This is a genomic window from Citrobacter sp. Cf088 (assembly GCF_030334295.1).
In the GTDB taxonomy this organism is placed as follows: Bacteria; Pseudomonadota; Gammaproteobacteria; order Enterobacterales; family Enterobacteriaceae; genus Citrobacter; species Citrobacter freundii.
Map to the genome: position 1 here is coordinate 173015 of NZ_JAOWEE010000057.1, position 50360 is coordinate 223374.

49 protein-coding genes, 1 tRNA gene and 1 pseudogene (1 of these 51 cut by a window edge) are annotated in these 50360 nt (G+C 51.9%); 34 read left to right on the forward strand and 17 right to left on the reverse strand.

The window, feature by feature from the left end:
• Both kdpA and kdpF read right to left on the reverse strand, forming a co-directional pair.
• A protein-coding gene (gene kdpA / locus OGV71_RS21840; RefSeq protein WP_003022865.1) for a potassium-transporting ATPase subunit KdpA crosses the window boundary here: on the reverse strand, positions 1-415 show its beginning. It extends 1265 nt beyond the left edge of the window; only the first 415 of its 1680 coding nucleotides appear in the window; its start codon is at positions 413-415; its stop codon lies beyond the left edge, outside the window.
• Positions 415-504 (reverse strand): K(+)-transporting ATPase subunit F, encoded by a 90-nt coding sequence (gene kdpF / locus OGV71_RS21845; RefSeq protein WP_001670793.1) that lies wholly within the window; start codon positions 502-504, stop codon positions 415-417. Before kdpF ends, kdpA begins: the two co-directional genes overlap by 1 nt.
• 308 nt (positions 505-812) lie before the next feature.
• On the opposite strand from kdpF, the gene OGV71_RS21850 reads away from it, so the two are divergent.
• The 4 genes from OGV71_RS21850 to OGV71_RS21865 all read left to right on the forward strand — a co-directional run bounded on the left by OGV71_RS21850 (position 813) and on the right by OGV71_RS21865 (position 4564).
• Positions 813-1019 carry a YbfA family protein gene (locus OGV71_RS21850; RefSeq protein ID WP_003022870.1) on the forward strand — a complete coding sequence of 69 codons (207 nt, stop codon included), beginning with the start codon at positions 813-815 and terminating at the stop codon, positions 1017-1019.
• An 89-nt stretch (positions 1020-1108) separates the two neighbouring features.
• The gene (locus OGV71_RS21855) at positions 1109-2062 is read left to right on the forward strand and encodes a YbgA family protein (RefSeq protein ID WP_003835465.1); all 954 of its coding nucleotides are present in this window, start codon (positions 1109-1111) and stop codon (positions 2060-2062) included.
• A 20-nt stretch (positions 2063-2082) separates the two neighbouring features.
• Complete coding sequence (gene phrB / locus OGV71_RS21860; protein WP_086503838.1) at positions 2083-3501, forward strand: deoxyribodipyrimidine photo-lyase; 1419 nt, start codon at positions 2083-2085, stop codon at positions 3499-3501.
• Positions 3502-3661: 160 nt separating this feature from the next.
• A complete protein-coding gene (locus OGV71_RS21865; protein ID WP_286534012.1) occupies positions 3662-4564 on the forward strand; it encodes an Rpn family recombination-promoting nuclease/putative transposase in 903 nt (300 codons plus the stop codon).
• A 50-nt stretch (positions 4565-4614) separates the two neighbouring features.
• Here OGV71_RS21865 and dtpD read toward each other — a convergent pair whose 3' ends face one another.
• A complete protein-coding gene (gene dtpD / locus OGV71_RS21870) occupies positions 4615-6096 on the reverse strand; it encodes a dipeptide permease DtpD (protein ID WP_071696194.1) in 1482 nt (493 codons plus the stop codon).
• Positions 6097-6385: 289 nt separating this feature from the next.
• Here dtpD and ybgI point away from each other — a divergent pair, with 289 nt between their 5' ends.
• The 8 genes from ybgI to nei are packed head-to-tail and all read left to right on the forward strand — an operon-like array spanning position 6386 to position 12679.
• Complete coding sequence (gene ybgI, locus OGV71_RS21875; protein WP_003022887.1) at positions 6386-7129, forward strand: radiation resistance protein YbgI; 744 nt, start codon at positions 6386-6388, stop codon at positions 7127-7129.
• Between the two features lie 15 nt (positions 7130-7144).
• Positions 7145-7801, forward strand: a complete 657-nt coding sequence (gene pxpB / locus OGV71_RS21880; RefSeq protein WP_086503841.1) for a 5-oxoprolinase subunit PxpB — start codon at positions 7145-7147, stop codon at positions 7799-7801.
• The gene (pxpC, locus tag OGV71_RS21885) at positions 7795-8727 is read left to right on the forward strand and encodes a 5-oxoprolinase subunit PxpC (protein WP_204583874.1); all 933 of its coding nucleotides are present in this window, start codon (positions 7795-7797) and stop codon (positions 8725-8727) included. Before pxpB ends, pxpC begins: the two co-directional genes overlap by 7 nt.
• The gene (gene pxpA / locus OGV71_RS21890) at positions 8717-9451 is read left to right on the forward strand and encodes a 5-oxoprolinase subunit PxpA (protein ID WP_204583872.1); all 735 of its coding nucleotides are present in this window, start codon (positions 8717-8719) and stop codon (positions 9449-9451) included. Before pxpC ends, pxpA begins: the two co-directional genes overlap by 11 nt.
• 53 nt (positions 9452-9504) lie before the next feature.
• Complete coding sequence (locus tag OGV71_RS21895; protein ID WP_003022897.1) at positions 9505-10227, forward strand: DUF969 domain-containing protein; 723 nt, start codon at positions 9505-9507, stop codon at positions 10225-10227.
• Positions 10224-11219 (forward strand): DUF979 domain-containing protein, encoded by a 996-nt coding sequence (locus OGV71_RS21900; protein ID WP_003847337.1) that lies wholly within the window; start codon positions 10224-10226, stop codon positions 11217-11219. Before OGV71_RS21895 ends, OGV71_RS21900 begins: the two co-directional genes overlap by 4 nt.
• 9 nt (positions 11220-11228) lie before the next feature.
• The gene (gene pcp / locus OGV71_RS21905) at positions 11229-11873 is read left to right on the forward strand and encodes a pyroglutamyl-peptidase I (RefSeq protein WP_086503844.1); all 645 of its coding nucleotides are present in this window, start codon (positions 11229-11231) and stop codon (positions 11871-11873) included.
• Between the two features lie 14 nt (positions 11874-11887).
• A complete protein-coding gene (gene nei, locus OGV71_RS21910) occupies positions 11888-12679 on the forward strand; it encodes an endonuclease VIII (RefSeq protein WP_049003266.1) in 792 nt (263 codons plus the stop codon).
• Here the strand turns inward: nei and OGV71_RS21915 are convergent.
• From OGV71_RS21915 to OGV71_RS21925, 3 genes and pseudogenes are all read right to left on the reverse strand, one after another.
• On the reverse strand, positions 12676-13722 hold the full coding sequence (locus OGV71_RS21915) for an AbrB family transcriptional regulator (RefSeq protein WP_086503845.1): 1047 nt from the start codon (positions 13720-13722) through the stop codon (positions 12676-12678). The two genes, nei and OGV71_RS21915, sit on opposite strands and share 4 nt — an antisense overlap.
• A 175-nt stretch (positions 13723-13897) precedes the next feature.
• Positions 13898-15181, reverse strand: coding sequence for a citrate synthase (locus OGV71_RS21920; RefSeq protein WP_003831404.1), 1284 nt, complete (start codon positions 15179-15181; stop codon positions 13898-13900).
• A gap of 203 nt (positions 15182-15384) precedes the next feature.
• A pseudogene (locus OGV71_RS21925) lies at positions 15385-15495 on the reverse strand (hypothetical protein).
• Between the two features lie 383 nt (positions 15496-15878).
• Here OGV71_RS21925 and sdhC point away from each other — a divergent pair.
• The 9 genes from sdhC to OGV71_RS21970 all read left to right on the forward strand — a co-directional run bounded on the left by sdhC (position 15879) and on the right by OGV71_RS21970 (position 26667).
• Complete coding sequence (sdhC, locus tag OGV71_RS21930) at positions 15879-16283, forward strand: succinate dehydrogenase cytochrome b556 subunit (protein WP_003831406.1); 405 nt, start codon at positions 15879-15881, stop codon at positions 16281-16283.
• A complete protein-coding gene (gene sdhD / locus OGV71_RS21935) occupies positions 16277-16624 on the forward strand; it encodes a succinate dehydrogenase membrane anchor subunit (protein ID WP_003022916.1) in 348 nt (115 codons plus the stop codon). Before sdhC ends, sdhD begins: the two co-directional genes overlap by 7 nt.
• Entirely contained in the window at positions 16624-18390 is a 1767-nt protein-coding gene (gene sdhA / locus OGV71_RS21940; protein WP_003022919.1) for a succinate dehydrogenase flavoprotein subunit, read from the forward strand. Before sdhD ends, sdhA begins: the two co-directional genes overlap by 1 nt.
• 15 nt (positions 18391-18405) lie before the next feature.
• Positions 18406-19122: a succinate dehydrogenase iron-sulfur subunit SdhB gene (sdhB, locus tag OGV71_RS21945; protein WP_032948848.1), complete on the forward strand. Its 717-nt coding sequence runs from the start codon at positions 18406-18408 to the stop codon at positions 19120-19122.
• Between the two features lie 260 nt (positions 19123-19382).
• Positions 19383-22184 carry a 2-oxoglutarate dehydrogenase E1 component gene (gene sucA, locus OGV71_RS21950; RefSeq protein ID WP_003022923.1) on the forward strand — a complete coding sequence of 934 codons (2802 nt, stop codon included), beginning with the start codon at positions 19383-19385 and terminating at the stop codon, positions 22182-22184.
• Positions 22185-22198: 14 nt separating this feature from the next.
• Positions 22199-23422 (forward strand): 2-oxoglutarate dehydrogenase complex dihydrolipoyllysine-residue succinyltransferase, encoded by a 1224-nt coding sequence (gene odhB, locus OGV71_RS21955; RefSeq protein ID WP_003022925.1) that lies wholly within the window; start codon positions 22199-22201, stop codon positions 23420-23422.
• Between the two features lie 90 nt (positions 23423-23512).
• Positions 23513-24679: an ADP-forming succinate--CoA ligase subunit beta gene (gene sucC / locus OGV71_RS21960; RefSeq protein ID WP_003022927.1), complete on the forward strand. Its 1167-nt coding sequence runs from the start codon at positions 23513-23515 to the stop codon at positions 24677-24679.
• Positions 24679-25548 (forward strand): succinate--CoA ligase subunit alpha, encoded by an 870-nt coding sequence (gene sucD / locus OGV71_RS21965; protein ID WP_003022929.1) that lies wholly within the window; start codon positions 24679-24681, stop codon positions 25546-25548. The genes sucC and sucD overlap by 1 nt, the downstream gene beginning before the upstream one ends.
• A gap of 225 nt (positions 25549-25773) precedes the next feature.
• Positions 25774-26667 carry a PocR ligand-binding domain-containing protein gene (locus tag OGV71_RS21970; RefSeq protein WP_204583867.1) on the forward strand — a complete coding sequence of 298 codons (894 nt, stop codon included), beginning with the start codon at positions 25774-25776 and terminating at the stop codon, positions 26665-26667.
• On the opposite strand, the gene cobA is transcribed toward OGV71_RS21970, so the two are convergent.
• On the reverse strand, positions 26646-27434 hold the full coding sequence (gene cobA / locus OGV71_RS21975) for a uroporphyrinogen-III C-methyltransferase (RefSeq protein ID WP_003835432.1): 789 nt from the start codon (positions 27432-27434) through the stop codon (positions 26646-26648). The two genes, OGV71_RS21970 and cobA, sit on opposite strands and share 22 nt — an antisense overlap.
• 405 nt (positions 27435-27839) lie before the next feature.
• On the opposite strand from cobA, the gene OGV71_RS21980 reads away from it, so the two are divergent.
• Positions 27840-28742 (forward strand): LysR substrate-binding domain-containing protein, encoded by a 903-nt coding sequence (locus tag OGV71_RS21980; protein ID WP_003022936.1) that lies wholly within the window; start codon positions 27840-27842, stop codon positions 28740-28742.
• 82 nt (positions 28743-28824) lie between these two features.
• Here OGV71_RS21980 and cobO read toward each other — a convergent pair whose 3' ends face one another.
• The 10 genes from cobO to glmS form a co-directional block, all read right to left on the reverse strand.
• On the reverse strand, positions 28825-29427 hold the full coding sequence (cobO, locus tag OGV71_RS21985) for a cob(I)yrinic acid a,c-diamide adenosyltransferase (RefSeq protein ID WP_204583865.1): 603 nt from the start codon (positions 29425-29427) through the stop codon (positions 28825-28827).
• A 9-nt stretch (positions 29428-29436) separates the two neighbouring features.
• Positions 29437-31089 (reverse strand): class I fumarate hydratase, encoded by a 1653-nt coding sequence (locus OGV71_RS21990; RefSeq protein ID WP_003022941.1) that lies wholly within the window; start codon positions 31087-31089, stop codon positions 29437-29439.
• A gap of 60 nt (positions 31090-31149) precedes the next feature.
• On the reverse strand, positions 31150-32151 hold the full coding sequence (gene glsA / locus OGV71_RS21995) for a glutaminase A (protein WP_204583863.1): 1002 nt from the start codon (positions 32149-32151) through the stop codon (positions 31150-31152).
• A gap of 125 nt (positions 32152-32276) precedes the next feature.
• Complete coding sequence (locus OGV71_RS22000; protein ID WP_057064757.1) at positions 32277-33581, reverse strand: dicarboxylate/amino acid:cation symporter; 1305 nt, start codon at positions 33579-33581, stop codon at positions 32277-32279.
• A 168-nt stretch (positions 33582-33749) separates the two neighbouring features.
• Positions 33750-34067, reverse strand: a complete 318-nt coding sequence (locus tag OGV71_RS22005) for a DUF4387 domain-containing protein (protein ID WP_008320068.1) — start codon at positions 34065-34067, stop codon at positions 33750-33752.
• Complete coding sequence (locus tag OGV71_RS22010) at positions 34064-35434, reverse strand: acyclic terpene utilization AtuA family protein (RefSeq protein ID WP_003022951.1); 1371 nt, start codon at positions 35432-35434, stop codon at positions 34064-34066. The genes OGV71_RS22005 and OGV71_RS22010 overlap by 4 nt, the downstream gene beginning before the upstream one ends.
• Before the next feature lie 3 nt (positions 35435-35437).
• A complete protein-coding gene (locus tag OGV71_RS22015) occupies positions 35438-36679 on the reverse strand; it encodes a methylaspartate ammonia-lyase (RefSeq protein ID WP_003022953.1) in 1242 nt (413 codons plus the stop codon).
• Complete coding sequence (locus OGV71_RS22020; protein WP_003022957.1) at positions 36679-38124, reverse strand: methylaspartate mutase subunit E; 1446 nt, start codon at positions 38122-38124, stop codon at positions 36679-36681. The genes OGV71_RS22015 and OGV71_RS22020 overlap by 1 nt, the downstream gene beginning before the upstream one ends.
• An 18-nt stretch (positions 38125-38142) precedes the next feature.
• Entirely contained in the window at positions 38143-39531 is a 1389-nt protein-coding gene (gene glmL / locus OGV71_RS22025; RefSeq protein WP_003835417.1) for a methylaspartate mutase accessory protein GlmL, read from the reverse strand.
• On the reverse strand, positions 39531-39980 hold the full coding sequence (glmS, locus tag OGV71_RS22030; protein WP_003022963.1) for a methylaspartate mutase subunit S: 450 nt from the start codon (positions 39978-39980) through the stop codon (positions 39531-39533). The genes glmL and glmS overlap by 1 nt, the downstream gene beginning before the upstream one ends.
• Before the next feature lie 1218 nt (positions 39981-41198).
• Here glmS and cydA point away from each other — a divergent pair.
• The 12 genes from cydA (at position 41199) to OGV71_RS22090 (ending at position 50356) form a co-directional block, all read left to right on the forward strand.
• Positions 41199-42767 carry a cytochrome ubiquinol oxidase subunit I gene (gene cydA, locus OGV71_RS22035; protein WP_003022965.1) on the forward strand — a complete coding sequence of 523 codons (1569 nt, stop codon included), beginning with the start codon at positions 41199-41201 and terminating at the stop codon, positions 42765-42767.
• Between the two features lie 15 nt (positions 42768-42782).
• On the forward strand, positions 42783-43922 hold the full coding sequence (cydB, locus tag OGV71_RS22040; RefSeq protein WP_003022968.1) for a cytochrome d ubiquinol oxidase subunit II: 1140 nt from the start codon (positions 42783-42785) through the stop codon (positions 43920-43922).
• Positions 43923-43936: 14 nt separating this feature from the next.
• Positions 43937-44050 carry a cytochrome bd-I oxidase subunit CydX gene (gene cydX, locus OGV71_RS22045; protein ID WP_003022970.1) on the forward strand — a complete coding sequence of 38 codons (114 nt, stop codon included), beginning with the start codon at positions 43937-43939 and terminating at the stop codon, positions 44048-44050.
• Positions 44050-44343: a cyd operon protein YbgE gene (gene ybgE, locus OGV71_RS22050; RefSeq protein WP_003022971.1), complete on the forward strand. Its 294-nt coding sequence runs from the start codon at positions 44050-44052 to the stop codon at positions 44341-44343. Before cydX ends, ybgE begins: the two co-directional genes overlap by 1 nt.
• Before the next feature lie 150 nt (positions 44344-44493).
• Positions 44494-44898, forward strand: coding sequence for a tol-pal system-associated acyl-CoA thioesterase (ybgC, locus tag OGV71_RS22055; protein ID WP_003835413.1), 405 nt, complete (start codon positions 44494-44496; stop codon positions 44896-44898).
• Positions 44895-45587 carry a Tol-Pal system protein TolQ gene (gene tolQ, locus OGV71_RS22060; protein WP_003022976.1) on the forward strand — a complete coding sequence of 231 codons (693 nt, stop codon included), beginning with the start codon at positions 44895-44897 and terminating at the stop codon, positions 45585-45587. The genes ybgC and tolQ overlap by 4 nt, the downstream gene beginning before the upstream one ends.
• Before the next feature lie 3 nt (positions 45588-45590).
• On the forward strand, positions 45591-46019 hold the full coding sequence (tolR, locus tag OGV71_RS22065) for a colicin uptake protein TolR (RefSeq protein WP_003022978.1): 429 nt from the start codon (positions 45591-45593) through the stop codon (positions 46017-46019).
• 64 nt (positions 46020-46083) lie between these two features.
• The gene (gene tolA / locus OGV71_RS22070) at positions 46084-47340 is read left to right on the forward strand and encodes a cell envelope integrity protein TolA (RefSeq protein WP_204583861.1); all 1257 of its coding nucleotides are present in this window, start codon (positions 46084-46086) and stop codon (positions 47338-47340) included.
• 128 nt (positions 47341-47468) lie between these two features.
• Positions 47469-48761: a Tol-Pal system beta propeller repeat protein TolB gene (gene tolB / locus OGV71_RS22075; RefSeq protein WP_003022981.1), complete on the forward strand. Its 1293-nt coding sequence runs from the start codon at positions 47469-47471 to the stop codon at positions 48759-48761.
• A 34-nt stretch (positions 48762-48795) separates the two neighbouring features.
• Entirely contained in the window at positions 48796-49314 is a 519-nt protein-coding gene (gene pal, locus OGV71_RS22080; protein ID WP_003022983.1) for a peptidoglycan-associated lipoprotein Pal, read from the forward strand.
• Positions 49315-49323: 9 nt separating this feature from the next.
• Positions 49324-50115 (forward strand): cell division protein CpoB, encoded by a 792-nt coding sequence (gene cpoB / locus OGV71_RS22085; RefSeq protein WP_003847309.1) that lies wholly within the window; start codon positions 49324-49326, stop codon positions 50113-50115.
• Between the two features lie 165 nt (positions 50116-50280).
• Positions 50281-50356, forward strand: a tRNA-Lys gene (locus OGV71_RS22090).
• Positions 50357-50360 lie beyond the last annotated feature (4 nt).

Below are 50360 nucleotides of genomic sequence, written 5' to 3' on the forward strand. Positions count from 1 at the left end.
GGAAGTTTTGTACGGTCAGCCCGACCATCTGGCTGAAGTAGCTTAAGGTGGTTTCACCAGCATAGGATTGCCAGTTGGTATTAGTGACAAAACTCACCGCGGTGTTAAGCGCCAGATCCCATGAAAGCCCTGGCAGTTGCTGGGGATTTAACGGCAGCAGGTTTTGCGCCATCAGCATCGAAAACAGGACCAGCAGGCCCAGTACATTGAGCGCGAGGATCGCCAACAGATACTGCCGCCAGTTCATCTCCTGCTGTGAGATGCCCAGACCACGCCAGAGTAAATTCTCCACGCCAGTCAGGCCCGGCAGGGACGTATTATTGATCAGTCGAGCCAGCCCAAAGCCCAGCGGTCTGGCGACGACAAACAGCACCAGCAAGAAACTGGCAATGAGTAAAAATCCTTGGGCCGCCATCAGAACGCCTCCGCATTAATCAGGGCATACACCAAATAACCTAATAATAAAAAGACCAGCACAATGCCGGTTATCACGCCTGCACTCACAGTGCACCTCCAGTGGCATAAATGTGATAACCAGAGCGTAGATTTTTGCTTGCAAAGATTTCGCAAAAATCAGTGGGTGGGGTGTAAAAAAAGTATAAAAATGGCAAAGACCATTATTTAACTAATGATTAGTATTAATTTAACTTTTATGTAACTTAATTACAGTTTTTAGCTAAACGGAGCATCAATAGATAAAAATAAGTGGTCGGATGAGTAGCAAAATTACACACAAGGCGGTATTATTTTCATCAGTTAACCAAGTTTATTTTTCCGGTGCGATTCACCGAACAGATATATGGGAGAGGATTATGGACTTTTATAAAGAATATCCAGCACACATTGTTTTCTTGCGCCGTACCTTTGCCGTTGTGGCGGGCGTGCTGGCGCTGCCGGTCATGTTGTTCTGGAAAGACCGCGCCCGTTTTTACAGCTACCTGCACCGCGTCTGGTCTAAAACCAGTGATAAACCGGTGTGGATGGAGCAGGCTGAAAAAGCCACCTGCGATTTCTACTGATAGCTAATAAATCCCCAAAAGCCGCTGATATCAGCGGCTTTTTTGTTCATGATAGCTACACTTATCTCAGGAATGAGAAAGGAGCGATCATGAGCGAGAAAATCCCTGTTGGTATCAGTGCCTGTCTGTTGGGGGAGGCGGTTCGCTATGATGGTGGGCATAAGCGGCTGGCCTTTGCTGTAGAAGAACTGTCGCCGTGGGTCGCGTTCGAACCCGTATGCCCTGAAATGGGTATCGGGTTACCGGTCCCGAGACCTGCGCTGCATCTGGTCAAAGAGGGCGAGGCTGTCTCCCTGCGTTTTAGTGATAAGCGCGAGGGTGATTTGACAGACGTAATGACGGCTTTTAGTCAGCGACAAAGCAATCGTCTGGAGCATTTGTGTGGCTATATTGTCTGTGCAAAATCCCCCAGTTGCGGTATGGAACGGGTGCGGGTCTACGACGTGGAAGGCAAAAACAACCGTAAAGCGGGACGAGGGATCTTTACGTCCGTGCTGATGTCGACGTTACCCTGGCTTCCCGTGGAAGAGGACGGGCGTTTGCACGACCCGCAGATTCGGGAAAATTTTGTTGAGCGCATTTATGCCTTGCACGAGCTCAACGGTATCCGTCAGCAAGGGTTAACGCGCGGCGCACTAATCGATTATCACAGCCGTTACAAGCTATTACTGTTGGCCCATTCCCAGCCGGACTATCGCGAACTCGGGCGTTTTGTCGCGGCGATCGGCGAATGGCAAGATTTGCAGGCTTATTTTGTCGAGTATCGCTTAAGGCTGATGAGTTTGCTGGCGCATCTTCCCTCGCGGCGCAACCATACCAACGTGCTGATGCATGTCCAGGGCTATTTCCGTACGCAATTAAATTCTCGTCAGCGGCAGGAGCTGGCCTCTCTCATTGACGGGTATCGACGTTCGACTCAACCGCTGCTTGCGCCAATAACATTACTCAAACACTATATGGCGGAATATCCGGATGCTTATCTCTCCGGGCAGCGCTATTTCAATCCCTGGCCAGAGGCTCTGCGCTTGCGCTACGGGCGTTAAATTTTTTCTTCAGGAGTGTTATGACCACCCATTTGGTCTGGTTTCGGCGTGATTTACGCCTGCACGACAACCTCGCGCTGGCGGCGGCTTGTCGGGATCGTTCTGCGCAGGTGCTGGCGTTATATATCGCTACCCCCGAGCAGTGGAAGGCCCACGATATGGCTCCGCGCCAGGCGGCATTTACCTGCGCGCAGTTGAATGCGTTACAAACAGCGCTGGCAGAAAAAGGTATCCCTTTACTGTTTTACGAAGTGGCTGATTTTGCGGCCAGCGTGGACACCATCAAAAGTGTCTGCCTGCAGCATGACGTCAGTCGATTATTTTATAACTATCAATATGAAATAAACGAACGCCAGCGTGATGCTGCCGTCGAAAAATCTTTACCTCAGGTGGTGTGCGAAGGGTTTGACGACAGCGTGATCCTGCCTCCGGGGGCGGTGATGACCAGCAATCATGAGATGTATAAAGTGTTCACACCGTTTAAAAATGCCTGGTTGAAGCGGATTAAAGACGGTATTCCAGAATGCGTTAGCGCGCCGAAAATGAGGGACAGCGGCGCACTCAGCACGTCGTTAAGCGCAATAACGCTGAGCTATCCGCAGCAAGAATTTGATGCGCAAAGGTTTGTGGCAGAAGAAAAATTGGCCATCGCGCAATTACGCCAATTTTGCCAGCAGGCTGCAGGAGAATACGAGCAGCGGCGTGATTTTCCTGCGATTGACGGGACCAGTCGATTATCCGCGAGCCTGGCGACTGGAGGACTATCACCGCGCCAGTGCCTGAATCGACTGCTCGCGGAGCAGCCGCAGGCGCTTGAGGGCGGCAGGGGTAGCATGTGGCTGAACGAGCTTATCTGGCGCGAATTTTATCGTCATCTGATGACTTACCATCCGGCGCTGTGTCGGTATCAACCCTTTATCCGCTGGACCGATCGCGTGCAATGGCAGAATAATCCGACGCATTTGCAGGCCTGGAAAACGGGTAGTACGGGTTACCCTATTGTGGATGCGGCGATGCGTCAGCTCAACGCCACGGGCTGGATGCATAATCGTTTACGCATGATTGCGGCCAGTTTTTTGGTGAAGGACCTGCTGATTGACTGGCGTAAAGGCGAACAATATTTCATGTCGCAACTGATTGATGGTGACCTCGCGGCCAATAACGGCGGCTGGCAGTGGGCAGCCTCAACCGGAACCGACGCCGCACCGTATTTCCGTATCTTTAACCCCACGACGCAGGGCGAAAAATTCGACCGTGACGGTGAGTTTATCCGCCAGTGGGTGCCGGAATTGCGCGACGTGCCGGGTAAAGCCATTCATAACCCGTGGTCGTGGGCAGAAAAGGCGCAGGTAACACTAAGTTATCCTCGCCCGATTGTGGATCATAAACAGGCAAGGCTGGCGACGCTGGCGGCATATGAGGCGGCGCGTAAAGGGTAAAGGCATGGTGGATTTTGCGTAATACCTTCCAACAGAATGAACATGTTGCAGTTGGGTGATTTTAGCGCTGAAGCGTGCGCTCAGTACCGTGAATACCCTGCTGCACAAGTTTTCTCTCAGCAGTAAATTTCCGTCATCTGAATGAAAATGACGGAAATTAATGACAACGCCAACGACCTCCACCCCGCATGATGCGGTGTTTAAAACGTTTTTACATCATCCCGAAACTGCACGGGATTTTCTCGACATTCACCTACCAGCTGAACTGCGGATGCTTTGCGATTTGAATTCGCTGCAACTGGAGTCAGAAAGCTTTATTGAAGCGGATTTACGTTCGCGCTACTCCGACGTGCTCTGGTCTTTGCACACACGCAACGGTGACGGTTATGTCTATGTGGTGATAGAGCATCAAAGTTCAGCCGAGCCACATATGGCTTTTCGTCTGTTGCGTTATGCGCTGGCGGCGATGCAGCGCCATCTGGACGAACTGCCACTGGTGATACCGATGCTGTTTTATCATGGCTGCCGAAGCCCCTATCCGTACTCATTGTGCTGGCTGGATACCTTTGCCGACCCCGTGGCGGCAAGACAGCTTTATTCCAGCGCATTTCCGTTGGTAGACATAACGGTGGTACCCGATGATGAGATCATGGCTCACAGGCGAATGGCGCTGCTGGAATTAATGCAAAAACATATCCGTCAGCGGGATTTGATGGGGCTGATAGAACAACTGACCACGCTACTACTTACTGGATGCGCTAATGACACGCAACTGCAGGCGATGTTTAATTACATCCTACGATCCGGCGATGAATCTCGCTTTAATGAGTTTATGCAAGAGATGGCGCAACGGATCCCCCAACATAAGGAGAGGCTGATGACTATTGCGGAGCGGTTACGGTTAGATGGATTACAGGAAGGTTTACAACAAGGCAAAGAAGTAGGAAAGCGAGAAGCCGCATTACGTATAGCGCAAACTATGCTGGAGCAGGGAATAGATCGCGCAATGGTACTACTAGTGACGGGGCTTACTGAAGAGGAACTCGCTGCAAGTTATGCGTAATTACCCGAAAAAACAGGCCCGAATAGTATTACATCATCGGGCCCTTACACTCAGGATTCTACCGCCAGCGGACGGTTTCTGAACTTAAGCGACTTGTACAGCCAAATCAGCAGCACCAACACCACGCAGGCCAGCGCGCCCCAGGTAATTTCGCTAAAGACATCAATATACGCATTGATGGAGTAGTTGATAGCGCCAGCAGCATCAAACGAGCCTTGCGACGTCTGATCGGCGATAACGCCTGCCAGATAGTTGGCGATGGCGCCGGACAGCAGCATATAAATGCCTGTTAATACGCCAGTCACCCCAGGGATCTCAATACGCGTAATTTGCGACATCGCCACCGGGTCGATAAACAGTTCGGCAAAGCCCATGACCGCCAGCCCCAATACCATCAGCGGCATGGAAGAGTGGCCGTAAGCTGCGGACCAGCGGGCGCTTAAGGTCAGAATGCAGAACCCTGCGCTCATTAAACCGAGGCCAAGGGCGAATTTACCCCAAATACGTACGGTACGATTGCCGCCAACGCTTTCTTTGATTACCCAGGCCAGCACGATACCGCACAGCATAACGGCAAAGGCGTTAACCGACTGGAACATCGCGGTCGGGACGTAATACCCCAAAATATCGCGATTTACGAAGCGGTCAATATACAGGCTAATCGAGCTGCCGCCCTGTTGAGCAAAGGCCCAGAACAGCAAGCTGAAGAAGGTCAGCGTGACGATAAGCCCCAATTCTTTGCGCTGCTTTTGGGTTTGCGCCTGACGGTAAATCTTCGCCAGAACCGCCAGACCAATAACCGTGGCAACAATCAGTGCGTAAACGGACCACTCTTTCCAGAACAGGACGGTAATCAGTAACGGTGCTGCAACCAGCAGAACTAACAGCCAGGCCCAGTTTGGCAGCATATACTTTTTCGCACACAGCACGGCCTTGTTGACGCCAGTGGTATGAGCGAAATGGCGATTACCGCATAAGAAAATCACCAACCCTGCCAGCATGCCAATCGCAGCCAGCGCAAAGCCCATCGCCCAGCTGTACTCTTCCTGCACGTATCCGCAGGCAATCGGTGCGATGATCGAACCGATGTTACCGGCTGCGTAGAGCAGAGAGAATCCACCGTCGCGACGCGGATCTTCAGGTTGATATAACTCGCCCAGCAGGCAACTAATGTTGGATTTAAACAGACCGTAGCCGCAGACAATGATCGCCAGCGACAAATAAAGGAACGCCGGAGCCATTTCGCTGGCGCCCAATACCAGATGTCCCACCGCCATTAAAAATGCGCCGATCATCACCGCCATTCGATTACCGAGCACTTTATCTGCCAGGTATCCCCCGAGAATGGGGGTGACGTAGACCAGCGAACAGTAGGCGCTGAACAGTTCATATGCGTGATTATCGTCGTACTTGAGCTGGTTAGTGAGATACAGGATCAGCAGCGCACGCATGCCGTAAAAACTGAAATATTCCCAGATTTGTAGCGCGACGACGTAATAAATCGCCCGTGGTTGAGATGCTTGTTTATTCATTATTTTCTCGAAGTAAATGCCTCGCGACAGGCTGAGCGTACTGCGCGAGTGTGTTTCCTTAAAGTTGTAACTTAGATACAGATCTGATTATTTTTGCAATATGCTGTCTGATTGCATAAATATACATGAATTGGATCGCGTAGTGGTAAGCAAATCATGTTCAAAGCGGGTGTGATTGTTTCTTGATGTGTCAGTGAAATGGCTATCGACGAACGCAGGCGAGGACGCTATTTTAACCTAAGCTGTGTTGCTGATTAGGCAGGCAGAATTAATGACTACGAGGACGATGATGAAAAACACCGAACTGGAACAACTGATCAACGACAAACTGAACAGCGCCGCCATTAGCGACTATGCGCCGAATGGTTTGCAGGTTGAGGGCAAAGAGACGGTGCATAAAATCGTGACCGGCGTGACCGCAAGTCAGGCGCTGCTGGATGAGGCGGTGCGCCTGCAGGCCGATGCGGTTATCGTTCATCACGGTTATTTCTGGAAAGGCGAATCTCCGGTAATTCGCGGCATGAAGCGCCATCGTCTGAAAACGCTGTTGGAAAACGATATCAACCTGTATGGCTGGCACCTGCCGCTGGATGCTCACCCAGAACTGGGGAATAACGCGCAGTTGGCCGCGCTGTTGGGGATTACCGTGATGGGTGAGATCGAACCGCTGGTGCCATGGGGAGAACTCTCCATGCCGGTTCCGGGACTGGAGTTGGCATCGTGGATTGAAGCGCGTTTAGGCCGTAAACCGTTATGGTGTGGTGATACCGGTCCGGAAAAAGTTCAGCGCGTCGCCTGGTGTACGGGGGGCGGTCAAAGTTTTATTGATAGTGCAGCCCGATTTGGCGTCGACGCTTTTATCACTGGTGAAGTTTCAGAGCAAACCATTCACTCAGCCCGCGAGCAGGGGCTGCATTTTTATGCTGCCGGTCACCACGCGACCGAACGCGGCGGCATTCGCGCATTAAGCGATTGGCTTAATGAAAATACCGATCTGGACGTGACCTTTATCGATATTCCTAATCCAGCGTAATAAAGAGGGACGAAAGTGCAGCGAGCGCGTTGTTATCTGTTAGGTGAAACGGCAGTGGTTCTTGAACTGGAACCGCCCATTACGCTGGCGACTCAGAAACGCATCTGGCGTCTGGCCCAGCGTCTGGTTGATGCCCCGAATGTACTGGAAGCTATTCCAGGCATGAACAATATCACGGTGACCTTGCGCGACCCGCAAACGCTGGCGCTGGATGCGATTGAGCGCCTGCAACGCTGGTGGGAAGAGAGTGAAGCACTGGAGCCGGATTCGCGCTTTATTGAAATTCCCGTTATCTATGGCGGTGAGGCCGGCCCCGATCTGGCAGAGGTCGCCCGGCACAGCGGATTAAGTGAAAAGCAGGTTGTGGAACTTCATGCGTCGGTTGATTACGTGGTGTGGTTTATCGGTTTTCAGCCGGGATTCCCCTATCTCGGGAGCTTACCTGAACAACTGCATACCCCCAGACGTGCGGAACCTCGTTTGCTTGTTCCGGCAGGTTCTGTCGGTATCGGTGGATCTCAAACGGGGATCTACCCGCTTTCCACGCCTGGCGGGTGGCAATTGATTGGGCGTACCTCCGTTTCGTTATTTGATCCAAAACGGGAGGAGCCGATTCTGTTACGGGCTGGCGATACCGTGCGTTTTGTCCCGCAGAAGGAGGGGATATGTTAAACATCATCCGCGCTGGTATGTACACCTCAGTACAGGACGGGGGACGTCATAGTTTTCGTCAATCCGGAATCAGTCACTGTGGGGCGCTGGATAAACCGGCGCTGAACGTGGCTAACCTGCTGGTGGGTAATGATGCGAATGCCGCAGCGCTGGAAATCACGCTGGGGCAACTGGTGGTGGAGTTTGAAGCCGATGGCTGGTTTGCCCTGACCGGTGCCGGATGCGAAGCGCATCTGGATCGTACGCCCGTGTGGAGCGGATGGCGGTTACCGGTAAAAGCCGGGCAGCGCCTGACGCTAAAACGTCCGCTTCATGGCATGCGCAGTTATCTGGCGGTAGCGGGCGGTATTGATGTTCCCGAAGTGATGGGCTCGCGTAGTACCGATCTGAAAGTGGGCATTGGTGGGTTTGAAGGGCGTCTACTGCGTGATGGCGATCGACTGGCGATTGGCGTATCTACCCGGCAATTCAGCGAGCCGCAAGGTGTTAAGCAACTGATGTGGGGTAATCTCATTCGCGCGCTGCCCGGACCTGAATATCAGGAGTTTGATGAGATATCGCAGGCTTCGTTCTGGCGCTCACCGTGGCAACTTAGCCCACAAAGTAACCGTATGGGGTATCGTCTTCAAGGGCAGCCGCTGACGCGCACGACCGATCGCGAGCTGCTATCACATGGCTTGCTCCCCGGCGTGGTGCAGGTTCCACATAATGGCCAGCCAATTGTGCTGATGAACGATGCGCAGACGACGGGCGGCTATCCGCGCATCGCCTGTATTATTGAGGCAGATATGTATCATCTGGCGCAGATCCCGCTCGGTCAACCGATTCATTTTGTGCAGTGTTCGCTGGAGGAAGCGCTGAAGGCGCGGTACGACCAGCAGCGTTACCTGGAACAGTTAGCATGGCGGCTTAACAATGAAAATTGATCTCAATGCAGACCTCGGTGAGGGATGTGCGAACGATGCAGCGTTGCTGCAATTGGTGTCATCGGCCAACATCGCCTGTGGGTTTCACGCAGGCGATGCGCAAACTATGCTCTCAAGCGTGCGCGAAGCGCTAAAAAATGGCGTAGCGATAGGTGCGCATCCCAGCTTTCCGGATCGGGAAAATTTTGGCCGTAGCGCCATGACCCTGCCTGCGCAAACGGTGTATGCGCAGACGCTATATCAAATTGGCGCGCTGGCTGCCATCACGCGGGCGGAGGGCGGTGTGATGCATCATGTCAAACCGCATGGCATGCTCTATAACCAGGCAGCGAAAGATCCTCAACTGGCTGATGCGATTGCGAAAGCGGTTCATGCCTGCGATCCGTCGCTGATTTTAGTGGGACTGGCGGGAAGCGAACTGATTCGTGCTGGAGAACACTATGGCCTGGTAACGCGTCAGGAGGTGTTTGCCGATCGGGGTTATCAGGCCGATGGCAGCCTGGTGCTGCGTAGTCAGCCGGGCGCACTGATTGAGGATGAAGAGCAGGCGCTGGCGCAAACGTTAGAAATGGTGCAATCCGGCAGAGTAAAAAGCCAAAGTGGGACATGGGCGAGCGTTACTGCCCAGACGGTATGCATTCATGGGGATGGCGAGCACGCACTCGCTTTTGCCCGCCGCTTGCGTAGCGCCTTTGAAGCATGCAATATTCAAATTAGCGCATAAATTTATTCATACAAAACAATAATATATTACACAACAACATAAGGGATTTAATTATGGGAGAGGCTATTTCTCTCTGGCCATTGACGGGGATCGCCGTCATTGTGGTCGGATTTCTTTTACGTTTTAACCCGGTATTGGTGGTTATTATTGCCGGGATCGTCACGGGACTGGCGGCGCATATGCCGATCGCCACTATTCTCGAGAAACTGGGTGAAGGTTTTCTTAACACCCGCAACCTGCCATTTATCTTATTGATCCCATTGGCGGTAATCGGCCTGCTGGAGCGTCACGGTCTGAAAGAGCGTGCGCAGACGTGGATCGCAAAAATCCGCAGCGCCACCAGTGGCCGCCTGCTGATTGTCTATCTGTTCATTCGCGAAGCGACCGCTGCATTAGGACTCACCAGTCTGGGGGGGCATCCGCAAATGGTGCGTCCACTGCTGGCGCCGATGGCGGAAGGGGCCGCTGAGAAAAATCACGGCGAGATACCTGGGGCGGTACGCTATCGACTGCGCGCAATGTCAGCGGCGACCGATAACGTCGGGCTGTTTTTCGGTGAAGATATCTTTGTTGCTTTCGGCGCTATCATCTTCATGCATAACTTTATGCTGGAGTCTGGTGGGATCCAGACCGAACCGCTGCATATCGCCTTGTGGGGGATCCCAACGGCAATTTGTGCTTTCCTGATCCACGGCACACGTTTGTGGCGTCTGGATAGCTATTTGCAACGTGAGGTGGCGAAAGCGAATGCCGCAGCGAAAGGGGAAGCGCAATGAATTTTCAACAAAGCTATCTCTACTGGCTGGCGGGCGCGGTATTACTGATTGTGGCTGTCATGTCCTGGCAGGATAAAGCGAACCCGCGTCGTTTCACCACTGGCCTGTTTTGGGGCATATACGGCGTACTGTTTCTGCTTGGCGACTGGACATTCTCGCTGTTTGGCGACAAGCGCGCGGTGCATATTGCCGTCGGTATTGCGGTGGTCGTCCTGGCGCTGATCGCCGGTTTTGGCGGCGTGAAGCTGGGAAGTTACCATCAACGGACGCAGCAACAACGCGAAGAAAGTGCCAGTCGCCTGGGCAACCGCCTTTTTTTCCCGGCGCTGGCGATCCCGGTGGTAACGGTTATTGGCGTGCTGATGTTCAACCATATTCCGGGCTTACAGGATGCGCTGTTTGGGCCGGGTAATCACGCCACGCTGGTGACGCTTTTTTCCATGACCGCAGGTTCGTTGATTGGCCTGGCGATGGCAATAAAAATGACCCATGAGCGGGTGCATCAACCGATCCAGGAGGCGCGCCGTCTGCTGGACTCCATCGGCTGGGCGTTCATCCTGCCACAGATTCTGGCCACGCTTGGGCTGTTGTTTACGGCAGCGGGCGTAGGCAGCGGTATTTCATATCTGACGCAGGAATATCTGGCGGTGGATAGCCGCTTTATCGCAGTGGCGGTGTACACCATCGGTATGGCATTGCTGACTATGGTGATGGGTAATGCGTTTGCTGCTTTCCCGATCGTGACCGCTGGGATTGGTATTCCGATTCTTGTTCTGCAACACGGCGGTAATCCGGCGGTAATGGCGGCGATTGGTATGTTCTCCGGTTATTGCGGGACACTGATGACGCCGATGGCGGCGAACTTTAACATTGTCCCTGCTGCGCTGCTGGAACTACCGGACAAAAATGCGGTGATTAAAGCGCAGGTGCCAACCGGCATACTGCTGCTATTGGTCAACGTGTTCCTGATGTATTTCCTGATGTTCTTGTAAGGTGACAGGATGAAAACAGTACTCATCACGGGATTTGAACCCTTTGGCGGCGAGTCAGTTAACCCTTCCTGGGAAGTGGTCTCGGGACTCGATAATGTTATCATCGGTGGATGCCGCGTCGTTGCCCGCCAACTGCCGTGCGTCTTTGGCGAGTCTCTTGCCGTACTCAATGGCGCGATTGATGCGCTGTCGCCATCGCTGGTTCTGGCGGTGGGGCAGGCGGGTGGTCGCACGGATATCACCGTGGAACGCGTGGCGATTAACGTTGACGATGCGCGTATTGCGGATAATCAGGGGCAACAGCCGGTAGATGTGCCGGTTGTAGCCGATGGTCCAGCGGCATGGTTTAGCACGCTGCCGATCAAAGCGATGGTTGTGGCTATGCGCAACGCGGGAATTCCGGCTTCGGTTTCCCAGACCGCTGGCACTTTCGTGTGTAACCACGTGATGTATGGCCTGCTGCATAAACTACGCGACGCACCGGCGGTGAAGGGCGGCTTTATTCACATCCCTTATTTGCCGCAACAGGCCGCACAGCATCCCGGGGCGCCAAGTATGGCGGCTGAAACAGTACGCCGGGCGCTGGAAGTCGCAATTGCCACCGCCTTGCAGGTGGAAAGCGATATCGCAGTGACGGGCGGCGCAACACATTAACAAAGGACAGTATTATGCCTGAAGGCCCGGAGATCCGCCGCGCGGCGGATAACCTGGAGGCGGCAGTCAAAGGCAAACCCCTGACGGAAGTCTGGTTTGCCTTTGAGCAGTTAAAACCGTATGAATCTCAACTAATTGGGCAGAGTGTTACCCAGCTTGAAACGCGAGGGAAAGCATTACTGACCCATTTTTCCAATGGCCTGACGCTGTACAGTCACAATCAGCTCTATGGCGTGTGGCGAGTGGTGGATACGGGCAACATCCCGCAGACCTCGCGGGTACTCCGTGTCAGATTGCAAACGCAAGACAAAACTATCCTGCTGTATAGCGCGTCTGATATCGAAATGCTGACGCCAGAACAGCTCGCCACCCACCCGTTCCTGCAACGGGTAGGGCCGGATGTACTGGATTTACGTTTAACGCCCGATGACGTTAAAGCGCGTCTGTTATCTCCGCGTTTTTGCAATCGCCAGTTTTCTGGTCTGCTACTGGACCAGGCTTTTCTGGCGGGATTAGGTAACTACTTGCGGGTAGAGATCCTTTGGCAGGTTGGGTTGACCGGGCAGCATAAAGCGTCGCAGCTTAGTGATGAGCAACTGGATCAACTGGCACATGCGCTGCTTGATATTCCGCGCCTGTCTTATAATACCCGCGGGCTGGTCGATGAGAATAAACATCACGGTGCGTTGTTTCGCTTCAAGGTCTTTCATCGGGACGGCGAAGCCTGTGAGCGTTGTGGTGGGACTATCGAGAAAACGATGCTCTCTTCGCGACCTTTTTACTGGTGTCCGGGATGTCAGCACTAAGCGGGCCGTTTTGGCGCGTGCACCGAAATAAACCGCGCGACTGCGGGGCCAGTTAACAAAATGCTGAACAGTCGCAGGGTTTGCATCGCCATGATGAGCGCCATATCAGCGTGGCTTCCTGCGGCAATCACCGCGACAGAATCCACGCCACCTGGGCTGGTTGCCAGATAGGCAGTGAGAAAATCAATCTGCATGTAATGCGCCAGTCCCCAGGCCATAGCGGCGCAGATCGCCATCAGTGAAAAAATGGACAACAGGATCTGCGGCAAAGGGCGCAGCGCCATTAAAAATATCTGCTTGTCAAAGCCCAGGCCGATTTGCCAGCCGATGGCCATATAGGCTATCGCCAGTAGCCATTCCGGCAGTTCAATCACCATCACTCCGCTTGCATTCAGCAAGGCACCCACCAGCATCGGCAATAGCATGACGCCAGAGGGAATACGAAGTAAGCGTCCAGCCGTGCCGGCAACGGCTGCCAGCATCAGAGTGCTGAAAAGATTGCCGCTTAGCGGCGGAAACCAGATGATTTGTTCACTGACCGTTTGGGCCTGGTCGCCCATCACCAGCCGGGTGACCAGCGCTGCCGCGCCGACCACCAACAGTACGCGCAGATACTGCATAAACGCCACCAGGCGGATGTCGGCACCATAATCCTGCGCCATCGCCACCATGGCCGCTGCGCCGCCTGGGGAAGAGCCCCATGCGCCGGTGTTGCCCGGTAAAGTACTGTAGCGAACCAGCAGCCAGCCAATTACCGCGCTGCTGATAAGGGTTGCCAGCAGGATAACAATCACCATCGGCCAGTGGGCTGCAAGGGTTGTGAAGATTGAACCGGTCAGATTTTGGGCAATCATGCAGCCGAGAATCGCCTGCGCGCCAAGAAATGTGCAGCGGGGAGGATGCAGAGTGATGCCGCGCAGACTGAAGATGATGCCGACGATCATCGAACCGAGCAGCAATGGTCCTGGAAGATGGATAAACAGAAAGAGCAGGGAAAGCAGGAGCGATAGCACAAACAACAGGCTCCACTGCAAAACAGGCATCCCATGCTCCTGAGTAAAATGTGAGAAATCTCAGTAAATCATAGAGAAAGCACGATAAGAATAAAATAATGTGGATCAAATAAAAACAGGCCGGATACAGGCATTACCGCCTTGTCCGGCCTGGGAGCGTTTATAACTGCAAGCCGGACAGACGCTGGCGCCATCCGGCAGACAATTAACGCTTAATATCAGATTTAAAATCGCGCTTGTCGTAGCCGGTGTACAGCTGACGCGGACGGGCGATTTTCATGCCGTCAGTGTGCATTTCGTTCCAGTGTGCAATCCAGCCAACGGTACGCGCCATGGCGAAGATAACGGTGAACATGGAGGACGGAATACCCATCGCTTTCAGGATTATGCCGGAGTAGAAGTCTACGTTCGGGTAGAGTTTCTTCTCGATGAAGTATGGGTCGTTGAGCGCAATGTGCTCAAGTTCCATCGCCACTTCCAGCAGATCATCTTTGGTGCCCAGTTCTTTCAGCACTTCGTGGCAGGTTTCACGCATGACGGTAGCGCGCGGGTCATAGTTTTTATAAACACGGTGACCAAAGCCCATCAGGCGGAAGGAATCATTCTTGTCTTTCGCGCGGCGAACAAATTCCGGAATGTGTTTAACAGAGCTGATTTCTTCCAGCATTTTCAGCGCAGCTTCGTTTGCGCCGCCGTGTGCCGGTCCCCACAGGGAAGCGATACCAGCCGCGATGCAGGCAAACGGGTTAGCGCCAGAAGAGCCCGCGGTACGTACGGTAGAGGTTGAGGCGTTCTGTTCGTGGTCAGCGTGCAGGATTAAGATACGATCCATTGCGCGTTCCAGAATCGGATTCACTTCGTATTTTTCGCACGGCGTAGAGAACATCATGTTCAGGAAGTTACCGGCGTAGGAGAGATCGTTACGCGGGTACACGAACGGCTGCCCGATGGAATACTTATAGCACATCGCTGCCATGGTTGGCATTTTGGACAGCAGGCGGAAGGCGGCGATTTCACGGTGACGCGCGTTGTTTACATCCAGCGAGTCGTGATAAAACGCTGCCAGCGCTCCGGTGACACCGCACATAACGGCCATCGGGTGAGAGTCGCGGCGGAAACCGTGGAACAGACGCGTGATCTGCTCGTGAATCATGGTATGGCGAGTGACTGTGGTTTTGAACTCGTCGTACTCTTCCTGCGTCGGTTTTTCGCCGTACAGCAGGATATAACACACTTCCAGATAGTTGGACTCGGTCGCCAACTGGTCAATCGGGAAGCCGCGATGCAGCAAAACACCTTCGTCACCGTCGATGAAAGTAATTTTGGATTCGCAGGATGCGGTAGAGGTAAAACCTGGGTCAAAAGTAAACATCCCTTTTGAGCCAAGGCTACGAATATCAATAACGTCCTGACCGAGCGTACCTTTCAGCACATCCAGTTCAATAGCAGCATCACCATTTAGAGTGAGTTTTGCTTTAGTATCAGCCATTTACGGTCTCCTTAGCGCCTTATTGCTTAAGACTGCCGGAACTCAAATTTGCCTTCGTGCATCAATAAACCGTTACCAGTTTGTTATTTGGCTCGCCGCTCTGCGAAAGAGGGGATGACCTGGGTACAGAGCTATGGGCGCTTGCAGGTAAAACGGTCTTTTTATGGCGAATAAACTGCAAATCAAGAACTTAGCAATCCGAATTATTTAACCTGTCTATCACTAATAACTGTCCTGAAGGTATTGGTCAATACTTCCACACTGTTACATAACTAAATCTCCGGTGAAAGAGTGACCCCATAACTTTTACGCATTATATGCTTTTTCTGGTGTCGTTTGTAACAACTTTGTTTAATGATTGTCAAATCAGATGATTAAAAATTAAAATAATGTTGTTATCGTGACCTATGTCACTGTTCGGGATAAAACCCGACAAACTATATGTAGGTTAATTGTAATGATTTTGTGAACGTCCTATACTGCCGCCAGGTCTCCGGAATACCCTGCAATCCCGAGCCAACCAGCGTTGTAACGTGTCGTTTTAGCATCTGGAAGCAGTGTTTTATATGACGCGTAGTTATAGTAAGGACGCTGTCTGACCCGCACGCAGACCGGAGGAAGGAAATCCCGTCGTCTTTCAGGCTACAGGTGTCTTCAACTTCTGTACCCGAAGTCTAAAGGGAATAATAAGAACAGCATGTGGGCGTTATTCATGATAAGAAATGTGAAAAAACAAAGACCTGTCAATCTGGATCTGCAAACGATCCGGTTCCCAATCACGGCGATAGCGTCCATTCTCCATCGCGTATCCGGAGTGATCACCTTCGTGGCGGTCGGGATTCTGTTGTGGTTATTGGGTACCAGCCTTTCCTCCCCTGAAGGTTTCCTCACCGCGTCATCCATTATGAATAACTTCTTTGTGGAGTTAATTCTGTGGGGGATCCTGATTGCGCTGGCATATCACGCCGTAATGGGCATTCGCCATCTGTTGATGGATTTTGGCTATATCGAAGAAACCCTCGAAGCAGGGACACGCTCCGCCAAAATTTGTTTCGTTATCATTGTCGTGCTTTCACTTCTCGCAGGAGTCCTCGTATGGTAAGCAACGCCTCCGCATTAGGACGCAACGGCGTACATGACTTCATTCTGGTCCGTGCTACCGCTATCGTTCTGACGTTATACATCATCTTTATGGTCGGTTTCTTCGCCACCAGCGGCGAGCTGACGTATGAAGTCTGGACCGGTTTCTTCTCATCGGCATTCACCAAAGTCTTTACCCTGCTGGCACTTTTCTCCATCTTGATTCATGCCTGGATCGGCATGTGGCAGGTGTTGACCGACTACGTTAAACCTCTGGCTGTGCGCCTGATTCTGCAACTGGCTATCGTTGTTGCGCTGGTGGTTTACGTCATTTATGGATTTGTTGTGGTGTGGGGTGTGTAATGAAACTGCCAGTCAGAGAATTTGATGCTGTTGTGATTGGTGCCGGCGGCGCAGGTATGCGCGCGGCGCTGCAAATTTCCCAGAGCGGGCAGACTTGTGCGCTGCTCTCTAAAGTGTTCCCAACCCGTTCCCATACCGTATCCGCGCAGGGTGGCATCACCGTTGCGCTCGGTAATACCCATGAAGATAACTGGGAATGGCACATGTACGACACCGTTAAAGGGTCGGACTACATTGGTGACCAGGACGCTATTGAATATATGTGTAAAACCGGTCCGGAAGCAATTCTGGAGCTGGACCACATGGGGCTGCCGTTCTCTCGCCTCGACAATGGCACAATTTATCAACGTCCGTTTGGCGGCCAGTCGAAGAACTTCGGCGGTGAGCAAGCGGCACGTACTGCGGCAGCGGCAGACCGTACCGGTCATGCGCTGTTGCACACGCTGTATCAGCAGAACCTGAAAAACCATACCACCATCTTCTCAGAATGGTATGCGCTGGATCTGGTAAAAAATGCCGATGGCGCGATTGTCGGTTGTACCGCGCTGTGTATTGAAACCGGTGAGGTAGTTTACTTCAAAGCCCGTGCGACCGTGCTGGCGACCGGCGGTGCTGGCCGTATTTATCAGTCCACCACCAATGCCCACATCAATACTGGTGACGGTGTTGGTATGGCTATCCGCGCTGGCGTGCCGGTGCAGGATATGGAAATGTGGCAGTTCCACCCAACCGGCATCGCCGGTGCGGGCGTTCTGGTAACAGAAGGCTGCCGTGGTGAAGGTGGTTATCTGTTGAACAAACACGGCGAGCGCTTCATGGAGCGTTATGCCCCGAATGCGAAAGACCTGGCGGGTCGTGACGTGGTGGCGCGTTCCATCATGATCGAAATCCGTGAAGGTCGCGGCTGTGACGGCCCGTGGGGTCCGCACGCTAAGCTGAAACTCGACCACTTGGGTAAAGAAGTGCTGGAATCCCGTCTGCCGGGCATTCTCGAACTGTCCCGTACCTTTGCTCACGTTGACCCGGTTAAAGAGCCGATTCCGGTTATCCCAACCTGCCACTATATGATGGGCGGTATTCCGACCAAAGTTACTGGCCAGGCGCTGACTGTGAATGAGCAGGGCGAAGATGTGGTGATCCCGGGGCTGTTTGCCGTCGGCGAAATCGCCTGCGTGTCGGTTCACGGCGCCAACCGTCTGGGCGGCAACTCGCTGCTGGACCTGGTGGTGTTTGGTCGTGCGGTGGGTCTGCATCTGCAGGAATCTATCGCTGAGCAGGGTGACCTGCTGGATGCGACCGAAGATGAAATCGATGCTTCTCTGGCACGACTGAACCGCTGGAACGGTAACCGTAATGGTGAAGACCCGGTGGCGATTCGCAAAGCGCTGCAAGAATGTATGCAGCATAACTTCTCGGTATTCCGCGAAGGCGATGCGATGGCGAAAGGTTTGGAAGAGCTGAAAGCGATTCGCGAACGCCTGAAAAATGCCCGTCTGGACGATACCTCCAGCGAGTTCAATACCCAGCGCGTTGAGTGTCTGGAGTTGGATAACCTGATGGAGACCGCGTACGCCACTGCAGTATCTGCAAACTTCCGTACTGAAAGCCGTGGCGCGCATAGCCGCTTCGACTTCCCGGAACGTGATGATGAAAACTGGCTGTGCCATTCCCTGTACCTGCCAGAGTCGGAATCCATGACGCGACGTCAAGTCAATATGGAACCGAAGCTGCGCCCGGCATTCCCGCCGAAGATTCGTACTTATTAATGCGGAGACAGGACAATGAAACTCGAGTTTTCAGTTTATCGCTATAACCCGGATGTTGACGACGCTCCGCATATGCAGGATTACACCCTGGAGGCGGAAGAAGGGCGCGACATGATGCTGCTGGATGCATTGATGCAGCTGAAAGAAAAAGATCCGTCTCTGTCGTTCCGCCGCTCCTGCCGTGAAGGGGTCTGCGGCTCCGACGGTCTGAATATGAACGGCAAAAATGGACTGGCCTGTATCACACCTATTTCTGCGCTGAATCAGCCGGGCAAGAAAATTGTCATTCGCCCGCTGCCGGGTTTACCGGTTGTGCGCGATTTGGTGGTAGACATGGGGCAATTCTACGCACAGTATGAGAAGATTAAGCCTTACTTGTTGAATAATGGGAAAAATCCGCCGGCTCGTGAGCATTTACAAATGCCTGAGCAGCGTGAGAAGCTCGATGGGCTGTATGAATGTATTTTGTGTGCATGCTGCTCAACGTCCTGCCCATCATTCTGGTGGAATCCGGACAAGTTTATTGGCCCGGCAGGCCTGCTGGCCGCGTATCGCTTCTTAATTGATAGCCGCGATACCGAGACCGACAGCCGCCTGGAAGGTTTAAGTGACGCTTTCAGCGTATTCCGCTGCCATAGCATCATGAACTGCGTCAGCGTATGTCCTAAAGGACTGAACCCGACGCGCGCCATCGGCCATATTAAGTCGATGCTGCTCAAACGTAGTGCGTAAGATTTTGTAGTGGTTGCCCGATGGCGACGTAAACGTCTTATCCGGCCTATAAGGGACATACCCGTAGGCCTGATAAGCTACGCGCCATCAGGCAATATAAGTGCAGGAAACCTCTAAAAACTGCCTCTTATCTCTGACAGTTTTTAAAGGTTCCTTCGCGAGCCAAACAAAAAGAGCTCGCAAGTGAACCCCGGCACGCACATCGGTGTGCGTGGTAGTATCCACGGCGAAGTAAGCATACAAATGCTTAAGGGATCACGATGCAGAACAGCGCTTTGAAAGCCTGGTTGGACTCTTCTTACCTCTCTGGTTCTAACCAGAGCTGGATAGAACAGCTCTATGAAGACTTCTTAACCGACCCTGACTCGGTAGATGCTAACTGGCGTTCGACGTTCCAGCAGTTACCTGGTACCGGAGTCAAACCGGATCAACTCCACTCAAAAACACGTGATTATTTCCGTCGACAGGCGTTGATTACCCCACGTTACTCTTCTTCTATTTCCGACCCTGATGCCAATGTGAAGCAGGTTAAAGTCCTGCAGCTCATTAACGCCTACCGTTTCCGCGGTCATCAGCATGCGAATCTTGATCCGCTGGGACTGTGGCAGCAAGAAAATGTGGCCGATCTGGACCCGTCTTTCCACGATCTGACCGATGCGGATTTCCAGGAAAGCTTTAACGTAGGTTCTTTTGCCGGCGGCAAAGACACCATGAAGCTGAGCGACCTGGTTGTTGCGCTGAAACAAACCTACTGCGGCCCAATTGGCGCCGAGTATATGCACATCACCAGCACCGAAGAAAAACGCTGGCTTCAACAGCGTATCGAGTCTGGCCGTGCCGCATTCAGTAGCGAAGAGAAGAAACGCTTCCTGAGCGAACTGACCGCAGCAGAAGGACTGGAACGCTACCTGGGCGCTAAGTTCCCGGGCGCGAAACGCTTCTCGCTGGAAGGCGGTGATGCGTTAATCCCAATGCTCAAAGAGATGATCCGCCACGCTGGTAACAGCGGTACCCGTGAAGTGGTACTGGGCATGGCGCACCGTGGTCGTCTGAACGTTCTGGTTAACGTACTGGGCAAACGCCCGCAGGAACTGTTCGACGAATTTGCGGGCAAACATAAAGAACACCTCGGCACCGGTGACGTGAAGTACCACATGGGCTTCTCGTCTGATATCGAAACCGAAGGCGGTCTGGTACACCTGGCGCTGGCGTTTAACCCGTCGCACCTGGAAATCGTTAGCCCGGTGGTTATCGGCTCCGTACGTGCACGCCTGGATCGTCTGGACGAGCCGAGCAGTAATAAAGTACTGCCAATCACCATCCACGGCGATGCGGCGGTAACCGGGCAGGGCGTGGTTCAGGAAACCCTGAACATGTCGAAAGCGCGTGGTTACGAAGTGGGCGGTACCGTTCGCATCGTCATCAACAACCAGGTGGGCTTTACTACCTCAAACCCGTTGGATGCGCGTTCTACTCCGTACTGCACCGACATCGGTAAGATGGTTCAGGCGCCAATCTTCCACGTTAACGCGGATGACCCGGAAGCGGTCGCTTTCGTGACGCGTCTGGCGCTGGACTTCCGTAATACCTTCAAACGCGATGTGTTCATCGATCTGGTGTGCTACCGCCGTCACGGCCACAACGAAGCCGACGAGCCGAGCGCAACCCAGCCGCTGATGTATCAGAAAATTAAAAAGCACCCGACCCCGCGTAAAATCTACGCTGACAAGCTGGAAGCGGACAAAGTCGCCACGCTGGAAGATGCGACCGAAATGGTCAATCTGTACCGTGATGCGCTGGATGCTGGTGAATGCGTGGTGAAAGAGTGGCGTCCAATGAACATGCACTCCTTCACCTGGTCGCCGTACCTCAACCACGAGTGGGACGAAAGCTACCCGAACAAGGTTGAGATGAAGCGTCTGCAGGAGCTGGCAAAACGCATCAGCACCGTGCCTGAAGCCGTTGAAATGCAGTCGCGTGTTGCCAAAATTTACGGCGACCGTCAGGCCATGGCCGCAGGCGAGAAGCTATTCGACTGGGGTGGTGCAGAGAATCTGGCTTACGCCACGCTGGTTGACGAAGGCATTCCGGTTCGTCTGTCGGGTGAAGACTCCGGTCGCGGAACCTTCTTCCACCGTCACGCGGTCATTCATAATCAGGCTAACGGTTCAACCTACACGCCGCTGCAGCATGTGCATAACGGTCAGGGCACGTTCCGCGTATGGGACTCCGTACTGTCTGAAGAAGCGGTACTGGCGTTTGAATACGGTTATGCCACGGCAGAACCGCGCACGCTGACCATCTGGGAAGCGCAGTTCGGCGACTTCGCCAACGGTGCGCAGGTGGTTATCGACCAGTTCATCTCTTCCGGCGAGCAGAAATGGGGCCGTATGTGCGGTCTGGTGATGCTGCTGCCGCACGGCTACGAAGGTCAGGGTCCGGAGCACTCCTCCGCGCGTCTGGAACGTTATCTGCAACTTTGCGCTGAGCAAAACATGCAGGTTTGCGTCCCGTCTACCCCGGCACAGGTCTACCACATGCTGCGTCGTCAGGCGCTGCGCGGTATGCGCCGTCCGCTGGTGGTGATGTCACCGAAGTCGCTGCTGCGTCATCCGCTGGCGGTGTCTACGCTGGACGAACTGGCAAATGGCACCTTCCTGCCAGCCATTGGCGAAGTCGATGAACTTGATCCGAAAGGCGTGAAGCGTGTCGTGATGTGTTCTGGTAAGGTTTATTACGACCTGCTGGAGCAACGCCGCAAGAACGACCAAAAAGATGTTGCCATTGTGCGCATCGAACAGCTCTATCCGTTCCCGCATAAAGCGGTGCAGGAAGCGCTGAAACCGTTTGCTCATGTACATGATTTTGTCTGGTGCCAGGAAGAGCCGCTCAACCAGGGCGCCTGGTACTGCAGCCAGCATCATTTCCGTGAAGTAATTCCATTTGGGTCAGCTCTGCGTTATGCAGGTCGCCCGGCCTCTGCCTCTCCGGCAGTAGGGTATATGTCCGTTCACCAGAAGCAGCAACAAGATCTGGTAAATGACGCGCTGAACGTCGATTAAATAAAGGATAAATAATGAGTAGCGTAGATATTCTTGTTCCCGACCTGCCTGAATCCGTAGCGGATGCAACGGTTGCAACCTGGCACAAAAAACCGGGCGATGCAGTACGTCGTGATGAAGTACTGGTAGAAATCGAAACTGACAAAGTGGTACTGGAAGTACCGGCATCAGCGGACGGTATTCTTGATGCGGTTCTGGAAGATGAAGGAACAACCGTCACTTCTCGCCAGATCCTTGGTCGCCTGCGTGAAGGCAACAGCACCGGTAAAGAAACCAGCGCTAAGTCTGAAGAGAAAGATTCTACTCCGGCACAGCGCCAGCAGGCGTCTCTTGCTGAACAGAACAACGATGCCCTGAGCCCGGCGATCCGTCGCCTGCTGGGTGAGCATAACCTCGAAGCCAGCGCTATCAACGGCACCGGTGTCGGCGGTCGTATCACGCGTGAAGATGTTGAAAAACATCTGGCGAAAGCCCCGGCTGCGAAAGCCGAAGCCAAAGCGCCGGCAGCAGCACCTGCACCACAGGCTCAACTGGGCGCGCGTGGCGAAAAACGTGTTCCGATGACCCGTCTGCGCAAACGCGTAGCCGAGCGTCTGCTGGAAGCGAAAAATTCCACCGCCATGCTGACCACCTTCAACGAAGTCAACATGAAGCCAATCATGGACCTGCGTAAGCAATACGGTGATGCGTTCGAGAAACGCCACGGTATTCGTCTGGGCTTTATGTCTTTCTACGTGAAAGCGGTTGTTGAAGCGCTGAAACGCTATCCGGAAGTGAACGCGTCCATCGACGGCGATGACGTGGTTTATCACAACTACTTTGATGTCAGCATGGCGGTCTCCACGCCGCGTGGCCTGGTCACGCCGGTCCTGCGTGATGTGGATCTGCTGGGTATGGCAGACATCGAGAAGAACATTAAAGAACTGGCAGTTAAAGGTCGCGACGGCAAGTTGACGGTTGAAGATCTGACGGGCGGTAACTTCACCATCACTAACGGTGGGGTGTTCGGTTCCCTGATGTCCACGCCGATCATCAACCCACCGCAGAGTGCCATCCTGGGTATGCATGCCATCAAAGATCGTCCGATGGCGGTAGACGGCAAGGTTGAAATCCTGCCGATGATGTATCTGGCGCTGTCTTATGACCACCGTCTGATCGATGGTCGTGAGTCGGTAGGCTTCCTGGTAACCATTAAAGAGTTGCTGGAAGATCCAACGCGTCTGCTGCTGGACGTGTAGTTAATAAGAGTATCACCTGCCCCGTAGGTCTGGATGTTTATCAGACCTACGGGTAAAAGATAACGATTACCTGAAGGATGGACAGAACACATGAACTTACATGAATATCAGGCAAAACAACTTTTTGCCCGCTATGGCTTACCGGCACCGGTGGGTTATGCCTGTACTACTCCGCGTGAAGCAGAAGAAGCCGCTTCAAAAATCGGCGCTGGCCCGTGGGTAGTGAAATGTCAGGTTCACGCTGGTGGCCGCGGTAAAGCGGGCGGTGTGAAGGTTGTGAACAGCAAAGAAGACATTCGCGCTTTTGCTGAACACTGGCTGGGTAAACGTCTGGTTACTTACCAGACAGACGCTCATGGCCAACCGGTAAATCAGATTCTGGTTGAAGCCGCGACCGACATTGGTAAAGAACTTTACCTCGGCGCAGTTGTTGACCGTAGCTCCCGTCGCGTGGTCTTCATGGCCTCTACCGAAGGCGGCGTGGAAATCGAAAAAGTAGCGGAAGAAACCCCGCACCTGATCCACAAAGTGGCGCTCGATCCGCTGGCAGGCCCGATGCCTTACCAGGGTCGCGAGCTGGCGTTCAAACTGGGTCTGGAAGGTAAACAGGTTCAGCAGTTCACCAAGATCTTCATGGGTCTGGCGACTATCTTCCTGGAGCGCGACCTGGCGCTGATCGAAATCAACCCGCTGGTTGTCACCAAGCAGGGTGACCTGATCTGCCTCGACGGCAAACTGGGCGCTGACGGCAACGCGCTGTTCCGCCAGGCTGACCTGCGCGAAATGCGCGACCAGTCTCAGGAAGATCCGCGTGAAGCGCAGGCTGCGCAGTGGGAACTGAACTACGTTGCGCTCGACGGCAACATCGGTTGCATGGTTAACGGTGCGGGCCTGGCAATGGGCACCATGGACATCGTTAAGCTGCACGGCGGCGAACCGGCTAACTTCCTCGACGTTGGTGGCGGTGCGACCAAAGAGCGTGTAACCGAAGCGTTCAAAATTATCCTCTCAGATGACAATGTTAAAGCCGTACTGGTTAACATCTTCGGCGGTATCGTACGTTGCGACCTGATCGCTGACGGTATCATCGGCGCGGTAGCAGAAGTAGGTGTAAACGTTCCGGTCGTGGTACGTCTGGAAGGTAACAACGCTGAACTCGGCGCGAAAAAACTGGCTGATAGCGGCCTGAATATTATTGCAGCGAAAAGTCTGACGGATGCAGCTCAGCAGGTTGTTGCCGCAGTGGAGGGGAAATAATGTCAGTTTTAATTAATAAAGATACCAAGGTTATCTGCCAGGGCTTCACCGGTAGCCAGGGGACATTCCACTCCGAACAAGCGATTGCTTACGGTACGCAGATGGTTGGCGGCGTAACGCCAGGTAAAGGCGGCACCACGCACCTGGGCCTGCCGGTGTTCAACACCGTGCGTGAAGCTGTAGAAGCGACTGGCGCTACCGCCACCGTTATCTACGTTCCGGCACCGTTCTGCAAAGACTCCATTCTGGAAGCAATCGATGCAGGCATCAAGCTTATCATCACCATCACCGAAGGCATTCCGACGCTGGATATGCTGACCGTGAAGGTGAAGCTGGATGAAGCTGGCGTGCGCATGATCGGCCCGAACTGCCCAGGCGTTATCACTCCGGGTGAGTGTAAAATCGGTATCATGCCGGGCCACATTCACAAGCCGGGTAAAGTGGGTATCGTTTCCCGTTCAGGTACCCTGACCTATGAAGCGGTTAAGCAGACCACTGACTACGGTTTCGGCCAGTCCACCTGTGTGGGCATCGGTGGCGACCCGATCCCTGGTTCTAACTTTATCGATATCCTGAAACTGTTCCAGGAAGATCCGCAGACTGAAGCGATCGTCATGATCGGTGAGATCGGCGGTAGCGCAGAAGAAGAAGCCGCTGCGTACATTAAAGATCACGTGACCAAGCCGGTTGTCGGCTACATCGCGGGCGTCACCGCGCCGAAAGGCAAGCGTATGGGCCACGCGGGTGCGATCATCGCAGGTGGGAAAGGTACGGCAGATGAGAAATTCGCTGCGCTGGAAGCCGCAGGCGTGAAAACTGTTCGTAGCCTGGCCGATATCGGCGAAGCGCTGAAAACGGTTATTAAGTAATAAATAAAAAACAGCCCTGACTCTCTGCGTAGTCAAGGGCTGGTCCCGTTTCGACATGGTTGGCCATCTGATGATGGCCTTTTTTTATTTTTAGTTATCTGAATCTTGCAAATTACTCATAATCATCTGCATAAATGAGATTATTTTTTGCGGTGAACATCATTCTTTCTCTTGGTTAAATTCTGCATATTACCGGCTTTAATTTCATTTATGCCGGAGGATACCGTGTCGTTGAAAATCCAGGATAATTACCTACAGCGTTTTTTCTCGATAGCAAAGGTATTTTCCAGTGCGACTGGATTAGCCACCGTCGTGGTTGATGTTACCGGAAAAATTCTCTCAGATTGTCATAATTTTAATTCGTTCTGCACATTAATGCGGGCGGATGAACGCTATTGTGTGAGTTGCCAAAAGTGTGACAAGTATTGTGCTTTTGAAGGATTAAAACACCTTAAACCCAGAATACTCAGCTGTCATGCAGGGCTAAGTCTGTTTTCTATGCCATTAATTCGCGAGGGGCATCTGTACGGTTTTATGCTCTGTGGGCAGGTGCGGGCAAAATATCAGGAATATAAAACAATCATTATTGATAATGAATGCTCATGGATGGATGAACCAAAAATAAAAACTGAATGGAGTCAGGTGGCGGTAGTCGATAATAATACGCTGGTGGCATCAGCAAATTTATTGAATTTTATTATTGATAATTTTGAGACAGAACAACAACAATCTGATGAGATTGTTATCCCAGCGACCAGTTACATGCGTTATTATTTTACAGAACCTTCCCGACACGAGAAAAAGCTACTGGCAGCGTTGCGTTATATCGATGAGAATTTGTATGGTGAATTATCCCTTGAATCCGTAGCAGCTCACGTCTGCTTAAGCGCAAACTATTTCAGCCGTTTTTTTAAGAAACGGCAGGGCGTTAACTTTAAAACCTGGGTGAATCAGAAAAAAATGCAAAAAGCGGGGGAGTTATTGCACGATCCCGTTCATTCCATAGACAGCATTGCCCGGAAACTCCAATACGCCCAAACCAGCTACTTTTGCCGCGTTTTCCGGGCGGTGCATCAAACGTCGCCCCAGTCTTTTCGTCATGCCAGACTGTCACAGTAAAGGTTTTCTGGCAGCTTGAAGGCTTCAGGGATAAAAGAGAGCCGATCGCTCAGGGTTACCACATCACCAATCACTATCAGTGCAGGGGGAAGGATGTTAGCTTCCTGCGCCTTGCTCAGTAGTGAACCGAGCGTACAGGTCAGTCGGCGTTGATTATCGCGGGTGGCAGACATAATAAGCGCTGCAGGCGTATCTGCTGATTTTCCACCCATCAATAATTCCTCACAGATAAACGCCAGATTGGCGATACCCATGACGATAACCAGCGTACCATTCAGTTTTGCCAGTTGACGCCAGTCCTGCTGTTGGTTGCCCTCCCGCGTATGGCCGGTCACGACGTGAAATCCCGAGGCGAAATCGCGGTGTGTTACCGGAATCCCGGCATAGGTCAGGCCACCAATGGTTGAGCTGATACCCGGCACCACTTCAAACGGGATGCCCGTCTCGACGAGATCCTCAACTTCTTCAGCCCCGCGTCCAAAAACATACGGATCGCCACCTTTCAGGCGTACAATATTATTGTGAGTTTGGGCATACTGGACAAGCAGCGCATTGATTTCATCCTGGGGTACACAATGGAAGCCTGGGTTTTTGCCGACATTGATAAGCAGGCAATCTGGTAATGCCCATTCCAAAATTTTAGGATTGACCAGCCGATCGTAAATAATGACATCAGCCTGTTTAATGCACATCATTGCTTTGAGGGTAAGTAATGAAATATCACCGGGACCTGCCCCAACGAGCCAGACCTTTCCGAAAGTTTTCACATTGTGTCCTTTATCACGTCTAACAAAAAAAGGCAGAAACTACATCAAGGAATGATAAAAAGCAGTCGTTTGCCCGTAAGTTATAACGTGAAATTATCCAAAATTATCGCATTGATAATATTGATTAATCTCGCAAAGTTTTTTCTGCAATAAACAAGATGACTTGAAAAATTATTAAGAACTTATTGGCACTATTTGCTTAAGTTTAACCTTATTTAAATTGTGTTTATTGTTTCCCTTAAGTATTATTGGTTAATATTTACCCGTCATCAGTGTGAGTAAATCATGGATTGGATCAATGACATCAATGGATAAAATAAAATATAACTCTCGATGCTTATCTGGGTGTCTTGAATTATTTTTTATAAATTAAACTATTTTTGTACGCTGCAAATGGAAGAGGTTATGAGAGGAAAAATACCCAAGACGGAGTTGCTGGTAACTTTTGAAGTGGTTGCGCGTCACGAAAGTTATACCCGGGCAGCTGAAGAGCTGGCTTTAACACAAAGTGCTGTTTTCCGCCAGGTAAATGCACTGGAGGATTTTCTCAATACCGCGCTATTTAATCACGCCAAAAAACGCATTTTTTTAAATGCGGCGGGCAAACACTATTTAAGCATCGTTAAAGAAACGTTAAATAAGCTTGAACGAGATACGACGACGATAATGACCTGGCAGCCGACGGTACAGGTTATTGAGCTGGCGGTGAATCCGACGTTCAGCACGCACTGGCTGATCCCAAACCTGCGTGAATTTAACAAACTTAATCCTGATATTATCGTGAACATTCATTCCCTGGCGAATATTGGTGATTTTCTCAATCGAGAGTATGACGCGGCAATCATGCGCGAAGACTTTTATTCGCCATGGTCAGGGGTTGAGTACCTGTTTGAAGAGGAGATTCTGCCGGTATGCAGTCGCTGTTTGCTGGCCGAACCGGAACGAAAACTGGCGGTAAACGAATTACTAAACGAATTCCCGCTATTGCACCAAAGCACGCGCATCAAAGGGTGGCAGGAATGGTTTGCGCTGTCAGATGTCAGCAGTCCGTTGGTGAATAAAGGTCCGAGATTTGATTTGTTATCGATGCTGATCGCGGCGGTCCGCTCTAATCTGGGCGTTGCGCTGCTCCCGCGTTTTGCCATTCAGCACGATCTGGACAGTGGCGATATGGTCATTCCTTGCGATGTTCCAATGCGTACCGGGAATCGATTTATTATGACGTGGCGTGAAGAAAAATCGGAATCCGAGCATTTACAGATTTTCCGCAACTGGTTGCTCAGTAAGTCCGTAGTATCGGCTGCCTGAGGGTGGCTTATGCCTTATCAGGCCTACAACGATGGGTAGGCCGGATAAGAAGCGTTAGCATCGTTATCCGGCAAAAGAACGGCTACCAGTCGATCCCAATCTGTGCCTGAATACCGCGGTCAAACGCGTGTTTGACCGGGCGTATTTCACTGACCGTATCGGCCAGTTCCAGTAACCGCGTATGGCATCCGCGTCCTGTGACGATAACGCTCTGACCGGCAGGACGATTTTCGATGGCGCTGATAACCTCTTGCGTATCCAGATAGTGGTAAGCCAGCATGTAGGTGAGTTCATCCAGCACCACTAGATCGTAATGCGCATCAGCCAGCATGCGCTTACTTTCCTGCCAGACAACCGTTGCCGCCTCGATATCTGCTTGCCGATTTTGGGTTTCCCAGGTAAATCCGGTACCCATAATATGGAATTCGACGCCGAGCGGTTGCAGTGTGTTGTACTCACCATTATCCCACTGACCTTTAATAAACTGCGCGATGCCAACGGTTTTTCCGTGACCCACTGCGCGCGTTGCCGTGCCAAAGGCTGCGGTGGATTTTCCTTTTCCGTTGCCGGTGAAGACAATCAGGATCCCTTTCTTCTCCGTTGCCGCCGCTACGCGGGTATCAACCTGCTCTTTCAGCTTCTGCTGACGCTGACGGTGTCTGTCGTTATTGGCGCGCGCTTCCATGGAAACTCCTTAATGCCCTGCCGGACAGGTTGCGCAGCGATGCTGCTGCTCGAACTGGCTGAAGAAGTTATTACCTTTGTCATCCACTAATACGAAGGCGGGCATATTTTTAACTTCCATCATCCACACCGCTTCCATTCCCAGTTCTGGATATTCAAGACACTGCAGACTCTTCACGTACTGTTGCGCCAGTAGGGCTGCGGCACCGCCAATGCTGCCGAGGCTAAATCCACCGTGTTTGTGACAGGCATCAGTGACCTGCTGGCTGCGGTTACCCTTGGTGAGCATAATGAGGCTGCCGCCTTGTGCCTGGAAAGCATCGACATACCCATCCATGCGCCCGCCGGTGGTGGGGCCCATTGAGCCACAGGCCTGATTTTCCGGGGTTTTGGCTGGGCCAGCATAGTAAACGATATGCTTTTTCATGTATTCCGGCATCGGTTCACCGTTATCCAGTCGCGCTTTGATGTTCGCGTGAGCGATATCGCGAGCCACAACAATCGGGCCGCTTAACGACAGACGTGTACCAATGGGCAAGGCGGAGAGATCATGCAGGATCTCACGCAGCGGACGGTTCAGATCCAGTTGTACGGTCTGGGCGCCGTTTTCTACCCGGTGAGAATCGGGGATAAATTTGCCCGGATTATGCTCGAGTTTTTCCAGCCAGATACCGTGTTTATTAATTTTGGCTTTAATATTGCGGTCGGCAGAGCAGGAGAGGGCCATCGCGATTGGGCAGGAGCCGCCGTGGCGCGGTAAGCGAATTACGCGAATATCGTGGGCAAAGTATTTGCCGCCAAACTGCGCCCCGATGCCAAACTCACGGCTGGCATTGAGCAACTCGGCTTCCAGCGCCGTATCACGGAACGCCTGGCCCAGCTCGTTCCCGCTGGTGGGCAGATTATCGTAATATTTGGTTGAAGCCAGTTTGGCGACTTTCAGCGTCTGGTCGGCGGATAAGCCCCCAACCACAAAAGCGATGTGATACGGCGGACAAGCGGCTGTACCCAATGATTTCATTTTTTCGATCAGGAACGCGGTGAGCTTTTCCGGCTGCAGAATGGATTTGGTTTCCTGGAATAACGCCGCCTTATTGGCAGAACCGCCGCCTTTGTTAACGAACAGGAATTTATATTCATTACCCGGCGTGGCGCTGATGTCGATTTGCGCCGGCAGGTTTGTCTGAGTATTGACCTCGGTATACATGTCCAGCGGGGCATTTTGCGAGTAGCGCAGATTGTTTTCGGTGAAGGTGGTATACACGCCTTTGCTTAAGGCTTCGGCGTCATCGCCGCCGGTCCAGACATGTTGTCCTTTGCAGGCCACAATGGTTGCCGTCCCGGTGTCCTGGCAGTTAGGCAGTACACCTTTAGCTGAAACCTCTGCATTGCGCAGCAGCTGCAATGCGACGTACTTATCGTTACCGCTGGCCTGTGGGTCGTGCAAAATGCTGGCAATCTGTTTTAAATGTCCGGCGCGCAGGAAAAATGAAGCCTCATAAAACGCCTGCTGTGCTAACAAGGTTAACGCTTCCGGTGCAACCTTGATAACTTCCTCTCCGTCTAACTCCGTTACCGTAACGTGCTGGTTACTCAGTAATTCATATTCGGTACTATCTTTACTCTGAACAAAGAGTTCCTGCCAGACAAATGGTTTAGACATGTTTACTTCTCACCTCTTCGTATTGTTTGCCGGATAAGCAATGTGCCATCCGGCGTAAAGTTATTTGGCTAAAAAGACGTTGGCTTTTGTCGCTTCGGCGACATATTCGATAGTTTTCTGGGCACGAACGCTGTTTCCGGCTTCATCAAGCGGCGGAGAATAGACCGCAATCGCATATTCGCCTGGGACAACGGCAACCATGCCGCCGCCGACGCCGCTTTTCGCCGGAATGCCAACGGTGTACAGCCATTTACCGCTGCCGTCGTACAGTCCGGCAATTGCCATTTCTGCCAGTACCTGTGGAACATATTTCTCATTCAGCAACTGTTTGCCGTTGAACGGAGATTTGCCTTTGTTTGCCAGTACGGCACCCATTTTGGCCAGTTGCTCAACGGTGATATCCACCGAGCACTGGCGGGTATAAATTTCAACGGCTTCGTCAGTGTTGCCATAGAAGCTGTTATAGGATTCCATCAGTTTGGCCAGCGCCTGATTGTGCTGGTTGGTTTCCATTTCAGATTTGAAAACCGGTTCGTTCACGGTGAGAGTGGCATCGGCCCAGATGTTCAGGTTGTCGAGGATTTTGTTCCAACGATCGGTTTTGTCTTTGGCTTCAATCAGGCTAACGGTGCTCATGGCCCCGGCGTTTACCAGTGGGTTTTCAGGTGCGCCTTTGGTCAGTTCAACGGCCAAACCTGAGTTGAACGGCATGCCGGTGGCATTGGCGCCAAGTTTATCCAGCACTACCTGAGGACCGTGCTGCTCCATGGCGAGCGCCATGGTGAACACTTTACTCAGGGATTCCATTGGGAAAGGTTTGTTAACATCGCCAACCTGGTAGATCTTGCCGTCCACCGTCGCAATGGTGATGGCAAAATTTTTCGGGCTATAGGTCGCCAGAGCAGGGATGTAGTCGGCGACTTTTCCATCGTTATTACTTTTGTACTTCTGATGAGCCTGTTCTATCAGCTTGGCGTAGTCGGGCGTGGTTTGCGCGAATGTGGTTGCGCTAAACAAGACACTGAAAGAAAAGAGACTCACGCCGAGAATTGTTTTATTCATTATGCATTCCTGTTGGTGTGCTCATCTTGATGCCGGATGGCGGCGTACCGCCTAATCCGGCCTACGGATAGTTAAACGTTATGTAGGCCGGATAAGCGCAAGCGCCATCCGGCAATAACGTAGTATCAGGACAAAGCGACTTCCGTTTCGGTAACCGGGCGTTCCTGTTCCGGTGACTTCACTGGCGCAGTTCCACGGCAACCCTGGCCGAAGTGTTCGCCTTCCCAACGGCCCACAATGGCAGCGCCCATGGCGTTACTCATGACGTTGGTAGCGGAACGACCCATATCGAGGAACGGATCGACGCCCATCAGCAGGATCAAACCCGCTTCCGGAATGTTGAATTGGTTCAGTGTGGCGGCGATAACGACCATCGAGGCACGCGGTACACCCGCCATCCCTTTAGAGGTCAGCATCAGAATTAACAACATGGTAATTTGCTCGCCCATGCTCAGTTCGATGTTGCACGCCTGAGCAATAAAGACAGTGGCAAAGGAGCAATAAGCCATGGAGCCGACCAGGTTAAAGGAGTAACCGATAGGCAGAACGAAGCTGGCAATTTTTGAGGAAACGCCGAATTTTTCCAGCTTGTCCAGCGTACCCGGGAAGGCGGCTTCAGAGCTTGAAGTGGTAAAGGCCAGCAGAGCGGGTTCGAGGATTGATTTAGTTAACCGTGCGATGCAAGGCCCGACGATCATAGTAGACAGGCCAATCAGGATCGCCCACAGCATACCCAGCGTCAGGTAGAACTCACCCATGAAGATCCCGGCGCTAACCATCACACCCAGACCACGTTCGGCAATCAGACCTGAAATAGCGGCAAAAACGGTCAGTGGCGCAAACAGCATGACGTAACCCGTCAGCTTCAGCATCACGTGCACCAGTGAATCCAGCACTTTCACAATAGGGTCGGCTTTTTCACCAATCGCAGCGAGGCTGCAACCAAGGAAGATTGAGAACACGACGATCTGAAGAATTTCGTTACGCGCCATCGCATCGACAATACTGGTCGGTACCGCGTGTGAGATGAACACTTTCAGCGTGAATGGCTCTGACTTAACGGCGGCAACAGCGCCGACGTCATGTGGCACAAAGTTGATACCTGCGCCTGGCTGGAAGATATTAACGATAACCAGACCCAGCGCGATTGACAGCAATGACGCGCAAATAAACAGGAAGAAGGTTTTCGAAAATATACGTCCGAGCGTTTTGGCATCGCCCATTTTGGCAATACCCACAACCAGAGTTGAAATAACCAATGGTGCGATAATCATTTTCACCATACGTAAGAATATAGTGGTGAAAATGGAAATGTCTGCTGCATAAGATTTTGCTGTTTCAGCCGCGGCCATATTATTTATGACCACCCCGGCAATCATGCCGAGTATCAGGCCTAATATGATCATCTTCGTTAAACTTATTTTCTTCATGTGTACTCCATCGGATAAAGGTTGGTAATTGGAATTGTGTAGGGTGGCGTGCGCCTGAGCCTGGACAGCAGCTCAGACGCACGCCTGTTGTGACCAACCGCATGAATAATTCGAAGCACTGTGATACAGCTGAATTCTGTGCCCCAATGGTTGTTATTGTGTTTTTTGTTACAAGTCGAACTCAATACTTAATAATGGTGCGTGTTGCTGTGCACCATAAACATCATTGTCACCGACGTTGCCGGAAATAATATCGCGCGGCATGACGATTTTTACGGCATTCGCCGGATCGAACCATACAATATTGTGAATAAAGTCAGGTTTAACGTTATATAAACCGGCAATAAGCTGCGGTGTTAATTGCTCTGAGCGTTTTACGCGCTGATAATCTTCCCGGGTTTTAAATAAAATATCTAAAACCAGTTCGTACGGTCCGGCGTTTTTCGAGCGAATAACTTGTGCCAGTGAACAAATTGAGTGTTTCATGCCTGAACTCCTTCTGGCGTCACCTGTTCAATGTGGAAATCAAAACGCAGCGCATCGCTCGCTTCAATCAGGTGATAGATCGAGAACTCATACACCGGTCCACTCTGAATATCAGATGGCGAGAACGGGAAGGCGAGGTTGCCCGCAGTCGCAATGCGATTTTCATAGCCGTAGTGCAGCAGGGTAGAGCGCACCAGCGAGCAAACGCTGTTGGCGATGTCCTGCGTCGGCGCAACGACATCCAGTAAAATTCCCAGTTCATGGCCCGCTGTTTTCATCGGCTCATGGTTGCCCATCACACCGTTCTTACCGTACAAGTGGAACGTCATGCGGATACTGTCGTCATTCAGGGAGAGGTTACGTGCAACGCTTGCCTGTACCTCTTCAAGAATCGTGTCAATCCCGGCAATCATAATCGGGTCGCGTGTTCCGGCGATGGTCAGGCAACGGAAGCCAACCTGGCGTGCACCTTCCAGTTTCAACGCATACGGTGTTTCTTCATGGCGTGAACCGCTGACATACACTTCACCCTCGTTAACCTGGGTGAAAGTGCATGCTTTCAGGTTCAGCACACCGCCTGGCCCTGGCAGGAAGTAAGGATCTGACTTCTCGTACAGGGTGTGCGCCGCAGCAGAAGTTTCAGTGAACTTACGCTTGGGATTGAACGCCTTCAGCGTAAAGCCGTTGTCGTCGATAATCCCCATCGCACAATCGGAGCCGGAGCCAGGGGTGGCGGCAATGGCAGCACACTCAAGGATCTTACCGCAATGAAGCGCCAGACCTTCATCAAAGCCCTGCATAATCGGCAGCGCGGCGAAGCAGGCCGGATCGTAGGCACGTCCGCCCAGGACCACCTGTGCACCGGCTTTCAGCGCACGCTGGAAAGGCTCGACGCCCATCTGCGCGACAATGTAGGTGCTCTCTTCAATGGCCTCGTGAGTCAGTTCAGGCACAAAATCGAGCGCGGTGATTTTGCCGTTATCCAGTGCCTGATGAACGATTTCTTTGTCGACATCAGACGGAATTAGCGCCATTGAGAAAGACAGTTTTTCTTCCTGTGCGATCTCATGGATTATTTGGCGACACCACTCCAGATGCGGAGCTGCGCCAGAACCACCGGCTGTGCCGATCACTACCGGGATGTTGTTCTTAACGCCTGCCACAATCATATAGCGCAGATCGCGTTTCACACCGGCCCTGTCAGTAAAGGGTTTACCTGCCCCCAGGTAGTGAGGGCCAGGATCGGAGGAACCTGCGTCAACAGCAATAAGATCCGGTGACTCTTCCATGGCTTTACGAAAACTTTCTTCCGGGAAGCCATAACCCAGGATAGCCGTAGGCGATAAGATCTTAAATGTGCGTGCCATCTCTTAATCCTTAGTTTGCAACAGCGCGATGGTGCGGTTCATTTCGTTAAACACGATGTTGAGACCTTCATCGAAACCCATACCCGGTTTGATCAGCATGCGCATTGGACGCGCGGCCAGCGCGACGTGTACGCAGGTACGAGCACTGATTTCCGTTTCGTTACAGGTACCGCCCTGATAGGCTTCCATTCCGTGTTTGTTGCAATACAGCACTGCATCAACGATGTTGTGAATACCGCCCAGATCCGGGGTTTTAATCTGCACCATGTGGCAGCTGCCCGCGTCGGTGAAGTCCACGATGTCCTGATAGGTGTTACACCATTCATCCGCAACGATTTTCACGCCGGAACCCAGACGAGTCAGCTCCTGAGTGATCTCGGTTAACATGCGGATCTGATCCGGCTTGTTACCGGCATCAACCGGGCCTTCAATGTACAGCGGTAGACCTTGAGCTTCGGCTTCCAGGCTGGCGATGTATTCGGCGCAACGCACTGGATCCATATCGAAGATCAGACCAATGGTGCCGTAGACATCAATATGCAGCGTCGGGTGATAGCTTTCGTTGGTGCGCAGGCTCAGGATGCGGTTAGACAACCAGCGGACGTACTCACGCAGTTTTTCACCTTTAAAGCCCAACTTCTCTTCAACGTTATTGATCAGGGCATGCGGCAGGACATCCACACCTTTGAGGATCATCTTGTCGACGGCGATATAACGGTCGTCGCCGCTCTGACCAAATAACGGAATGGCTTCCGGAACGCATGGCAGTTGCCATTCATCACAAACCACTTCGGCTTTCAGACGACCGGTAGCCAGTGCCGCCGCGTCGAGCAGTGCCTGAGACAGACCATAACGTACGGCGGTATGCAGTAGATGGCCGTCAATACGCAATTCATCAAAGAAACGGGCGTTGGTCAGGAACGAATCAACGTCACGACCTTCCAGCAACGGCTTGATGTGGTCGTTGAGGAACGGAATGAAGTTTTCAGCCAGGAACAGCGGGTCACGACCGCCTGCACCTGAATATTGCACCGCTGCGCAATCGCCCACAGCTACCGCACCGTTTTCCAGAATCAGTTGTACGGAAACACATTCACCCGCCTGACGAACAGAGGTAAATCCAGGCGTGACCGGATCGCCTGTGTAGATAAACCCGTCATGACCGGCGCCATTTTTGATGGCCTGCTGATCGTCAAAATAAAATGAGGAGTAGCCAGCGGTGAAAAGGGCCTTTTTGATTTTCATTATGGTCTTCCTATTAATTTACTGTGGGATACGGCGTTGATGTCATCAATGACCATCTGGAAAGAAGGCTTGCGGCCTTCAAAATGTGCGCGCTCTGCGACATAGTCGTGGTGCAGGGCGAGAATATCTTTCGGCAGCGGCACGGCACCGGCTTCAAGAATACGGATTGCGCCTGTGTTATCGCGAACAGGCAGGATCTTACCGGCGTTACAGGCGGCAGGAGCGAAAGGTACATCCAGCACGCCAGCTTCAAAGGCCAGCACCGTACCGCGCGCAATGTCGCCATTGCCCAGTTCGAAGACTTTCTTCAACACCGCGCGGACTTCGCTCTTAATCAGGTCAACTTCCTGCTCCACGGCAGCGCACTGCGGGAATTTCTGGTCGCTGACCATGTTGAGCATCTGGCGTGACGCTTTCAGACCCTGGGCGTTAGCTGCCGCGGTTGGGATACCGAACGCTTCGTGCGGGCTTTTGGTGATCACTTTTGTGGCACCCGACATACCAGCAACCGCTGCACCCCAGGCGATAACAGAGAAGGCTTTCGCTTCATCTTCCGGGAATCCGCCCATCCACTGGTGGAAAACGGTGCTCAGTTCGTAATCGTCGAAACCATGGTTATGGAAGTATTCGTGGGACAGTTCACGCAGCGCCTGAATAGCGGCGATATCCTGCGTCAGGCTACCGACCTGGCCGTAGCCGACGGTAATGGATTTCACGCCTTGTTCCAGCGCCAGCAGACCTTCAATAATCGCCACCGAGTGGGACATAAACGGCGGGATCAGGGTACCGGTTAGCGGGCCAAACGGCTCACGGTTGATGCGAATGCCGTTCTCTTCGTACAGACCCATCAGACGGTCGCAGTACTGCCAGTCGCGAATGGATTTTTCCAGGGTGACGCGTTTGGCGTAAGGGATGTTGTAGGAGATACCGCCGCCTTCGTAGCTGGTGAAGCCACTGGCCATGGCGATTTCTGCCAGCAGGCGCGCATCCGGCGTACCGTGGCGAACCTGGATCGGTTTTTCCAGCGATTCAGTCATCCGGCGGCAGGCAGCAACCCCGTGATTGACGACTGGTAAACCATTCAGCTTGGAAGTACCTGCTTCGATGGATTTCTGGATCCCGACAGCGGCTTCTTCATAGCGGTTCAGACGGGTATAGGCATCGATAGTACTCGGCAGGAGGTCGCACTCTTCCTGCAATGTTTTGAGCAGCGCAATATGCTCATCCATTAATGCTACGCCTGCACGCGGCTGGCTCAGGGTTTTACCTTCCTGATCGGCTTTCAGCAGGGCAAGGGAGAAGCGTTTTTTATCTGGAATTGATTGCTGGTACTTCACGCCATCTTCGAAGTTCTCAACGTCTTTGCCGGTTTCCCAGGTTTGTAATACCTGATGCCTTTCGGTCATGAATTCGTCATGGGTCAATTTTTTATTTCGAAGTTCCATTCGTAGCTGCCTTAAGTTTTATAGGGTTAAACACTGAATGCTGGTGCGAGCAGCGGCTTGCGGGTACAGCCTGGCGACGTTTGCCAGAAGCGGGAGCAGGCCATTTGAATCGCGGTAATACTCAAACTGATTCGGTAACAGAATTCTTTTCCCCTGGTCGTCCAGCTCCCGGTATTTGAGCCAGTTATGGATATCAAACTGGCTGGCGCGAGAGAGCCATCCCCCTGAACCGACGACTTTGCGTACGGTGGTGAGATCGCGACCCATCTGTAAATCCACGTTACCCACGCAGGTGCAAACCTGCTTTTTAGTGCCCGCGTGGCGCTCAGCGGCATAGCCCACGCATAAACCTGCCAGCAGGGTGTCGTAATATTTCTCTTCCTCACTGAGTGGCAGGTAATCCGGTTGCCCTACCAGATGGCGCAGGTAGCGATAAAACGCTTCCTCACGCTGCGGTTGTTGGGCGAAGATGACTTTCACCATATCCTGCGTGCTTTCTCCCACCACGACGGCGGAAACGCGCATGCCCAGGTCGCCTTCTACGGTACGTTTGACGAACGGTTCAGGAACACCATGCAGGACGGTATCGGGGGAGAGGGTATTCGCGCTGGCCGAATAGACATCCGTGGTGGCTCCGCCCATATCAATCAGCATGAATTCCTTCCATGCGCTGTCGTAATCGCTAATGGCTTTGACTAACTCATAGACCGTCCATGGCGTCGGCATTGGCTCTTCGCCTGTTTCGCCAACAATGACGTCCAGACCTTTGCCTTTGACAATGCGTGACAAGAACACATCACAAATCGCCTGGCGTGCGGCAAACGGATTCGGGTGATCGAGGTCAGGCAGAATGTTGTCTACCGTGGTCAAATCCTTATGTCCCAGAATCGTTTGTATTTCGTCCTGAATGTCCCGGTTTCCGGCGTAGATAATGGCGCAATCAAGCTTTGAGCCTGCCAACGCATGCGCATTCGCCAGGCCGTAACTTTCTTCGCCACCGTCTGTACCGCCGGTAAACAGCAGAATATCTGGAGGGGATGACTCCAGCTCCTGGATGTCATGACGGTTCAGCTTGTACGAATAATATTGCGCGATTTTCGCTCCTGCCGAATGGGCGGTAACTTTTGCCGATTCCAGCGTAATGGAAGGCACCAGCCCCATTGCTGCAACGGCAAGCCCACCTTTCGCTGAGGAGGAGTATTTCAACTGCACTTCACCACTTTTCAGTAACGGGCGAGCATCGGCAACATTCAGCACCTGATTCAGGCTGGCAAAAAAACCGTCTGCCAGATGATGTGTGGTGGTTGGGGTCAGGACATGGTTTATCAGGGTTAAATCCTCGCCTTCATGGGCGAAGAGGGCTGCCTTGGTCCATGTCGAGCCGATATCGACAGAAACTGTTTGCATCAGATGGCCTCTTCCAGGCAACGCTGTTCGAGGCCATTGTGTTGGTGAATATCATTAGTGATAAGCGCGCAAACATCTTCCAGATCGTGACTGGGGGCGAAGACCCGGTTAAAGCCCATCTCTTTAAACTTCACTTCCACATCGGCGAAGTCATGTTTACCGACGACCAGGTTGCCGCCGACGTACAGCAGAATGTCGCCAAGGCCGCGTTCGATGCAGCGCTCACGTAATCCGAGACAATCAATGTCGCCATGACCGTAGATAGAGGACACCACGATGGCATCGGCGCCTGTTTCAATCGCAGCATCAATATATTCATCCTGGCTCACCATCACCCCGAGGTTGATTACGTGAAAATCATGAGCGGTAAAAACGCGATCCAGAACTTTATTACCTACTGCATGGCAGTCAGCACCGATGACGCCAATAACAAGTGTAGATTTCTTCATGGGTAATCCTCTGTAGGGCTGATGGTCAATAAGTGAAATTATTTTCTAATATTTAGAACATGGATTGTGACAACCTCTTAATAGGGTTGGAGTTTCTGTGGAAGCGAAAAAGGAAGCAATTGATCTATTTTCAAAATATCCTGAGAAAAATGATTGTTATATTTAGTTGCTATAAAAATCTTTTATAATCAGCGAGATATGTCATTTTTTTCTTGGCCGGCTTTAATTTATTAGGAAATTGAGTAATAAATTACTTGCCATGTTTGTGATCGAAATCTTATTTTGTTATGCGCGCCATTTATGTCGTGTTTTTAATAATTTCAAAAATCACAATTACTAATTAACTTGTGAACGACGTAACGGTTTTTTATTTTTTAATCTTATATGTCACAATTCATTTTTGTTAATTTTAGGATAAAAATGATAATGAAATGTTTGTGGCATATTTAATCTTTGCCACATAAGTGCAGAGTGGGCGTTAAAGATAACTTTCAGTGATGATTTAAGCGAAACTCCAGCGTTCTCTCGCAGAACACCAAACGCAATGCATCGGTCAATGTGGAACGTTTTCTCTTCCAGCTGAGATAGTTACATCTCGGTGTTAATTATAAGTAAAATTTAAATGAATAATTTGTATGAAATAACAAGTCCATGACTTGCTAAACAAAAAACTGTGAGCTACCTAGCATTAGTGATTCTTTATCTGCTATCAATTTTGTCAGCCGGGCTGGTTAAAAGATCGTGTACATTTAAATAAATATCCTATCATTTGTAGTAACGGCAATTACTCATTGAAAAACATGTTGTTAACATCGCATTCACTAGTCATGCGAGTGTTAAACACTATTAACATTAAATTTGAAAATTGATTTAAATCAATGTTTAAAACTTGGAAAACAGCATCAAAAGAGGTTAAATTGCTGCAGATCAAATTGGTCTGAAAGTGGTAAATTAGCTATAAATTGATCACTATCGAAAAATGCAAATTTGTCTCGATAAAAACCTGTTTATTGTAAGGATTTTACGGCGTAATATAATTGCGGGATCAATTTGAGTGTTTTATTAACATGTTTGTAACCTTTCTCCATTGTCCTTTCTTCACAAGAGAAGAAAGAGTAGCGGCGTAAGGAAGCAGATAAATTTGTATTGGGGCATGCGTGTGACCCTTTCTAACGGGGTTCACTCTCGGAGTCTTCATGCGATGAGCAAGGAGTCATGATGTTAGATATAGTCGAACTGTCGCGCTTACAGTTTGCCTTGACCGCGATGTACCACTTCCTGTTTGTGCCACTGACGCTCGGTATGGCGTTCTTGCTGGCCATTATGGAAACGGTCTACGTCCTTTCCGGCAAACAGATTTATAAAGATATGACCAAGTTCTGGGGCAAGTTGTTTGGTATCAACTTCGCTCTGGGTGTGGCTACCGGTCTGACCATGGAGTTCCAGTTCGGGACTAACTGGTCTTACTACTCCCACTATGTAGGGGATATTTTCGGTGCGCCGCTGGCGATCGAAGGTTTGATGGCCTTCTTCCTCGAATCCACCTTTGTAGGTCTGTTCTTCTTCGGCTGGGACCGTTTGGGTAAAGTCCAGCATATGTGTGTCACCTGGCTGGTGGCCCTGGGTTCTAACCTGTCCGCGCTGTGGATTCTGGTTGCGAACGGCTGGATGCAGAACCCAATCGCAGCGGATTTCAACTTCGAAACCATGCGTATGGAGATGCTGAGCTTCTCTGAACTGGTGCTCAACCCGGTAGCACAGGTGAAATTTGTTCACACTGTGGCATCTGGTTATGTATGCGGCGCGATGTTCGTTCTGGGTATCAGCTCCTACTATATGCTGCGCGGTCGTGACTTCGCGTTTGCTAAACGTTCTTTTGCCATCGCGGCCAGCTTTGGTATGGCTGCCATTCTGTCTGTTATCGTTCTGGGTGATGAATCTGGTTACGAAATGGGCGACGTGCAGAAAACCAAACTCGCAGCGATTGAAGCAGAATGGGAAACTCAGCCTGCACCGGCTTCCTTTACGCTGTTCGGTATTCCGGACCAGGATGCGCAGGAAAACCATTTTGCGATTCAAATTCCTTATGCGCTGGGCATCATCGCCACCCGTTCTGTTGATACACCGGTCATTGGTCTGAAAGACCTGATGGTGCAGCACGAAGAGCGTATCCGTAACGGGATGAAAGCGTATCAGTTGCTGGAAGAACTGCGTGCTGGTACTACCGACCAGGCCGTTCGCGACCAGTTCAACAGTATGAAGAAAGACCTGGGTTATGGTCTGCTGCTGAAACGCTATACGGATAACGTCACCGACGCGACCGAAGCGCAAATTCAGCAGGCAACGAAAGATTCTATCCCTCGCGTTGCGCCGCTGTACTTCGCTTTCCGTATCATGGTGGCATGCGGCATTCTGATGCTGGCAATTATCGCGGTATCCTTCTGGACTGTGCTTCGTAACCGTATCGGTGAGAAAAAATGGCTGCTGCGCACTGCGCTGTACGCGATTCCTCTGCCGTGGATTGCTATTGAATCCGGTTGGTTTGTCGCAGAGTACGGTCGTCAACCGTGGGCGATTGGTGAAGTGTTACCAACAGCCGTAGCGAACTCTTCGCTGACTGCTGGCGACCTCATCTTCTCGATGCTGTTGATTTGCGGCCTGTATACCCTGTTCCTGGTGGCTGAACTGTATCTGATGTTCAAGTTCGCACGCCTTGGGCCGAGTAGCCTGAAAACCGGTCGTTATCACTACGAGCAGTCCACTGTGACTTCTCAGCCGGCACGCTAAGACAGGAGTCGTCAAATGATCGATTATGAAGTATTGCGTTTTATCTGGTGGCTGCTGGTTGGCATTCTGCTGATTGGTTTCGCGGTCACTGATGGCTTCGACATGGGGGTGGGCATGCTCACCCGTTTCCTCGGTCGTAATGATACCGAGCGTCGAATTATGATTAACTCCATCGCCCCGCACTGGGACGGTAACCAGGTTTGGCTTATCACCGCGGGTGGCGCACTGTTCGCTGCCTGGCCGATGGTGTATGCCGCTGCGTTCTCCGGTTTCTATGTGGCGATGATCCTGGTACTGGCGTCTTTGTTCTTCCGTCCGGTCGGTTTTGATTACCGCTCTAAGATTGAAGACATGCGCTGGCGCAACATGTGGGACTGGGGCATCTTCATTGGTAGCTTCGTGCCACCGCTGGTGATTGGCGTGGCGTTCGGCAACCTGCTGCAAGGGGTTCCGTTCCACGTAGATGACTACATGCGTTTGTACTACACCGGTAACTTCTTCCAGTTGCTGAATCCGTTTGGTCTGCTGGCTGGTGTCGTGAGCGTTGGGATGATCATCACCCAGGGTGCGACCTATCTGCAGATGCGTACGGTAGGTGAACTGCATCTGCGTGCTCGTGCAACTTCACAGGTTGCGGCACTGGTGACTCTGGTCTGCTTCGCGCTGGCCGGTGTATGGGTGATTTACGGTATTGACGGTTATGTTGTGACCTCAGCCCTGGATCATCATGCCGCCTCCAACCCGCTGACCAAAGAAGTGGCTCGCGTGGCTGGCGCATGGATGGTGAACTTTAACAATGCACCTATCCTGTGGCTGGTTCCTGCACTGGGCGTGGTTCTGCCGCTGTTGACCATTCTGACTTCTCGTATGGAGAAAGGGGCCTGGGCATTCGTCTTCTCTTCACTGACGTTAGCATGCATCATCCTGACTGCCGGTATCGCAATGTTCCCGTTTGTGATGCCATCCAGCACCATGATGAACGCAAGTTTGACCATGTGGGATGCAACGTCCAGCCAGTTGACGCTGAATCTGATGACGTATGTAGCTTGTGTGTTCGTACCGATCATTCTGCTGTACACCGGCTGGTGTTACTGGAAGATGTTTGGTCGCATCACTAAAGAAGATATTGAAAGCAACACCCACTCTCTGTACTAAGTAAGGAGCTTAAAATGTGGTATTTCGCATGGATTTTGGGAACGCTTCTTGCCTGTGCATTTGGGATAATCACAGCGCTGGCGCTTGAGCACGTTGAATCAGGCAAAGCCGGACAAGAAGATAGCTAATGACCAACATTATCGCGATGTTATACAACGCGATGGACAAGCGCCCCTTGCGGGCGCTTTCATTTGTGCTGGCAATCGTATTGGCCGGCTGCATATTCTGGGATCCGTCACGTTTCGCGGCCAAAACCAGTGAGCTTGAAATCTGGCATGGTTTTCTGCTGATGTGGGCGGTCTGCGCAGGCATCATTCACGGCGTTGGCTTTCGTCCTCGTGCCGTACACTGGCAGGGTATCTTCTGCCCGCTGATCGCGGATATCGTCCTCGTTGTTGGTCTGTTTTTCTTCTTCTTTTGAATAAGAAACATCCTTAAATATTTATGGGCTTGCATAAGCCCATAATTTTTTACTCTCCGTTTACTTTCCCCCATTCCAAAGCACCATTCCCGCGCGTATAGTAGCGAAGTTTGAAAGCACTAACCTTTTGTTGCATTACCGGGATGTAAAGTGAATACAACGCTGTTTCGATGGCCGGTTCGTGTCTACTATGAAGATACCGATGCCGGTGGGGTGGTTTACCACGCCAGCTACGTCGCTTTTTATGAAAGAGCGCGCACAGAGATGCTGCGTCATCATCACTTCAGTCAGCAGGTCCTGTTGGCTGAACGTGTAGCCTTTGTGGTGCGCAAGATGACCCTCGAGTATTTTGCGCCTGCCCGGCTCGACGATATGCTCGAAGTTCAAACCGAAATTACGTCAATGCGTGGCACCTCTTTGGTTTTCACGCAACGCATTGTCAACGCAGAGAACACCGTGCTGAATGAAGCCGAAGTTCTGATTGTTTGCGTTGATCCACTCAAAATGAAGCCTCGTGCGCTTCCCAAGTCTATTGTCGCGGAGTTTAAGCAGTGACTGACATGAATATCCTTGATTTGTTCCTGAAGGCAAGCCTTCTGGTTAAACTTATCATGTTGATTTTGATTGGTTTCTCAATCGCATCCTGGGCCATTATTATCCAGCGGACCCGTATTCTTAATGCTGCTTCACGTGAAGCCGAAGCATTTGAAGACAAGTTCTGGTCTGGCATTGAATTGTCGCGCCTGTACCAGGAAAGCCAGGGGCGTCGTGATAATTTGGCTGGCTCAGAACAAATTTTCTACAGCGGGTTCAAAGAATTTGCCCGTTTGCATCGGGCAAATAGTCACGCGCCGGAAGCGGTCGTTGAGGGGGCTTCCCGTGCGATGCGTATCTCGATGAACCGTGAGCTGGAAACGCTGGAAACGCATATTCCATTCCTCGGAACCGTTGGCTCCATCAGCCCGTATATCGGTCTGTTCGGTACCGTTTGGGGGATCATGCACGCATTTATCGCGCTGGGCGCGGTAAAACAGGCGACACTGCAAATGGTTGCACCGGGTATCGCGGAAGCGTTGATTGCAACGGCTATCGGTCTGTTTGCGGCAATCCCGGCGGTTATGGCCTACAACCGTCTGAACCAGCGCGTGAACAAACTGGAACTGAATTACGACAACTTTATGGAAGAGTTCACCGCGATTCTGCACCGCCAGGCGTTTACCGTTAGCGAGAGCAACAAGGGGTAAGCCATGGCCAGAACGCGTGGACGAGGTCGTCGCGAACTCAAGTCCGAAATCAATATTGTACCGCTGCTCGACGTACTGCTGGTGCTGTTGCTGATCTTTATGGCAACCGCACCGATCATTACGCAGAGTGTGGAAGTCGACCTGCCGGATGCGACCGAATCGCAAGCCGTCAGCAGTAACGACGAACCTCCGGTCATTATTGAAGTTTCCGGTATTGGGCAATACAGCGTGGTGGTTGAGAAAGATCGTATGGATCAACTGCCGCCGGAGCAGGTTATCGCGGAAGCGAAAAGCCGCCTGCAGACCAATCCGAAAACGGTCTTTTTAATCGGTGGTGCGAAAGACGTGCCTTATGATGAAATAATTAAAGCGCTGAACTTGTTACACAGTGCAGGCGTAAAATCGGTTGGCTTGATGACGCAGCCAATCTGATGACGGCGTTTTGCTGGCTTGAAAGATAGCACGTAACAGGCGAACAGTTTTTTGGGAACCGAGAGTGTCAAAGGCAACCGAACAAAACGACAAGCTCAAAAGGGCGATAATTATTTCAGCGGTGCTGCATGTCATTTTATTTGCAGCGCTGATCTGGAGTTCGTTCGATGAGCACATTGATGCTTCAGCCGGCGGCGGTGGCGGTTCGTCCATCGACGCCGTTATGGTCGATCCTGGAGCCGTTGTGCAACAGTACGACAGGCAGCAGCAACAGCAGGCAAGCGCGAAACGTGCTGAAGAGCAGCGTGAAAAGCAGGCGCAGCAGCAAGCTGAAGAACTTCGCGAGAAACAGGCAGCTGAGCAAGAGCGACTGAAGCAGCTGGAAAAAGAACGCTTAGCCGCGCAGGAAAAAGTGCGCGAACAGGCGGAACAGCAGAAGCAAGCTGAGGCCGCCGCCGCGAAAGCGCAAGAGCAACAGAAACAGGCTGAAGAAGCTGCGGCGAAGGCTGCTGCAGACGCGAAGGCTAAAGCTGATGCACAGGCGAAACAAGCGGCAGATGCCGCGAAGAAAGCCGCTGCGGACGCACAGAAAAAAGCTGAGGCGGAAGCTGCTAAAGCCGCTGCTGATGCGAAGAAAGTTGCCGAAGCACAAGCTGCTAAAGCTGCCGCGGACGCTGCGAAGAAAGCACAGGCTGAAGCCGCTAAGCAAGCAGCAGCCGAGAAAGCTGCCGCTGAGAAAGCAGAAAAAGCCGCCGCCGCGAAAGCGGCCGCTGCTGAAAAAGCGGCGGCTGATAAGAAAGCCGCAGCGGAAAAAGCAGCAGCAGACAAAAAAGCTGCAGCCGAGAAAGCCGCTGCCGATAAGAAAGCTGCGGCAGATAAAGCAGCTGCTGCTAAAAAGGCTGCGGCCGAAAAAGCCGCTGCAGCCTCTGGCGTTGACGACTTGTTGGGTGACCTGAGCTCCGGTAAGAATGCACCGAAATCGGGCGGTGGAGCGAAAGCAAACGGCCAACCGGCGAAAGATAGTGGTACAAGTGGTGCCAATGGCGGTGCATCTGGTGCTGATATCAGTGCTTACGCATCTCAAATTCGTAATGCGATCCAGAGCCGTCTGTATGGTGCAGATTTGTATGCAGGTAAATCTTGCGTATTACATATCAAGTTAGCACCCGATGGTCTGTTACTGGATGTGACCGAAGAGGGTGGGGATCCAGCATTGTGTCAGGCTGCGCTGACGGCTGCGAAAACTGCCAGAATTCCTAAACCGCCTAGCCAGGCAGTTTATGAAAAAGTAAAAGATGCCAAACTGGACTTCAAACTGTAATAACGACCCCTGAGAAATCAGGGGAAACGGTCTAAGGTTGATACTGAGTTGTGGTAGTTTTGTGTATTTGAGTTTGTTAACATTCTGCTAAATTATCGTGGGCTTTCCGTCCAGATAAGGGAGATATGATGAAGCAGGCATTACGAGTAGCATTTGGTTTTCTGATGCTGTGGGCAGCGGTGCTGCACGCAGAAGTACGTATCGAGATCACCCAGGGGGTGGACTCGGCGCGCCCGATTGGTGTTGTCCCCTTCCAGTGGGCAGGACCGGGTGCTGCACCTGAAGATATCGGTGGTATCGTAGGTGCTGACCTGCGTAACAGCGGTAAATTTAACCCGTTAGACCGTTCTCGTCTGCCTCAGCAGCCTGGTACCGCGCAGGAAGTTCAACCTGCCGCTTGGTCTGCGCTGGGCATTGATGCCGTAGTCGTCGGCCAGGTTACGCCGAACCCGGATGGTTCTTACAGCGTTGCCTATCAGCTGGTTGACACCGGTGGCGCACCGGGTACCGTACTGGCACAGAACACTTATAAAGTGAACAAGCAGTGGCTGCGTTACGCGGGGCATACTGCAAGTGACGAAGTGTTTGAAAAACTGACCGGCATTAAAGGTGCATTCCGTACCCGTATCGCTTATGTTGTTCAGACCAACGGTGGTCAGTTCCCGTACGAATTACGTGTGTCCGACTACGATGGTTACAACCAGTTCGTGGTACACCGTTCTCCGCAGCCGCTGATGTCTCCGGCGTGGTCTCCGGACGGTTCAAAACTGGCGTACGTAACCTTCGAGAGTGGTCGTTCTGCACTGGTTATTCAGACGTTGTCTAATGGCGCGGTTCGTCAGGTAGCGTCGTTCCCACGTCACAACGGTGCGCCTGCGTTTTCTCCGGATGGCAGCAAACTGGCGTTTGCCCTGTCTAAAACCGGTAGCCTGAACCTGTATGTCATGGACATTGGTTCCGGTCAGATCCGTCAGGTGACGGATGGTCGTAGCAACAATACGGAACCGACCTGGTTCCCGGACAGCCAAAACCTGGCCTTTACATCTGACCAGGCCGGTCGTCCGCAGGTATATAAAGTTAACGTCAACGGCGGTGCTCCGCAGCGCATTACCTGGGAAGGTTCGCAAAACCAGGATGCGGATGTGAGCAGCGACGGTAAATTTATGGTAATGGTAAGTTCGGCCAACGGTCAGCAGCACATTGCCAAACAAGATCTGGTAGCGGGTGGCGTACAAGTTCTGTCGTCAACGTTCCTGGACGAAACGCCAAGTCTGGCACCTAACGGCACTATGGTAATCTACAGCTCTTCTCAGGGGATGGGATCCGTGCTGAATTTGGTTTCTACAGATGGGCGTTTCAAAGCGCGTCTTCCGGCAACTGATGGACAGGTTAAATTCCCTGCCTGGTCGCCGTATCTGTGATAATAAATAATTGATTAATAAAGGAATCATTGAAATGCAACTGAACAAAGTGCTGAAAGGGCTGATGATTGCTCTGCCTGTTATGGCTATTGCAGCGTGTTCTTCTAACAAGAACGCCAGCAATGACGGCAGCGAAGGCATGCTGGGTGCCGGCACTGGTATGGATGCAAACGGCAGCGGCAACATGTCTTCTGAAGAGCAAGCGCGTCTTCAGATGCAACAGCTGCAGCAGAACAACATCGTTTACTTCGATCTGGACAAGTACGATATCCGTTCTGATTTCGCTGCAATGCTGGATGCTCACGCTAACTTCCTGCGTAGCAACCCGTCTTACAAAGTCACCGTAGAAGGTCATGCGGACGAACGTGGTACTCCTGAGTACAACATCTCCCTGGGTGAGCGTCGTGCGAACGCCGTTAAGATGTACCTACAGGGTAAAGGCGTTTCTGCTGACCAGATCTCCATCGTTTCTTACGGTAAAGAAAAACCTGCAGTACTGGGTCATGACGAAGCGGCTTACGCCAAAAACCGTCGCGCCGTACTGGTTTACTAAGAGAATTGCATGAGCAGTAACTTCAGACATCATCTGTTGAGTCTGTCGTTACTGGTTGGCATAGCGGCCCCTTGGGCCGCTTTTGCTCAGGCGCCAATCAGTAGTGTCGGCTCAGGCTCGGTCGAAGACCGTGTCACTCAACTCGAGCGTATTTCTAACGCTCACAGTCAGCTTTTAACCCAACTCCAGCAACAACTCTCCGATAATCAGTCCGATATTGATTCCCTGCGTGGTCAAATTCAGGAAAATCAGTATCAGTTGAACCAGGTTGTTGAACGCCAGAAGCAAATATTGTTGCAGATTAATAATCTTGGCAGCGGTAGTGCGCCTGCGGCGCAGTCTGCAGGTAGCGATCAGAGTGGGGCAGCAGCAACCCCTACGCCTGATGCGGGCGCAGCGGCAGCGTCAGGAGCCCCGGCGCAGACTGGCGATGCGAACACTGATTACAATGCGGCCATTGCTCTGGTGCAGGATAAATCCCGCCAGGATGATGCGATTGAAGCATTTCAGAACTTCATCAAAAAGTACCCAGACTCGACTTACCTGCCAAATGCGAATTACTGGCTGGGTCAGTTGAATTACAACAAGGGGAAAAAAGATGATGCAGCGTTCTATTTTGCTTCAGTAGTTAAAAACTTCCCGAAATCACCAAAGGCTGCAGACGCGATGTATAAAGTCGGCGTCATCATGCAGGACAAAGGTGACACAGCAAAAGCTAAAGCCGTTTATCAGCAGGTTATCACTAAATACCCTGGCACTGATGGCGCGAAACAAGCGCAAAAACGCCTTGGCGCGATGTAATGAACACCATGCGACCAGAAATCGTGTTAATTCTGGTCGCGTCGTGTGATTCCTAAGCAGTTGAGTTATTTACATCGAAATTTTTGTTGCGCTAAAATCTGAAATCAGTAATATATGCCGCCGTTGCCAAGGGATATCAAACAGCCCGAAAGCGGCAAAAAAAGTGGGTCGTTAGCTCAGTTGGTAGAGCAGTTGACTTTTAATCAATTGGTCGCAGGTTCGAATCCTGCACGACCCACCAATCG

What these genes read in the sequence shown, in the direction of transcription:
- odhB (WP_003022925.1), top strand. Translation starts at nt 22,199, where the DNA reads ATGAGTAGCGTAGATATTCTTGTTCCCGACCTGCCTGAATCCGTAGCG.
- OGV71_RS21855 (WP_003835465.1), top strand. Translation starts at nt 1,109, where the DNA reads ATGAGCGAGAAAATCCCTGTTGGTATCAGTGCCTGTCTGTTGGGGGAG.
- sucC (WP_003022927.1), top strand. Translation starts at nt 23,513, where the DNA reads ATGAACTTACATGAATATCAGGCAAAACAACTTTTTGCCCGCTATGGC.
- glsA (WP_204583863.1), bottom strand. Translation starts at nt 32,151, where the DNA reads ATGAATAAAACAATTCTCGGCGTGAGTCTCTTTTCTTTCAGTGTCTTG.
- OGV71_RS21920 (WP_003831404.1), bottom strand. Translation starts at nt 15,181, where the DNA reads ATGGCTGATACTAAAGCAAAACTCACTCTAAATGGTGATGCTGCTATT.
- cydB (WP_003022968.1), top strand. Translation starts at nt 42,783, where the DNA reads ATGATCGATTATGAAGTATTGCGTTTTATCTGGTGGCTGCTGGTTGGC.
- glmL (WP_003835417.1), bottom strand. Translation starts at nt 39,531, where the DNA reads ATGCAAACAGTTTCTGTCGATATCGGCTCGACATGGACCAAGGCAGCC.
- OGV71_RS21990 (WP_003022941.1), bottom strand. Translation starts at nt 31,089, where the DNA reads ATGTCTAAACCATTTGTCTGGCAGGAACTCTTTGTTCAGAGTAAAGAT.
- pcp (WP_086503844.1), top strand. Translation starts at nt 11,229, where the DNA reads ATGAAAACAGTACTCATCACGGGATTTGAACCCTTTGGCGGCGAGTCA.
- sdhC (WP_003831406.1), top strand. Translation starts at nt 15,879, where the DNA reads ATGTGGGCGTTATTCATGATAAGAAATGTGAAAAAACAAAGACCTGTC.
- pal (WP_003022983.1), top strand. Translation starts at nt 48,796, where the DNA reads ATGCAACTGAACAAAGTGCTGAAAGGGCTGATGATTGCTCTGCCTGTT.
- dtpD (WP_071696194.1), bottom strand. Translation starts at nt 6,096, where the DNA reads ATGAATAAACAAGCATCTCAACCACGGGCGATTTATTACGTCGTCGCG.
- sucD (WP_003022929.1), top strand. Translation starts at nt 24,679, where the DNA reads ATGTCAGTTTTAATTAATAAAGATACCAAGGTTATCTGCCAGGGCTTC.
- OGV71_RS22000 (WP_057064757.1), bottom strand. Translation starts at nt 33,581, where the DNA reads ATGAAGAAAATAAGTTTAACGAAGATGATCATATTAGGCCTGATACTC.
- OGV71_RS22005 (WP_008320068.1), bottom strand. Translation starts at nt 34,067, where the DNA reads ATGAAACACTCAATTTGTTCACTGGCACAAGTTATTCGCTCGAAAAAC.
- tolR (WP_003022978.1), top strand. Translation starts at nt 45,591, where the DNA reads ATGGCCAGAACGCGTGGACGAGGTCGTCGCGAACTCAAGTCCGAAATC.
- OGV71_RS21895 (WP_003022897.1), top strand. Translation starts at nt 9,505, where the DNA reads ATGGGAGAGGCTATTTCTCTCTGGCCATTGACGGGGATCGCCGTCATT.
- phrB (WP_086503838.1), top strand. Translation starts at nt 2,083, where the DNA reads ATGACCACCCATTTGGTCTGGTTTCGGCGTGATTTACGCCTGCACGAC.
- glmS (WP_003022963.1), bottom strand. Translation starts at nt 39,980, where the DNA reads ATGAAGAAATCTACACTTGTTATTGGCGTCATCGGTGCTGACTGCCAT.
- OGV71_RS21865 (WP_286534012.1), top strand. Translation starts at nt 3,662, where the DNA reads ATGACAACGCCAACGACCTCCACCCCGCATGATGCGGTGTTTAAAACG.
- cydX (WP_003022970.1), top strand. Translation starts at nt 43,937, where the DNA reads ATGTGGTATTTCGCATGGATTTTGGGAACGCTTCTTGCCTGTGCATTT.
- cpoB (WP_003847309.1), top strand. Translation starts at nt 49,324, where the DNA reads ATGAGCAGTAACTTCAGACATCATCTGTTGAGTCTGTCGTTACTGGTT.
- OGV71_RS21980 (WP_003022936.1), top strand. Translation starts at nt 27,840, where the DNA reads ATGAGAGGAAAAATACCCAAGACGGAGTTGCTGGTAACTTTTGAAGTG.
- cydA (WP_003022965.1), top strand. Translation starts at nt 41,199, where the DNA reads ATGTTAGATATAGTCGAACTGTCGCGCTTACAGTTTGCCTTGACCGCG.
- OGV71_RS22015 (WP_003022953.1), bottom strand. Translation starts at nt 36,679, where the DNA reads ATGAAAATCAAAAAGGCCCTTTTCACCGCTGGCTACTCCTCATTTTAT.
- tolB (WP_003022981.1), top strand. Translation starts at nt 47,469, where the DNA reads ATGAAGCAGGCATTACGAGTAGCATTTGGTTTTCTGATGCTGTGGGCA.
- pxpC (WP_204583874.1), top strand. Translation starts at nt 7,795, where the DNA reads ATGTTAAACATCATCCGCGCTGGTATGTACACCTCAGTACAGGACGGG.
- OGV71_RS22020 (WP_003022957.1), bottom strand. Translation starts at nt 38,124, where the DNA reads ATGGAACTTCGAAATAAAAAATTGACCCATGACGAATTCATGACCGAA.
- OGV71_RS22010 (WP_003022951.1), bottom strand. Translation starts at nt 35,434, where the DNA reads ATGGCACGCACATTTAAGATCTTATCGCCTACGGCTATCCTGGGTTAT.
- OGV71_RS21850 (WP_003022870.1), top strand. Translation starts at nt 813, where the DNA reads ATGGACTTTTATAAAGAATATCCAGCACACATTGTTTTCTTGCGCCGT.
- OGV71_RS21915 (WP_086503845.1), bottom strand. Translation starts at nt 13,722, where the DNA reads ATGCCTGTTTTGCAGTGGAGCCTGTTGTTTGTGCTATCGCTCCTGCTT.
- ybgE (WP_003022971.1), top strand. Translation starts at nt 44,050, where the DNA reads ATGACCAACATTATCGCGATGTTATACAACGCGATGGACAAGCGCCCC.
- sdhB (WP_032948848.1), top strand. Translation starts at nt 18,406, where the DNA reads ATGAAACTCGAGTTTTCAGTTTATCGCTATAACCCGGATGTTGACGAC.
- nei (WP_049003266.1), top strand. Translation starts at nt 11,888, where the DNA reads ATGCCTGAAGGCCCGGAGATCCGCCGCGCGGCGGATAACCTGGAGGCG.
- pxpA (WP_204583872.1), top strand. Translation starts at nt 8,717, where the DNA reads ATGAAAATTGATCTCAATGCAGACCTCGGTGAGGGATGTGCGAACGAT.
- OGV71_RS21900 (WP_003847337.1), top strand. Translation starts at nt 10,224, where the DNA reads ATGAATTTTCAACAAAGCTATCTCTACTGGCTGGCGGGCGCGGTATTA.
- sdhD (WP_003022916.1), top strand. Translation starts at nt 16,277, where the DNA reads ATGGTAAGCAACGCCTCCGCATTAGGACGCAACGGCGTACATGACTTC.
- sucA (WP_003022923.1), top strand. Translation starts at nt 19,383, where the DNA reads ATGCAGAACAGCGCTTTGAAAGCCTGGTTGGACTCTTCTTACCTCTCT.
- cobO (WP_204583865.1), bottom strand. Translation starts at nt 29,427, where the DNA reads ATGGAAGCGCGCGCCAATAACGACAGACACCGTCAGCGTCAGCAGAAG.
- sdhA (WP_003022919.1), top strand. Translation starts at nt 16,624, where the DNA reads ATGAAACTGCCAGTCAGAGAATTTGATGCTGTTGTGATTGGTGCCGGC.
- ybgI (WP_003022887.1), top strand. Translation starts at nt 6,386, where the DNA reads ATGAAAAACACCGAACTGGAACAACTGATCAACGACAAACTGAACAGC.